The sequence below is a fragment of the Methylobacterium longum genome (genome assembly GCF_022179385.1).
Lineage (GTDB): Bacteria > Pseudomonadota > Alphaproteobacteria > Rhizobiales > Beijerinckiaceae > Methylobacterium > Methylobacterium longum.
Genome location: NZ_BPQS01000035.1, coordinates 1 through 52650 on the forward strand (window position 1 = coordinate 1; position 52650 = coordinate 52650).

The 52650-nt window shown below is 71.1% G+C and carries 50 protein-coding genes and 1 tRNA gene; 27 read left to right on the forward strand and 24 right to left on the reverse strand.

What is annotated here, in order from left to right:
• From MFF58_RS22680 to MFF58_RS22695, 4 genes are all read right to left on the reverse strand, one after another.
• A partial coding sequence (locus MFF58_RS22680) for an HflX-like GTP-binding protein (RefSeq protein ID WP_505744321.1) occupies positions 1-321 on the reverse strand: 321 nt, incomplete at its 3' end.
• 363 nt (positions 322-684) lie between these two features.
• The gene (hfq, locus tag MFF58_RS22685) at positions 685-936 is read right to left on the reverse strand and encodes an RNA chaperone Hfq (RefSeq protein ID WP_007563033.1); all 252 of its coding nucleotides are present in this window, start codon (positions 934-936) and stop codon (positions 685-687) included.
• A 197-nt stretch (positions 937-1133) separates the two neighbouring features.
• Positions 1134-2498: a nitrogen assimilation response regulator NtrX gene (gene ntrX, locus MFF58_RS22690; protein ID WP_238291250.1), complete on the reverse strand. Its 1365-nt coding sequence runs from the start codon at positions 2496-2498 to the stop codon at positions 1134-1136.
• The gene (locus tag MFF58_RS22695) at positions 2495-4870 is read right to left on the reverse strand and encodes a sensor histidine kinase NtrY-like (RefSeq protein ID WP_238291251.1); all 2376 of its coding nucleotides are present in this window, start codon (positions 4868-4870) and stop codon (positions 2495-2497) included. Before MFF58_RS22695 ends, ntrX begins: the two co-directional genes overlap by 4 nt.
• Before the next feature lie 451 nt (positions 4871-5321).
• Here MFF58_RS22695 and MFF58_RS22700 point away from each other — a divergent pair, with 451 nt between their 5' ends.
• Positions 5322-6371 carry an oxidoreductase gene (locus MFF58_RS22700; protein ID WP_238291252.1) on the forward strand — a complete coding sequence of 350 codons (1050 nt, stop codon included), beginning with the start codon at positions 5322-5324 and terminating at the stop codon, positions 6369-6371.
• 94 nt (positions 6372-6465) lie between these two features.
• Positions 6466-6558 (forward strand) — tRNA-Sec (locus tag MFF58_RS22705).
• Positions 6559-6599: 41 nt separating this feature from the next.
• Here the strand turns inward: MFF58_RS22705 and MFF58_RS22710 are convergent.
• Genes MFF58_RS22710 through MFF58_RS22720 form a run of 3 tightly spaced genes read right to left on the reverse strand, consistent with a single transcriptional unit; the run spans position 6600 to position 9540 of the window.
• On the reverse strand, positions 6600-7883 hold the full coding sequence (locus MFF58_RS22710; protein ID WP_238291253.1) for a TRAP transporter large permease: 1284 nt from the start codon (positions 7881-7883) through the stop codon (positions 6600-6602).
• 10 nt (positions 7884-7893) lie between these two features.
• Positions 7894-8481, reverse strand: coding sequence for a TRAP transporter small permease (locus MFF58_RS22715; protein WP_238291254.1), 588 nt, complete (start codon positions 8479-8481; stop codon positions 7894-7896).
• A 36-nt stretch (positions 8482-8517) separates the two neighbouring features.
• Positions 8518-9540 (reverse strand): TRAP transporter substrate-binding protein, encoded by a 1023-nt coding sequence (locus tag MFF58_RS22720; RefSeq protein WP_238291255.1) that lies wholly within the window; start codon positions 9538-9540, stop codon positions 8518-8520.
• A gap of 210 nt (positions 9541-9750) precedes the next feature.
• On the opposite strand from MFF58_RS22720, the gene MFF58_RS22725 reads away from it, so the two are divergent.
• The 4 genes from MFF58_RS22725 to MFF58_RS22740 all read left to right on the forward strand — a co-directional run bounded on the left by MFF58_RS22725 (position 9751) and on the right by MFF58_RS22740 (position 13064).
• A complete protein-coding gene (locus tag MFF58_RS22725) occupies positions 9751-9906 on the forward strand; it encodes a hypothetical protein (RefSeq protein ID WP_238291257.1) in 156 nt (51 codons plus the stop codon).
• 235 nt (positions 9907-10141) lie between these two features.
• The gene (locus MFF58_RS22730) at positions 10142-11053 is read left to right on the forward strand and encodes an SMP-30/gluconolactonase/LRE family protein (protein WP_238291258.1); all 912 of its coding nucleotides are present in this window, start codon (positions 10142-10144) and stop codon (positions 11051-11053) included.
• Between the two features lie 278 nt (positions 11054-11331).
• On the forward strand, positions 11332-12378 hold the full coding sequence (locus tag MFF58_RS22735) for a fumarylacetoacetate hydrolase family protein (protein ID WP_238291259.1): 1047 nt from the start codon (positions 11332-11334) through the stop codon (positions 12376-12378).
• 449 nt (positions 12379-12827) lie between these two features.
• Complete coding sequence (locus MFF58_RS22740; protein WP_238291260.1) at positions 12828-13064, forward strand: hypothetical protein; 237 nt, start codon at positions 12828-12830, stop codon at positions 13062-13064.
• 36 nt (positions 13065-13100) lie between these two features.
• Here MFF58_RS22740 and MFF58_RS22745 read toward each other — a convergent pair whose 3' ends face one another.
• Entirely contained in the window at positions 13101-13523 is a 423-nt protein-coding gene (locus MFF58_RS22745; protein WP_238291261.1) for a hypothetical protein, read from the reverse strand.
• Between the two features lie 176 nt (positions 13524-13699).
• Between MFF58_RS22745 and MFF58_RS22750 the strand changes: the two genes are divergently transcribed.
• Both MFF58_RS22750 and MFF58_RS22755 read left to right on the forward strand, forming a co-directional pair.
• Positions 13700-13936 (forward strand): DUF4170 domain-containing protein, encoded by a 237-nt coding sequence (locus tag MFF58_RS22750; RefSeq protein ID WP_010687153.1) that lies wholly within the window; start codon positions 13700-13702, stop codon positions 13934-13936.
• A gap of 166 nt (positions 13937-14102) precedes the next feature.
• The gene (locus MFF58_RS22755) at positions 14103-15047 is read left to right on the forward strand and encodes a ribose-phosphate pyrophosphokinase (protein WP_238291262.1); all 945 of its coding nucleotides are present in this window, start codon (positions 14103-14105) and stop codon (positions 15045-15047) included.
• A gap of 598 nt (positions 15048-15645) precedes the next feature.
• Here MFF58_RS22755 and MFF58_RS22760 read toward each other — a convergent pair.
• On the reverse strand, positions 15646-16137 hold the full coding sequence (locus MFF58_RS22760) for a response regulator (RefSeq protein WP_238291263.1): 492 nt from the start codon (positions 16135-16137) through the stop codon (positions 15646-15648).
• Positions 16138-16433: 296 nt separating this feature from the next.
• Positions 16434-17108 (reverse strand): Crp/Fnr family transcriptional regulator, encoded by a 675-nt coding sequence (locus MFF58_RS22765; RefSeq protein WP_238291264.1) that lies wholly within the window; start codon positions 17106-17108, stop codon positions 16434-16436.
• A gap of 183 nt (positions 17109-17291) precedes the next feature.
• On the opposite strand from MFF58_RS22765, the gene MFF58_RS22770 reads away from it, so the two are divergent.
• Together MFF58_RS22770 and MFF58_RS22775 are read left to right on the forward strand one after the other, a co-directional pair.
• Complete coding sequence (locus tag MFF58_RS22770; protein WP_238291265.1) at positions 17292-18089, forward strand: pentapeptide repeat-containing protein; 798 nt, start codon at positions 17292-17294, stop codon at positions 18087-18089.
• A gap of 43 nt (positions 18090-18132) precedes the next feature.
• Entirely contained in the window at positions 18133-18522 is a 390-nt protein-coding gene (locus tag MFF58_RS22775) for a thioredoxin family protein (RefSeq protein WP_238291267.1), read from the forward strand.
• Positions 18523-18627: 105 nt separating this feature from the next.
• On the opposite strand, the gene MFF58_RS22780 is transcribed toward MFF58_RS22775, so the two are convergent.
• The gene (locus MFF58_RS22780) at positions 18628-19851 is read right to left on the reverse strand and encodes an MFS transporter (RefSeq protein ID WP_238291268.1); all 1224 of its coding nucleotides are present in this window, start codon (positions 19849-19851) and stop codon (positions 18628-18630) included.
• Between the two features lie 165 nt (positions 19852-20016).
• Here MFF58_RS22780 and MFF58_RS22785 point away from each other — a divergent pair, with 165 nt between their 5' ends.
• The gene (locus MFF58_RS22785) at positions 20017-20814 is read left to right on the forward strand and encodes an AraC family transcriptional regulator (protein ID WP_238291269.1); all 798 of its coding nucleotides are present in this window, start codon (positions 20017-20019) and stop codon (positions 20812-20814) included.
• A gap of 361 nt (positions 20815-21175) precedes the next feature.
• Here MFF58_RS22785 and MFF58_RS22790 read toward each other — a convergent pair whose 3' ends face one another.
• A complete protein-coding gene (locus MFF58_RS22790; RefSeq protein WP_238291270.1) occupies positions 21176-21397 on the reverse strand; it encodes a hypothetical protein in 222 nt (73 codons plus the stop codon).
• A 154-nt stretch (positions 21398-21551) separates the two neighbouring features.
• Between MFF58_RS22790 and MFF58_RS22795 the strand changes: the two genes are divergently transcribed.
• Complete coding sequence (locus tag MFF58_RS22795; protein ID WP_373323377.1) at positions 21552-22256, forward strand: sigma-70 family RNA polymerase sigma factor; 705 nt, start codon at positions 21552-21554, stop codon at positions 22254-22256.
• Between the two features lie 241 nt (positions 22257-22497).
• Complete coding sequence (locus MFF58_RS22800; protein WP_238291271.1) at positions 22498-22707, forward strand: hypothetical protein; 210 nt, start codon at positions 22498-22500, stop codon at positions 22705-22707.
• A gap of 144 nt (positions 22708-22851) precedes the next feature.
• Here the strand turns inward: MFF58_RS22800 and MFF58_RS22805 are convergent, their stop codons facing one another.
• Positions 22852-23148, reverse strand: a complete 297-nt coding sequence (locus tag MFF58_RS22805) for a helix-turn-helix domain-containing protein (RefSeq protein WP_238291272.1) — start codon at positions 23146-23148, stop codon at positions 22852-22854.
• A 229-nt stretch (positions 23149-23377) separates the two neighbouring features.
• Between MFF58_RS22805 and MFF58_RS22810 the strand changes: the two genes are divergently transcribed.
• The 3 genes from MFF58_RS22810 to MFF58_RS22820 all read left to right on the forward strand — a co-directional run bounded on the left by MFF58_RS22810 (position 23378) and on the right by MFF58_RS22820 (position 29110).
• Positions 23378-25141 carry a type I secretion system permease/ATPase gene (locus MFF58_RS22810; RefSeq protein WP_238291273.1) on the forward strand — a complete coding sequence of 588 codons (1764 nt, stop codon included), beginning with the start codon at positions 23378-23380 and terminating at the stop codon, positions 25139-25141.
• Between the two features lie 9 nt (positions 25142-25150).
• Positions 25151-26512, forward strand: a complete 1362-nt coding sequence (locus MFF58_RS22815) for an HlyD family type I secretion periplasmic adaptor subunit (RefSeq protein ID WP_238291274.1) — start codon at positions 25151-25153, stop codon at positions 26510-26512.
• Positions 26513-26596: 84 nt separating this feature from the next.
• Positions 26597-29110 carry a hypothetical protein gene (locus MFF58_RS22820; protein ID WP_238291275.1) on the forward strand — a complete coding sequence of 838 codons (2514 nt, stop codon included), beginning with the start codon at positions 26597-26599 and terminating at the stop codon, positions 29108-29110.
• Positions 29111-30014: 904 nt separating this feature from the next.
• On the opposite strand, the gene MFF58_RS22825 is transcribed toward MFF58_RS22820, so the two are convergent.
• The 6 genes from MFF58_RS22825 to MFF58_RS22850 form a co-directional block, all read right to left on the reverse strand.
• Positions 30015-30494, reverse strand: coding sequence for a hypothetical protein (locus MFF58_RS22825; protein WP_238291276.1), 480 nt, complete (start codon positions 30492-30494; stop codon positions 30015-30017).
• A 313-nt stretch (positions 30495-30807) separates the two neighbouring features.
• A complete protein-coding gene (locus MFF58_RS22830; RefSeq protein ID WP_243985873.1) occupies positions 30808-31521 on the reverse strand; it encodes a hypothetical protein in 714 nt (237 codons plus the stop codon).
• Between the two features lie 115 nt (positions 31522-31636).
• On the reverse strand, positions 31637-32068 hold the full coding sequence (locus MFF58_RS22835; RefSeq protein ID WP_238291279.1) for a hypothetical protein: 432 nt from the start codon (positions 32066-32068) through the stop codon (positions 31637-31639).
• A gap of 7 nt (positions 32069-32075) precedes the next feature.
• On the reverse strand, positions 32076-32453 hold the full coding sequence (locus tag MFF58_RS22840) for a glycosyl hydrolase (protein ID WP_238291280.1): 378 nt from the start codon (positions 32451-32453) through the stop codon (positions 32076-32078).
• A 73-nt stretch (positions 32454-32526) separates the two neighbouring features.
• Positions 32527-32934 carry a hypothetical protein gene (locus tag MFF58_RS22845; RefSeq protein ID WP_238291281.1) on the reverse strand — a complete coding sequence of 136 codons (408 nt, stop codon included), beginning with the start codon at positions 32932-32934 and terminating at the stop codon, positions 32527-32529.
• Positions 32935-33530: 596 nt separating this feature from the next.
• Positions 33531-33785 carry a hypothetical protein gene (locus MFF58_RS22850; protein WP_238291282.1) on the reverse strand — a complete coding sequence of 85 codons (255 nt, stop codon included), beginning with the start codon at positions 33783-33785 and terminating at the stop codon, positions 33531-33533.
• A 611-nt stretch (positions 33786-34396) separates the two neighbouring features.
• On the opposite strand from MFF58_RS22850, the gene MFF58_RS22855 reads away from it, so the two are divergent.
• The 3 genes from MFF58_RS22855 to MFF58_RS22865 all read left to right on the forward strand — a co-directional run bounded on the left by MFF58_RS22855 (position 34397) and on the right by MFF58_RS22865 (position 38819).
• On the forward strand, positions 34397-35146 hold the full coding sequence (locus MFF58_RS22855; protein WP_435404743.1) for a lipase family protein: 750 nt from the start codon (positions 34397-34399) through the stop codon (positions 35144-35146).
• Positions 35147-35394: 248 nt separating this feature from the next.
• Entirely contained in the window at positions 35395-37473 is a 2079-nt protein-coding gene (locus MFF58_RS22860) for an aconitate hydratase (RefSeq protein ID WP_238291283.1), read from the forward strand.
• Positions 37470-38819, forward strand: a complete 1350-nt coding sequence (locus tag MFF58_RS22865) for an MFS transporter (protein ID WP_238291284.1) — start codon at positions 37470-37472, stop codon at positions 38817-38819. The genes MFF58_RS22860 and MFF58_RS22865 overlap by 4 nt, the downstream gene beginning before the upstream one ends.
• 318 nt (positions 38820-39137) lie before the next feature.
• Here the strand turns inward: MFF58_RS22865 and MFF58_RS22870 are convergent, their stop codons facing one another.
• Together MFF58_RS22870 and MFF58_RS22875 are read right to left on the reverse strand one after the other, a co-directional pair.
• Entirely contained in the window at positions 39138-39848 is a 711-nt protein-coding gene (locus MFF58_RS22870) for a DUF1013 domain-containing protein (RefSeq protein WP_238291285.1), read from the reverse strand.
• A gap of 285 nt (positions 39849-40133) precedes the next feature.
• Positions 40134-40820, reverse strand: a complete 687-nt coding sequence (locus MFF58_RS22875; RefSeq protein ID WP_238291286.1) for a TetR/AcrR family transcriptional regulator — start codon at positions 40818-40820, stop codon at positions 40134-40136.
• A 77-nt stretch (positions 40821-40897) separates the two neighbouring features.
• On the opposite strand from MFF58_RS22875, the gene MFF58_RS22880 reads away from it, so the two are divergent.
• Positions 40898-42106: an HlyD family secretion protein gene (locus MFF58_RS22880; RefSeq protein ID WP_238291287.1), complete on the forward strand. Its 1209-nt coding sequence runs from the start codon at positions 40898-40900 to the stop codon at positions 42104-42106.
• A 68-nt stretch (positions 42107-42174) separates the two neighbouring features.
• Positions 42175-43734 (forward strand): DHA2 family efflux MFS transporter permease subunit, encoded by a 1560-nt coding sequence (locus MFF58_RS22885; RefSeq protein WP_238291300.1) that lies wholly within the window; start codon positions 42175-42177, stop codon positions 43732-43734.
• A gap of 9 nt (positions 43735-43743) precedes the next feature.
• Here the strand turns inward: MFF58_RS22885 and MFF58_RS22890 are convergent, their stop codons facing one another.
• From MFF58_RS22890 to MFF58_RS22900, 3 genes are all read right to left on the reverse strand, one after another.
• Positions 43744-44784, reverse strand: a complete 1041-nt coding sequence (locus MFF58_RS22890) for an ABC transporter substrate-binding protein (RefSeq protein WP_238291288.1) — start codon at positions 44782-44784, stop codon at positions 43744-43746.
• A gap of 637 nt (positions 44785-45421) precedes the next feature.
• The gene (locus tag MFF58_RS22895; protein ID WP_238291289.1) at positions 45422-45886 is read right to left on the reverse strand and encodes a GFA family protein; all 465 of its coding nucleotides are present in this window, start codon (positions 45884-45886) and stop codon (positions 45422-45424) included.
• A gap of 218 nt (positions 45887-46104) precedes the next feature.
• Entirely contained in the window at positions 46105-46761 is a 657-nt protein-coding gene (locus tag MFF58_RS22900) for a TetR/AcrR family transcriptional regulator (protein ID WP_238291290.1), read from the reverse strand.
• Between the two features lie 104 nt (positions 46762-46865).
• Here MFF58_RS22900 and MFF58_RS22905 point away from each other — a divergent pair, with 104 nt between their 5' ends.
• The 6 genes from MFF58_RS22905 to MFF58_RS22930 all read left to right on the forward strand — a co-directional run bounded on the left by MFF58_RS22905 (position 46866) and on the right by MFF58_RS22930 (position 52495).
• Positions 46866-47540 carry a PspA/IM30 family protein gene (locus tag MFF58_RS22905; protein WP_238291291.1) on the forward strand — a complete coding sequence of 225 codons (675 nt, stop codon included), beginning with the start codon at positions 46866-46868 and terminating at the stop codon, positions 47538-47540.
• Positions 47541-47606: 66 nt separating this feature from the next.
• Positions 47607-47882 carry a YiaA/YiaB family inner membrane protein gene (locus MFF58_RS22910; protein WP_238291292.1) on the forward strand — a complete coding sequence of 92 codons (276 nt, stop codon included), beginning with the start codon at positions 47607-47609 and terminating at the stop codon, positions 47880-47882.
• A 187-nt stretch (positions 47883-48069) separates the two neighbouring features.
• Positions 48070-49017: a DHH family phosphoesterase gene (locus MFF58_RS22915; RefSeq protein WP_238291293.1), complete on the forward strand. Its 948-nt coding sequence runs from the start codon at positions 48070-48072 to the stop codon at positions 49015-49017.
• 252 nt (positions 49018-49269) lie between these two features.
• Positions 49270-50304, forward strand: coding sequence for a TRAP transporter substrate-binding protein (locus MFF58_RS22920; protein ID WP_238291295.1), 1035 nt, complete (start codon positions 49270-49272; stop codon positions 50302-50304).
• Positions 50304-51959 (forward strand): acyl-CoA synthetase, encoded by a 1656-nt coding sequence (locus MFF58_RS22925; RefSeq protein ID WP_238291296.1) that lies wholly within the window; start codon positions 50304-50306, stop codon positions 51957-51959. The genes MFF58_RS22920 and MFF58_RS22925 overlap by 1 nt, the downstream gene beginning before the upstream one ends.
• Before the next feature lie 371 nt (positions 51960-52330).
• Positions 52331-52495, forward strand: a complete 165-nt coding sequence (locus MFF58_RS22930) for a hypothetical protein (RefSeq protein ID WP_238291297.1) — start codon at positions 52331-52333, stop codon at positions 52493-52495.
• The last annotated feature ends 155 nt before the right edge of the window (positions 52496-52650 follow it).

Here is a 52650-nt window from a genome sequence, read left to right on the forward strand (position 1 = left end):
GATCTCCCGGGCGCGGATCAGGCCGGCGATCTCCTCGACTCGGCCCTTGCCCAGATAGGTCGAGGGGCGGATCCGCGGCAGGCTGATGGCGAGGCTCTCGACCACGTCGAGCTCGATCGCGGCGGCGAGTCCGGTCGCCTCGTCGAGCCGCGCCTCCACGGAGCGCAGGGGCGCGGCCGATCCGTGCCCGTTCCCGGTCCCGTGCGCGCTGCGCGCGAGGTAGGGGCCGATCACCAGGGTGTGGGTCGCCGCGGCGATCTCGCCCTCGGGGGCGGCCTGCGCCTGGAGGCGGGCTTCGCCGGACGTCAGCGTTTCGGTCATGCAGCCTTTGACACCGCCGGAAGGCCGGCGGCTTCGTTCGAGAAGTCGGATCCGTCAGAATGGGGATGCGGGCGGGCCGGGCCAAGATGCCGGGCGGCCACGGATACAGATATCCGCAAAGGTGCGGATCGCGCGCGTCCGCACGCCCCCTCTCTGCGGGAGAGGATGGCCCTGCGTCGGCAGGCGCCGGAGGGGGAACCCCGGCTCAGGAGGAGGTGGATTCCGCCGACGCGGGCACAGGCTCATCCTGCACCGTCGCTCGCCCTCGCGGGCCTTCGTCCCGACCCGACCGGCTGCGGACGCCACCCGCCCCGCAGAGGGGGACGGGAGAGCCCCGGCGGGCGCCCTCGCCCATCGCTGGCGTCACGCCTTCTCGGCGGTCTCGTCCGGCTCGAACAGCTGCACCGGGTGGCCCGGCATGATCGTGGAGATCGCGTGCTTGTAGACCAGCTGCGAGTGCCCGTCCCGGCGGAGCAGCACGCAGAAATTGTCGAACCACGTCACCACGCCCTGGAGCTTGACGCCGTTGACGAGGAAGATGGTCAGCGGGATCTTGTTCTTGCGGACATGGTTGAGAAAGGTGTCCTGAAGGTTCTGTGCGCGTTCGCCCGCCATCTTCTTGGCCTTCTTGTTGTCCCGGCTCGTTCCGTCCGGAATGGGTCTGCCGCGGGCCGGATCGTCCGACCATCCCGACCGCGGCTTTGTATACAAGCACCATGACTTGGCGAAAGCGTGGGCGCAAGCAACCCCCGCCCCGGCTTCATCCGTGACGGATCGACACCGCCTTCACCGCGTCCGCCCGGTCCTCCGGCTCACGGGCCGATGCCCAGGGACTTCAACTTGCGGTGTAGAGCCGAGCGCTCCATGCCGATGAATTCGGCGGTGCGGGAGATGTTGCCCGAGAACCGCGCGATCTGCGCCACGAGGTATTCCCGCTCGAAGATCTCGCGGGCCTCCCGGAGCGCGAGGCTCATCAGCTTCTCGCCGCCCGCGCCCCCCGGGGTGGTCGGCACCAGGGCGCCGATCTCGGAGGGCAGCATCTCGGAGGTGACCTCCTGCTCCGGGTCGGCCTGGGTCAGGATCATCAGCCGCTCGACGTTGTTCTTGAGCTGGCGGACGTTGCCCGGCCAGTTGTGCGACTGCAGCACCGCCATCGCGTCCTCGGCGATCCGGCGCTTGGGCAGGCCGGTCTGGGACGAGATGTTGTCCATGAAGAACTGGATCAGCTCGGGCACGTCCTCCCGGCGCTCCGACAGGGCCGGCACCCGGATCGGCACCACCGAGAGGCGGTGGAACAGGTCCTCGCGGAAGCGGCCCGCGGCGATCTCCTCCTGCAGGTCCCGGGAGGAGGAGGAGATGATCCGGACGTCCACGTGGACCCGCGTCGTGCCGCCGACCCGCTGGAAGTTCTGGTCGACGAGGACGCGCAGGATCCGGTTCTGGGTCTCGCGCGGCATGTCGGCGACCTCGTCGAGGTAGAGGGTGCCGCCATGGGCCTCCTCCAGGGCGCCGACCCGCCGGCCGCTCTCGCCCTCGACCCCGAACAGCTCCGCCTCCATGGTCTCGGGCAGGATCGCGGCCGCGTTCAGCAGCACGAACGGGCCGTTCGAGCGGGCCGACGCCTTGTGCAGGCTGCGCGCCGCGAGCTCCTTGCCGGCGCCCAAGGCGCCGGTGATCATCACCCGGGCGTTGGTGGGCGCCACTCGGTCGAGGGTCTGGCGCAGCTGGTTGATCGCCAGCGAGCCGCCGACGATGCGGTTGGCGGCGCCGGAGCGCGCCGTCAGGTCGCGGACCTCGCGCCGCAGCCGAGACGCTTCCAGCGCCCGCTCGGCCACCAGGATCAGCCGGTCGGCCTTGAAGGGCTTCTCGATGAAGTCGTAGGCGCCGGCCTTGATGGCCGAGACCGCGGTCTCGATGTTGCCGTGGCCCGAGATCATCACCACGGGCAGGTCGGGATTGGCGGCCTTGATCAGGTCGAGCACCTGCAGGCCGTCGAGCCGGGAGCCCTGCAGCCAGATGTCGAGGAAGACGAGGTGCGGCCGGCGCGCCTCGATGGCGGCGAGTGCCTCGTCCGAGCCGCCGGCCGTGCGGCAGCGGTGGCCCTCGTCGTCCAGGATCCCGGCCACGAGGTCGCGGATGTCGGCCTCGTCGTCGACGATCAGGATATCGGCGCTCATGCGTGCATCTCCGCGATCCGGGGGGCCGTCGGTGCGGCGCCCTTCTCCTCTGTCGTGACGGGACGGGTCTCGAGGGCGGCGGACGGTTCGGGCCCGTGCTCGCGCGGCACCCGCATCCGCACCTGCCCGCCGCGACCGGCGGGATTGTCGTTCAGCTCGATCCCGCCGCCGTGCTCCTCCAGCACCTTGCTGACGATGGCAAGCCCCAGCCCGGTGCCACCCTCGCGGGTGGTCATGTAGGGCTCGAGCAGGCGCTGGCGCCCCTCGGCGGGGAAACCCTTGCCGTTGTCGGTGACGGCGATCACCGCGAACCCGTCCTCGACGGCGAGGCTCAGGGAGATCTTGCCCTTGCCGAGCTCGGCCTCCGGCACCTCGGCCACCGCCTCGACGGCGTTCTTGAGGATGTTGGTGATCACCTGGCTGAGCAGCCGGATGTCGAAGGCCGCCACGATCTTCTCGGATTCACCGGCCCCGCCCTGGGCTGGGTTTGTCTGGGCCGAGAACGCGAAGTCGATGTCCGGGTGCGCGACCCGCATCATGAACAGGTTCTGCTTGGCGATCTCGGTGAGGTCGTTCGGCGCGATGGCCGGCTTGGGCATCCGCGCGAAGGCCGAGAACTCGTCGACCATGCGCTTGATCTCGTCCACCTGGCGCACGATCGTGGCGGTGCACTGGTCGAACACCTCTTTGTCGGCGGTGATGACCTTCCCGTACTTGCGCCGGATCCGCTCGGCGGAGAGCTGGATCGGGGTCAGCGGGTTCTTGATCTCGTGGGCGATGCGGCGGGCGACGTCCCCCCAGGCGGAGCTGCGCTGCGCCTGGACGAGGTCGGTGATGTCGTCCAGCGTCACCACCGAGCCGCGGGAGGCTCCCTGCGCCTGCTCGCTCGTGACCCGCACCGTGATGGTGCGCTCGCCCCGGGACCGGGTGAGCTGGACCTGCTGCTGCTGCAGGCTGCGCGGGCGCGCCTCGCTCTCGGCGAGCACCGGCGCGAGTTCCGGCACCGCGCGGGCCAGCGGCTGGCCGACCAGGGCGTCGCTCTCCAGGTCGACCATCCGCTCGGCGGCCGGGTTGGCGATGGTGACGAAGCCCGCCGCGTCGAGGCCGATCACCCCGGGCGAGACCCCCGACAGCACGGCTTCCGTGAAGCGGCGGCGGGTGTCGATCAGGTCGCTCGCCGCGATCAGGCCGGCATGCTGGCGGCGCAACTCCTGGGTCATCTTGTTGAAGCTCTCGCCGAGATGGGCGAGGTCGCCGCTGGTCTTCTTGGTCGGCACCTGAGCGTAGAAGTTGCCCGACGCCACCTGGTCGGCGGCGTTGATCAGCCGGCGGATCGGCGCCACGAACCGGTTGGCGAAGTTCATTCCGAACCACACCGCCGACAGGAGCGCGATCAGGGCGATCAGCAGGAACACCGACGCGAAGGTGATCTGGATCGAGCGCCGCAGCGAGTCGTAGGTGAGGTACTCGGCGGCCGCCGCCCGGGACACGCCGGGGAAGTCGATGGCGAGCTGGCTCACCTCCCGCTGCACCATCAGCACGGCGTCGTCGTAGGCCGGCATGCGCAGGAGCGCGGCGAAGACCCGCCCCTCGGTGGGCAGGAGGCAGATCGGGTCGGCGGAGTTGGCCGCGTCCTCGAAGGCCGCCGCCGAGGGCAGGCGGTTGGTCTTGAGGATGTCGATCTTGGCCCGGGCCACCACCTCGGTGGGGCCGCGCATGATCTGCGCCACCGGCAGGCCGAGATTGGTCGCCCGGGTGGTCAGGAAGGTCTGGAACCAGTCCCGGTTCACGTCGAAGTTCGGCCGGGCGCGGGTGAGGTCGTCGGCGAGGATGCGGATCTCGCGGGCGAGGCTCTGGCACTGGTTCTCCTGGTAGGCGTCGGCCACCTCCACGGATTTGAGCACCACGTCGCGGACCCGGTCGGTGAAGCCGAGCGACAGGCCGCGGTCGATCGTTACGGACGCCACCACGGCGAGCAGGATCGTCGGCAGGATCGCGATCAGCGAGAACAGGCCGACGATGCGGGTGTGCAGGCGCGCCACCGCGGCGTTGGCCTTGCGGGCGTGCAGGAAGACCCGCGCCTCCCAGGCGATGATGACGGCCAGCCCGAGCACCAGGACGGCGTTGATGGCGAGCAGCGTCACGCCGTAGGCCGGCGTCGGCGTCACCCGGATCACGCCGGCCAGGATCAGGAAGGTCGCGAGCGCCGAGACCAGGGCGGTGACCACCATGGCGGCACCGATCCAGCCCGGACCGCGCGGGCCCGGCCGCAGGGACTCCGCCAGGGACGCGTCCGGACCCGCCCCCTCCCCGGCCCCCTCGGGGCCGGGCGACGGGCCTTCCTCTGTCCGTGAGCGTCTCAGGAACGGCATGACTGGTGCAGGGCCACAACAGTGTGGCGGAATTAATACGAATCCGGGTCTGGCGGCCGCAGCGGGCCCGGCAATACGCCGCAGCGTGCGGCACCGGAGGGGCGCCCGCGGGGCATCGGATCCCGTCGCGTTGGCCGCTGACCCGGCTCGGACGAGCCGGCGGCGGCGCTCGAGGCCGTCCTGCGCGATGCCGGCCGCAGATCCGGCTTTGCGCGGCGTGGAACACGCTGCTAATCTTCGCGGCCGCGGGGATGATCTGGAAGAATAGCGCTGGAGCGGGTTGTATGTCTGGAAAGATCTGCTGGATGTAGGCCCGGAAAGTGTTGGAACCGCCTTTGGACTTGCCCTCGACCTACCGGAGAGAAGCGCGGATGCTCGATCTCATGGCGGCCGTGCCGGTCCCGGCGCCGCCCCGGGCGCCGCTCAGGGACCGTGCCTGCGGTCGGACGCGGTGAGCGCCGCGATCCGCGTGGGCCTGATCGGCTACGGCTATTCCGGCCGGACCTTCCACGCGCCCCTGATCCGCGCCGTCGCGGGCCTCGAACTCCGGGTGGTCGGCTCGCGCGATCCCGCCAGGGTCGAGGCCGATCTGCCCGGCGTTGCGGTGGTCGCCGACCCGTTCGCCGCCGCGACGTCGGCGGCGAACGACCTCGTGGTGATCGCCTCCCCCAACGACAGCCACGCCCCGCTCGCGCAGGCCGCCCTGGCGGCGGGCAAGCACGTCGTCGTCGACAAGCCCCTCACCCTCGACCTCGCGGAGGCCCGCGCGCTGCGCGCGGCGGCGCGGAGCCGGTTGCTCGCGGTCTTCCACAACCGCCGCTGGGACAGCGACTTCCTGACCGTCCGCCGCGCCATCGCGGCCGGCGTGATCGGCCCGGTGCGGCACTGCGAATCCCGCTTCGACCGGTTCCGGCCCCGCATCCGTGACCGGTGGCGCGAGGGCGGCGGTCCGGGCAGCGGGATCTGGTACGATCTCGGGCCCCATCTCGTGGATCAGGCCCTCCTGCTCTTCGGCCTGCCCGACCGGGTGACCGCGAGCCTGGCGCGCCTCCGCCCCGGGGCGCGCTCCGACGATTGGGCCCACGTGGTGCTGGCGTATCCGGGCCTGCGGGTGGTGCTCCAGGCGAGCATGCTGGTCGCCGGCGGATCGCCCCGCTTCGTGGTCCATGGCGAGTCCGGCAGCCTGATCAAGCACCGGGCGGACCGGCAGGAGGAGCAGCTGCTGGCCGGGCTCGTGCCCGGCGCGTCGGGATGGGGCGCGGATCCGGACGGGCTGGAGATCCACGACGGGACCGGCACGGTGACGCGGGCGCCGGCCGTGGCCGGGGATCAGCGGTTGTTTTACCAGGGGGTCGCGGAGACGCTCCTGCGCGGGCCGGTCGACGAGGCGGCGGCGCTGCAGGCGGTCCGGGTGATGGCGTGTCTGGAGGCGGCCGTCACGTCGGCCCCCGCCGGGACCTCGGTCGGCCTGCCGCTCACGCCGGACGAGCGCGGGCCCTGAGGGGCGCGACGTTTGCGCGCCCCTCAGGCCGGGGCTGCGGGCCGCGGGCGTCCGGGCCTTGACCCCGCAGGTGGCGGCCCGTAACCCCGATCGTGGAGGCGAACGGGGTCTGGTGGCCCTCCTGGTCTTCAAAACCAGCGGTACGCCAACAGCGTACGGTGGGTTCGATTCCCATCCGCTTCCGCCAGGACCCGTCACCCGCCGGCCCGATCCGGCGGCGCCCGGATCTCACATCGCTCCGAGCGCCCGCGGGAGCCACAGGGACAGGGCCGGCCAGTAGGTCACGAGGACCAGGAAGGCCAGCATCGTCAGCAGCCAGGGCAGCACCGCCACGGTCAGCTCCGAGATGCCCATGTGGGCGATGCCGCTCGCCACGTAGAGGTTGAGCCCCACCGGCGGGTGGCAGAGGCCGACCTCCATGTTGACCGCCATGATGATCCCGAAATGGATCGGGTCGATCCCGAGCTTGACGGCGATCGGGAACAGGATCGGCGCCATGATCAGCAGGATCGAGGACGGCTCCATCACGTTGCCGGCGATCAGCAGGATGATGTTGACCACGAGCAGGAAGACCAGCGGGCTGAAGTTCATCGCGATCAGCCACGCCGCCATCGTCTGCGGAATGTTCTCCGAGGTCATCAGGAAGGAGAACAGCACCGCGTTGGTGATGATGTAGAGCAGCATCGCGCTCATGTTGGCCGAGGCCAGCAGCACCCGGGGCACGTCGGAGAGCTTCAGGTCGCGGTAGACGAACACCGCGATGACGAAGGCGTAGACCGCGGCGGTGGCCGCCGCCTCGGTGGGCGTGAAGATCCCGGCATAGATGCCGCCGATCACCATCACGACGAGGGACAGGCCCCAGACGCTCTCGCGGAACGCCCGGAGCCGCGCTCCCCAGGAGGCTCTCGGCATGCGCGGGTAGCCGCGGCGCTTGGCGATGACGAAGGTCACCGCGCCGAGCATGAACGAGAGCACGAGTCCCGGCATCACGCCCGCGAGGAACAGGGTGCCGATCGAGGAATTCGTCGACACCCCGTAGAGCACGAGGATGATCGAGGGCGGGACCAGGATCCCCAGCGCCCCCGAGGTGGTGATGACACCGGCGCCGAAGCGCTTCGGGTAGCCCTCGGCCACCATGGCCGGCAGGATGATCGAGCCGATCGCCACCACGGTCGCCACGCTCGATCCCGACACGGCGGCAAACAGCGCGCAGGCGACGACGCCCGCGAGCCCCAGGCCCCCGGGCCAGTGGCCGACCAGCGAGGTCGTGAAGGCGATCATCCGCCGGGCCACGCCGCCCTGGGCCAGGAAGTTGCCGGCCAGGATGAAGAACGGGATCGCCATGATCGAGAAGTTCTCGATCCCGGTGAACAGCTTGAGGGCCACGCTCTCGACCGGCACCTGCGTCAGGGTGAACAGGAAGGTCAGCACCGTCAGGCCGAGCGCGATCGAGATCGGCATGCCGGTGAGCATGAGGGCGATGAGGAGCCCGAAGATGATCAGGCCGCTCATGCGGGGCCTCTCATGCCGGGCCTCCCTCGCGGCCGAGCTGGATCGGGTCGACGCCCTCGACCGTCGCGACCCCGTCGACATGGGCGTGGTCGCGCGCTGGCAGGTGCCCGGTCCTCAGGAAGGTCCAGGCGACCTGGAGGAAGCGGAAGCACATCAGGTAGGAGCCCAGCGGGATCGCGAGGTAGACGATCCAGACCGGGATCTCCATGTCGGGCGTGGTCTGGTCGGTGTGGCCGATGCGCCAGACGAAGCTCGCGCCGAGCGTCCCGACGATGCCGGTGAACAGGGCCCCCGCGGCGAGGCTGAGGAGCACCATGACCCGTCGCGCCCCCGGCGGCAGCCGGTTGACCAGCACGTCGACGCCGACGTGGATGCCGGTGCGTACGCCGTAGGCCGCGCCGAACTTGGCGACCCAGATGAACATGTAGATGCACAGTTCCTGCGACCAGCCGAAGTCGATCCGGTCGGTGTAGTCCTGCAGGGCGGGGATGCCGGAGAGGAACCGGTGCACCACGGTGGCGAAGGTGATGACGGTCGCCGCCGCCATCAGCGTGCCGATCAGCACCTCTTCGAGCCGGTCCAGGATCTTCAGCAGCATGGTCGGGCGGCCGGGCGCGGGATCAGGGGCGCGGCATCAGTTGTTCGGCGCCGCCCCAGCTGCCCCGGCCTCCTTGTTGAGGGCGGCGATCAGATCCTTGCCGACGCGGGAGGCCATCTCGCGCTGGACCGGGGCGAGCGCCTTGCGCCACGCCGCGTTCTCGGCCTCCGTCGGGGTGTAGACCGCGGTCTTGCCGGTGGCGCGGATGTCGGCCAGCGCCTGCGCGTTCTGCTTGTCGGCGATCTCGTGCTCGTAGGCGGTCGCCTCCGTCATGGCGCCCTCCAGCGTGGTGCGGATGCCGGCGGGCAGGCCGTCCCAGAAGCCCTTGTTCACGATCACGGCGTAGCCGACGTAGCCGTGATGGGTCAGCGTGGCGTGCTTCTGGACCTCGTTGAGCTTCTGCGTGGTGACGTTCGAGGGCGGGTTCTCCTGCCCGTCGACCACCCCGGTCTGCAGGGCCTGGTACAGCTCCGAGAAGGCCAGCACCTGGGGCAGCGCGCCGAGCTGCTTGAACTGGGCCTCCAGCACCTTCGAGGACTGGATGCGGAACTTCAAGCCGCGCATGTCCTCCGGCGCGTGCATCGGCTTGTTCGACGTCAGGATCTTGAAGCCGTTGTCCCAGTAGCCGAGGCCCGTGATGCCCTTGGACTCGAGCTTATTGAACAGCCCCTGCCCGATCGGCCCGTCCTGGACGCGGCGCAGCACCTGCTCGTTGGGGAAGATGTAGGGCAGGTCGAAGGCCTCGTACTCCTTCACGCCGAGGGGGCCGAACTTGCTCGTGGACGGCGCCAGCATCTGCACGGCGCCGAGCTGGAGCATCTCCACCTCCTCCTTGTCCTTGTAGAGCGTGCTGTTCGGGTAGATCTCGACCTTCACGGCGCCGTTCGTGCGCGCCTCGGCGAGCTGCTTGAAGCGCTCGGCACCCTGCCCCTTGGGCGTGTCCGTGGTGGTGACGTGGCTGAACTTGATGACGATCGGCGCCTGCGCGGCGGCCGGGGTCGCGAGGGCGGTCGCGAGGGCGAGCGCGCAGGCGAGCGGGCCGAGGAACGGGATTCTCATGGCATCCTCCCAGTTCGATCCTGCGTCTGCGCGCGAATCGTATTTTAGATCTTAGATACTGTTACACGCCGCCGGCTGTCACCCTCGCCGCAGGAACGGACAGGTTCGAGCCCCCGTCCCGGAGATGGGGCGATGCCGGCGCGACGGCGCCCTATCGGGCGCGCCGTCGTCGGCCGCAGATCAAGCGAGGTTCCCGAGGCCGGACGCGCGATGTCGCTCGCGGCCGCCCGCCGGGCGATGATGGGGGTCGTGCCGGCGAAATTGCCGGACGTGATACGCGCGCAGGAAGACTCCATTTCGGAGATCTCCGTGTCGATGCGCACTTCTAACATCCTGCGCGATATTGGCTTGCGGCGTGATCGATAAAACACTTCCCAAAGAGCGTAGCATGGCGAGGATGAGATCGTGCGCGCGGCACCTATGCTCCGGTAAGAAAATGATGTGCTTGCAAAAACTGGGGATCTGAAGCCAGGATCCCGCGGGGATCCATGCGCCGGCCGCCGTGGCGGGACCCGTACGGTCGATACGCGGACGCTGGCGTCGTCACGGGCAAGGTCCGACAGCGAGAACGGGCCACCACGGCCGGGGGAGGAACGAGGTCATGGCGTCGAAGGATGCGAGCGGTCACAATCCCCTCCTCGACTGGCGGCCCGACCCGTCCGCCATCGCCTTCGTGGGCCGGGACCTGCAGCGGCCCGAATGCATCCTGGCGGTCCCGGACGGGACGCTGTTCACCGCCGACGCCCGCGGCGGCGTCATGCGGATCGCGCCGGACGGAACGCAGCGGCTGATCGCCCAGGAAGGCCCCCACCCGCCCGACGCGCCGGCGGCGTCCCCCAGCCTCCTCGACGGCACCTTGCCGAACGGGCTCGCCTTCGATCGGAACGGCGATTTCCTGATCTCGAATTTCGGGACGGACCGGCTGGAGCGGATGGACGGCACCGGCCGCACCACGGTGCTGCTGGACAGCATCGAGGGCACGCCGTTGGGCAAGGTCAACTTCGTGCTGCGCGACAGCCGCAACCGGTTGTGGGTGACGGTTTCGACGCGGGTGAATCCCTGGAGCGACGCCATCCGCAAGGATCTGGACGACGGCTACGTCGTCCTCATCGACGCGCGCGGGGCGCGCATCGTCGCGGACGGGCTCCACTTCACCAACGAGCTGCGCCTGGATGCCCGCGAGGCGTGGCTGTACGTCGCCGAGACGACCGCCAAGCGGATCACCCGCTTCCGGGTGACGGCGGACGGGTCGCTCGTCGACCGCGAGATCTTCGGTCCGTCGAGCCTCGGTCGCGGGCTGATCGACGGGATCGCATTCGACGCCTGCGGTAATCTCTGGGGCACCATGATCCTGGCCGACCGCCTGATCGCGCTCACGCCCAGGGGCGACCTGATCGAGCTGCTCGACGACGGCGACAGGGCGGGACTGGATCGTTTCGAGGCCGCGTTCGCCACCGGCCGCCCGGTTCCGTTCGAGACGATGTCGGGCTGCGGGGAACGCTGGCGCCGCTGATCACGAGCGTGACCTTCGGGGGACCGGATCTGCGGACGGTCTACCTCGGGAGCCTGAAAGGTGACCGCCTGCCCGCCTTCCGATCCCCCGTGGCGGGCCAGCCGATGGCGCATTGGCGCTTTTGATCCGGGTCCCCCCACCGGGCGTCCCCCTCGGCTCAACCGGTCATCGGCAGGCGAGACCACGCCTCGGACGGGCGATTGCATTTTGAATGCACGTATTCGAAGCTGCCCGCGCGCACCGCCCCGGCGAGCGGCGGGCGCGGAGGAGGACGACCCATGAGCACCCGGCGCGATTTCCTGCACCTCTCCGCGGCCGTGACGGCGGCCGGTGCGCTGGCGACACCGGCCGCCGCCCTGACGCCCGCCGCGCAGACCCCCGCCGGCGGTCCGGGCCGCCCGATCCCGCCCGCGGGGGGCGATGCCCTGCGCCTCGTCACCTTCCTGCCCGACGCGGGCGCCGCCCCCCGCCTCGGCGCCGTGCGCGCTGACGGGCGCGTCGTCGACCTGTCGCGCGCCGCCCTGCCCGGATTCGACCCGGCCCGGATGGTGTCGCTGATCGAGGCCGGCCCAGCGGCGCTCGACGCCGTCCGCCGCGCCGCGGCCGCGGGCGACGGCCCCTCCGTGGAGACCGTCCGGCTCCTCGCGCCGATCCCGGCGCCAACGCGCAACATCTACGCGGTCGGCTGGAACTACCTGGAGCACTTCGCCGAGGGACAGGCGGTGCGCGGCACGAACGCCGAGTACCCGGCCCATCCGGTGTTCTTCACCAAGGGCGTCAACACGGTGAACGGCCCCTACGACCCGATCCCGTACGACCCGGAGGTCTCGACCGCGATCGACTGGGAGGTGGAACTCGCCGTGATCATTGGCACGGGCGGGCGCAACATCCGGGAAGCCGACGCGATGGGCCACGTCTTCGGCTACAGCGTCATCAACGACACAACCGCCCGCGACCTGCAGATCAAGCTGCACGGCGGTCAGTGGTTCAAGGGCAAGAGCCTGGACGGCTACGGCCCGATCGGTCCCTGGATCGTGCCGGCCTCCGACTTGGATCCCGCGAACCTGCACCTGATCACTCGGGTCAACGGCGTGGTGAAGCAGGATGCCTCGACGCAGCAGATGTACTTCAAGGTGGCCCGCATCATCGCCGAGCTGTCGCACGGCCTCACCCTGGTGCCGGGCGACATCATCGCCACGGGCACGCCGCCCGGCATCGGCAACGCGCGCAAGCCGCCGGAATTCCTCAAGCCGGGCGACGTCATGGAGACCGAGATCGTCGGCCTCGGCACCCTGCGCAACGTGATCCAGGCGGTGCCCGCCTGAGCCGCGTTCCCGGCGGGGCGATCCGGGCCGGGACCGGCGGGGCAGCGACCGCCGCGGGCGGGTTATCCCCACCGCCGCGGAGCGTTGCGGCGAGGATCCCCGTCACGGTGCCGCGATCAACCCGAGACCGGCGCGCGGCGACCCCAAGCATCGCGGATGACTGCGGGGTGACTGCGAGATGACCCGCGGGGGTTTCGGCGCAGGTCGGTGCCGGATGGATCCGCCTCTCCGAGGCGGTATCCCGCCATCCATCTTCATGCGATTTGAACCGATCCATCAATTATCGGTGCTGTCGGGGCGACAAGCTTCGGAAAACTGGCAATAATGCTGATCGGAACGGCGGGTCTCTTGCCTCGTTTCCCGTGATCGGTCGTCCTGCTGGTGATCCTGTGAAGTACCGTCCCGACGCCCTCGTCCCGCCGGCTGCCGGCCCCGCGCCGAGGCCGGCCATGCTGGACCGGCTCGCCACGCTCCTCCCGTCCGGCGCCCGCGCGGCCCTGCGGACCCTGGCCGCGCGCCGGCCGGCGCGTCAGGCCGAAGCCGGGCCTACCATCCTGCCCGGCCTCGACACGAAGCCCGCGGCGATGCCGCCTCTGCACGCGCCGGCCGCCACGAACGACAATCCGCTCCAGACCGTGCACGAGGCCGTGGAGCGGGATCTGCGCGCCGGCGGCTACCTCGGGTGAGGCCGGGGGTGAGGCTCGCGTGAGACGCTCCGGCCGTCAGCGTCCGGCGGGTCCGGGGCGGCCGGTCGTCCCGGCTTCGACCCAGTGGCAGGCCGTGGTGCCGCGCACGCCCGCGCAGTCGTAGCTCTGGCCGCCCAGCGAGACCCGGTCGGCGATGCCGGTGATCTCGGTGCGGGGCAGCGTGGCGCAGCCGAGATGATCCGCCTTCGGATCGGCCAGCTGCGCGGCGGCCGCCTGCGCGCCGCCGCGCATCAGCATCCGGTAATTCGCCAGGGAGGGGCAGCCGATCAGCGGCGGCCCACCGCGGCGGTCCGTGTTGCCCTTGTCTGTCCCGCCCTTGTCCGGACCGCCCTTGTCGGACCCGGCCCGGCCCGGTGCCCGGCCCGCCTGCTGGCCGAGGGCCGGCACCGCCGAGAGGGCGAGCGCCAGGGCCGCGATGCGGAGAAGCCTGCCTGTCATGCCCGGCTCCCTACCACGGCGCGTCCGCGGTTGCGCCCCGTATTGACGCCGCGGGCAGCCGGTCGCGGCGGTCTGCGCGGGCGTCAACGCCCGGCTGCGGACGTTCAGGCTTGACCGGAGGCCCGCCATTTGCGAGCCCCCGGGCGGGTTACGCAGGCGAGAGCGGAGCATCGGCCATGGCGACGGCGATCGACAGCGACCAGAAGCTGCACCTGGTCTTCGGCGGCGAATTGCAGGATCTCGACGGCGTCCGCTTCCGGGACATCAAGAACCTCGACATCGTCGGCATCTACCCGGACTACGCCTCCGCGCAGGCCGCGTGGCGGGCCAAGGCCCAGGCCACCGTCGACAGCGCGCAGACCCGCTACTTCGTGGTCCACCTGCACCGGCTGCTGGAGCCGCAGGTTCCCTGAACGGGGCTCGGCCTGCGTGGTGATCGCGCGAACAGGCCGCGTGAAGGCATTGTGACACTTCCTGCCCGCTGCTAAGAGCCTCGCCCGTCATCGCATCGTTCCGGCCCGTCCTGGGACCGGTCATCGGAGCGCGGCGGGCAGACCGGCCGCGAGTGAGCGGCCGCCCATGAAATCGTCGATCAAGATCGTCGCCGGAAATGCCAGCCGGCCCTTGGCCGAGGCGATCGCCGCCTATCTGGAACTGCCGCTCGCCAAGTGCATGGTCCGGCGCTTCGCCGACATGGAGATCTTCGTCGAGCTCCAGGAGAACGTGCGCGGCGAGGACGTGTTCATCGTCCAGTCGACCTCGTTCCCGGCCAACGACCACCTGATGGAGCTGCTGATCATGATCGACGCCGCGCGCCGGTCCTCGGCCCGGCGCATCACGGCGGTGATCCCGTATTTCGGCTACGCCCGGCAGGACCGGCGCACCTCCGGCCGCACCCCGATCTCCGCCAAGCTGGTGGCGAACCTGATCACCGAGGCCGGCGCCGACCGCGTCCTGACCCTCGACCTGCATGCCGGCCAGATCCAGGGCTTCTTCGACATCCCCACCGACAACCTGTTCTCCGCCCCCGTGATGGTGCGCGACATCAAGGAGCGGCTGCCGAACGCCGACCGGATGGTGGTCTCGCCCGACGTCGGCGGCGTGGTCCGCGCCCGGGCCATCGCCAAGCGCATCGACTGCCCGCTGGCCATCGTCGACAAGCGCCGCGAGCGCCCCGGCGAGTCCGAGGTGATGAACATCATCGGCGAGGTCGAGGGCCGCTCCTGCATCCTGGTCGACGACATCGTCGATTCGGGCGGCACCCTGGTCAACGCCGCCGAGGCGCTGCTCAACGCCGGCGCCAAGGACGTCTCGGCCTACATCACGCACGGCGTGCTGTCGGGCGGCGCGGTCTCGCGCATCGCCGCCTCGCGGATGAAGGAACTGGTGATCACCGACTCGATCCAGCCGACCCAGGCGGTGAAGCTCGCCCGCAATATCCGGGTCGCCACGATCGCGCCGCTGCTCGGCGAGGCGATCGGCCGGACCGCGACGGAATCCAGCGTCTCCAGCCTGTTCGACTGAGGATCAGGGGTCCCGGCGCCTTCGGAAGGTCTCCGATGATCGATCGGATGGATGCTGGGTAACGCGCTTCTGCTGTCGCGGTTGGGACGCGCGGGGGAAGCGTACCTGTGAACAGCGGTGCGGAGCGTGATGCCTGAGAGGTGGCGCTCGCGATCCGTCGTTGCGGCACGTCGAACCCGGGTCTAGCGGCGCGGGCGGGAGACGCCCGCGATGCGCCCGGACCCTCTGGAGGCGACCGCGCTGGAGCTGGCGCGCTGGCTGAGGGCGCGGCCGGGGAGCGGGCGCTGACTCCGGGAGCCGAGGACGCGGGATGCGCTGAACGCCACGGTCCGCTTCGGATCGTGCGTGGGTGCGACGGCGACGTCTGCTTCTTCACGCCTCGCTCGGGGGCAGGCCGTCGGACGACCACCCTCTGAGCGGCCTTCCCGTTTCCGGCCCTCAACGGCCATGCGGCCTCCGACCCCTGGCGGCCGGGGACGATGGTGCGCTCCGTTCTCGGAGGCGGACGAGCGGAGCGGCGCGCGATGGGGGCCGCATCGACGGATCTCGGCCGACCTCGCCAAGGTGGGTAACCGGAATGCCCTGTCCGGGAGCGGGGTCAGGTTTTATCCGGTTCGGTCGTGGGGGCGGCGACAGCGCCCAGGCCGTTGCCCATGGAGGTGCCGGTATGCGGGGGCACGCCGCTCGGAACGACGGCGGCCGATGAGGGCTCCTCCTCCACGGGAGCGACGCCTGCCTCGACCTCGCGGATGAGATCCGCGAAGGCGTACGGCTTGCTGAGCAGGCGCGTGCCCGGCGGCAACTCGTGCTGGAGATCCGCTCCGAGCCCCGAGGTGACGATGATGCCGACGGCGGGCCAACGGTGATGAACGAGGTGGGCGAGGGCAACGCCATCGCCCACGATGCCTCGCCCCGTGATCAGCATGCGCACGGCGACGGGTCCTTGGAGCACGGCCAGCGCCTCAGCGGCGGAACGGACCTCCATGGTCTGGAAGCCGACATCTGCCAGCATGTCGGCCGTCACCATTCGGACAAGCTCATCGGCCTCCGCGATGAGGATGGCTAAAGGTCTACTGTCGAACACAGACATGCTCCGCGCGATCAGGGCGGGAGCGCACGCTGCTCTCAGGCACTGGCAGCCGGGACCAAAGCCAGTGATGACCCCTTATGCGCCATTTGGCGGTAGAACGCGATCATCCGGGATGCCGGCAGCCTGCCACGCGACCTCGTCGGGCCGCTCTCACCCCGTGACGGGCACGGACCGTCCGGGCTTCTGCAACAGGCGGGTACCGGATCTTCGCCGTTCGGCCCCGGGCAGACGGTCCACCGCCAGCCCAACGCGGTCGAAAAGCTCGCTTCGCCTCGGCCACCGAAGCCGATGCCAGCTCACCGCCGGCCCGCGGCCTCCAAGCCGGTACGGTCGACGATCGCGACCGCGCCCCGGCGCAGTTCGATCAGGCCCGCCTCGGCCCAGTGCGCCAGGATGCGGCTCACCACCTCGCGCACGCTGCCGACGTCGTCCGCGAGCTTCTGGTGGGTCACGGCGGCGATGCCCCGCGGGTCGGCCTCCGCGACGAGGCGTTGCGCGAGGCGCTGCTTCAGCGGTGCGAAAGCGACCGCGTCGATCAGCGTGAAGAGGCCGGACATCAGCCGCGTGTAATCCTCCATGACGAAGCTGCGGAAGGCGGCGCTCTCGCCCATCAGGTGCTGGAACGTGCCGACCGGCAGAGCCGCGAGTTCGGTTCGTTCCTCGGCCACGCTCTGCGCCGGGAAGGTGCCACCGGACAGGAGGCATTGCGTGGTCAGGGCGCAGGTGCCCCCCGGGCCGACCTTGTAGATCAGGACCTCGCGCCCGCCCTCCGACATGCGGAAGATGCGCGTGCGGCCCTCCAGGCACATCAGGTAGTTGGCGCATTCGCCATCCAGTTCGTACGCGATGGCACCGGCGTCCAGCACCGGGAAGTGAACGGTCCCCCGGGCGATCTGAAGCTGCGCCGGGCTGAGCGCTTGGAGAAGCGGAAACCGGTCGATCCAGCGCTCGACCTTCTGCGCGTCCGTCATGATTGGCGTCGTCCCCGGCCAGGACGACGGGCTGATCGTCCGGCGCGCGTTGCGTTTCTCGGCCGCCTCACCGGACTTGTGTGACCTGGGTCACCGACCGGATGCGGTGCCCGGCATAGCATCGCGTCACAACGAACACGATACGAGCGCCCACCCTGCGCGGCGCCCGCCGGGAGTGAACCGATGCGCCACCTTGCCCTCAGCCTCCTGCTCGCCGCCGCCGCCGGCCCTGCGGCGGCCGAACAGGATCTGCTGCTCGGGGCCGACATGTCCTCGCCGGCGATGACGGAGGCGGAGATGAGCCGCGCCGACATCGCGGCGATGATCAAGGCCGCGGACGGCAAGCCCGTCGATCTACACGACAAGGCGCTGTCTGGCCTCGATCTCTCCGGGATGAACCTCCGCGGTGCCAACCTGCGGACCGCGCGCCTGAACAAGGCCAATCTGCGCGGCGCTGACCTCAGCGGCGCGAATCTCGAACAGGCGTGGTTCCTGAAGGCCGACCTGTCGGGCGCCAAGCTCGCGGACGCGAAGATGTTCGGCATCACCGCTCGCGACGCCGACTTCCGGGGCGCCGACCTCAGCCGCTCCGTGCCGATCGGCGACTTCAAGGGCGCCAACATGAGCGGCGCGACGCTGGTCGACCTCAAGGGCGGCGCCGACATCAAGAACCAGTCCATGGGCCTGATGCGAGCGGTGTTCACCTCGGTGAACCTCGCGGGCGCCAACCTCAGGGGAGCCAACCTCGGCCGATCGCGCCTGGAATATGCCAATCTCAAGGATGCCGACCTGACCGACGTGGTGCTGATGGGCTCGGACTTGTCCGGGGCGAACCTGACCGGTGCCACGGTCGCGGGCGCGGATTTCAAGAACGTCGATGTCGGTGGTGCCCGGCTGATCGACCTCAAGGGTCAGCGCGAAGCGAGGGACTGGGCCGAGCGCGTGAACGCCGATCGCGCCGTCACCCAGGCGTCGAACTGATCCCCATCCCGCATCCGCGCAATTTCATGGAGCTTGCTGAACCATGACGACCCGCCGCCTCCTGCTCGGCGCCCTCGCCGCCACCGCCTGCTTGATCGGCCCCCGCGCCATCGCTTCCGAGAGGCCCTACACGCCGGCTGACTTCGAAACGGCCCAGAAGGCCGGCAAGCCGATCCTCGTGCACATTACCGCGCCGTGGTGCACCGTCTGCGCCGCGCAGAAACCGATCCTCGCCAAGCTGGAAGCTCAGCCTCGGTTCAAAGATCTGCAGGTCTTCGACGTCGATTTTGACAGCCGCAAGGACGTGCTGCGGCGGTTCGGCGCGACGATGCAGAGCACGCTGATCACCTTCAAGGGCGAGAAGGAGACCGGACGCTCGGTGGGCGAGACCCAGCCGGAGTGGATCGAGGGGACCGTCGAGAAGGCGTTGTAGGTCGGCCGCGGCGGCGTCCGGCCTCGCGGTCCTGGCCGGCACCCGCGCGGTTCAGGGGCGCGCGCGGACATTCTGACAGACCGGAGGGGCCGCCGTCCCGCCGCCTCAAGCCGGCCGGCGTGCCGTTCGCACGGCCATCAACGCCAGCGCCGACGCTGCCAGGGTCAGCGGCCCGAACGAGACCCAGAGGACCGCGTCCCAGCCGTAGCTCGTCAGCAGACCTCCGGACGAGAACGAACCCAGGGCCACCATCCCGAACACGATGAAGTCGTTGACCGACTGCACCCGCGTCCGCTCCTCGGGCCGGTGGCACTCGAGCACCATTGCCGAGGCGCCCACGAAGCCGAAGTTCCAGCCCAGGCCGAGGAGGATCAGGGACAGCCAGAAATGCGCCACGTCCACGCCCGCCAAGCCGATGATCGAGGCCGCGCCCGTCAGGGCGAGACCGGCCGCTACGACCCGGGAGGCACTGAAGCGCGTGATCAGTCGTCCGGTGAAGAAGCTCGGGCCGTACATGGCGATCACGTGCCACTGAAGGCCGAGGTTCGCGTCCTCCTGCGCGTGGCCGCACAAGTGCATGGCCAGCGGCGCCGCCGTCATCACGAAGTTCATCAGCAGGTACGACACGGCCCCGCAGACCACCGCGATGACGAAGCGCGGCTGAGCCAGGATCTCGGCCAGAGGCCGCCCGCCGTCGAGATCGTCCGCGGCGGGGCGCGGCAGGCGGACGCCGGAGAGGATGACGGCCGCCAGGGCGGCGACCCCGGCCTGGGCCAGGAAGGTGGCGGCGAACAGGTGGGGCGGCCACAGGTTCATGGTGTGCGTGACCAGTTGCGGGCCGATCACGCCCGCGAAGATCCCGCCCGCCATGACGGTGGACAGCGCGCGCGCGCGCCGCTCCGGTGCGACGCACTCCGCCGCGGCGAAGCGGAAGGAGAAGACCACGGCGGCGTAGGCGCCGCCGAAGAACATGGCCGCGCTGAACAGCCAGAAGTTGGCGGTCAGGATGGCCAGGGCCGACAGCAGCCCGACGAGCACGCCGCAGCCCGTCCCGGTCGTGAAGGCGGCGTTCCGGCCGTAGCGGCGGGCGATGCTGCCGGCCGGCAGGGAGCAGGCGGCCATGCCGACGACGAAGATCGAGATCGGTAGCGTCGCCAGGACCTTGCTCGGTGCCAGCATGTTGCCGACGATCGCACCGGTCGAGAATACGACCACCGAGTTCGCCCCGGCGAGCGCCTGCGCGATGGCGAGCCTCAGAACGTTGGCTGCCCCGGGGCGGGCCGAGGGAGGAGGCGCGCGGTCGACGGTCGACGGGGAGGCGTAGGACATCAGGCGCTCGGATTTCGACAGATAGCTGCCCGAGGGTCGGACGGCGCGCAGCGAACACGGGTCGCCGGGCTCGGCGGGTCGCAAGGGCTATAGACGAGGGATGCCCGTCCGTATCTCAACGAGAGGCCAACTCGTGTAGAATAGCTGCCAACCTGGGAGCGGGCGATGCTGTGGGAGCCGATCGACGCGCCGCCCGGGCTGGGGCCGCCCAAGCCGATCACGGTGCGTGCCCAGACCATCCCGGCACGCGGGTATTTCGCCGAGCACGCGCACCGCTGGCACCAGATCGTCTACGCCACGTCCGGGGTGCTCACGGTCGCCGTGGAGGGGCGGTCCTTCGTGATCTCGCCGGAGCAGGCCGTGTGGTTGCCGACCGGCGTCCGCCATCGGGTCGGATCACTCCTGGGCGCCCAGTTCCGCAGCCTGTGGGTCGCCGACGAGGCCGGACACGACGTGGCGGAACGCCCGACGGTCTTTGCCGTCCAACCGCTGCTGCGAGCCCTGATCTTGGAGGCAGTCGCGCTTGAGGACGCAACGGACGATGGCGGCTATGCCGGCCGCGTCACCGCCCTGATCCTCGATCAATTCCGGCGGGCGCGACCGCTGCCGGGAGCGCTGCCCTGGCCGCGAGAAGGACCCTTGGTCGGTCTCTGCGAAGCCCTCTACGCAGATCCGGCCGATGCCCGCGGACCGGAGGAATGGGGGCGTGAACTCGGGCTGTCCGCGCGGACCCTGGCGCGGCGTTGCGAGGCCGATATCGGCATGAGCCTGCGGTCTTGGCGGCGTTGCCTGCGCCTGTTCAAGTCCGTCGAGCTGATGGGGGGAGGCCTGAGCGTGACCGAGACCGCGATGCAACTCGGCTACGGCTCGACGTCCGCGTTCGTGTACGCGTTCCGGATCGGGCTCGGGACCAGTCCGCAGGCCTATATGCGCGAGCAGGTATCGGGTCCGCCGGGGCGATAAGGGCCCGCGCCGCAGGTTCGAATGGGGCAACGTCCTCGGGGCCCGGGATGAATCCGTCCCGGCCGCGTCCGTTATGGAGCGCGAGCGGGTGGGATCCCGGCGTCTGCAGCCTCGCGGGGCCGCTCCGAAGCCGACCGGCGGAGCTCCCCCGCTCCTGCCAACCGGTGCGGCCCGGACGCCTTGTCGCGGCGGCGTACGGCGTAGACCGGATTCCGGAGATCGTCCCCGCGGGGTCCGGACGGCCGTCTCCCGACACCCGCCCGCGCGGCCAACCGCGTCGGCCCCGGGGTCCTGGCATTCCTGCCGAGCGCCCGCTCGCCGACCGCCGGGCCGGGCCGGGCAGCGCCGGTCCCGGATCGGATCAGTCGGGCCCTATCTCCGGCGTCTCGGCCGAGCGGTCGAGATGCACGAGCGCAACGCCGCAATCGGCCAGCGCCACGCGCAGAACCTCGACGCACGCCTCGGCCTCCGCCAACGTGAGCAGCCCGCCGCGCCGGTACGTGGCGCCGGAGGCCGCCACGACGACCACCGCAAACCGCCCGTCGGCGCAATCGACGATGCTGTAAGTCACCCGATGCGCCATCCGCCCCTCGTGCCGGCTTCAGGGCCGTGTGAAACGCCATCGCGCCCGGGATCGATCCGCCGATCCAGCGAGTTAGAAGTTCACTGTACAGCGGATGGGCCGATCGTGGCGTCAGCCTGCGGCTCACGAGTCGGAGGGACGTCGCTTGAGCCAGTTGCTGCAGGCCATCGAACTTGATCCGGTTCTCCCAAGTCGGAAAGCGCCGGCGGAGCCGGCCACGCTGCCCCTGTCGGTGCGGCGCCATCTCGGTATGCAATTGCAGGACGCCTATCGTGGAGTGATCCGGTCCGATCCGCCGGACGGCCTGCTCGATCTCATCGCGAATCTCGATCTCAAGCTGACGTCCCGGACGGTTGCGAGCGGCGCGGCTTTCCGCGACGAACTGATGGCGACGCTTCCGGCCCTCCGGACCTATGCGCAGTCGATCGCCGGAAACGCGGCGCGGGCCGACGATCTCGTGCAGGAAGCGCTCCTGCGGGCCTGGGCCAACCAGGACCGCTTCGTGCCCGGCACCCGGCTGAAGGCGTGGCTGTTCACGATCCTGCGCAACCAGTTCTACAGCGAATGCCGGCGGTACCGGCGCGAGATCGAGGACGTGGACGGCGCGATCGCGAACCAACTGGTCGCGCCCGCTCCCCAGGAGCATGGCTCCGACCTGCGGGTGGTTCTCTCCCGCATGGAGCAGCTCCCCGCGCCGCAACGCGAGGCTTTGTTACTCGTCGGCGCGCAGGGGCTGACCTACGAGGCCGCCGCGGAGGTCCTGGGCTGTCAGACCGGCACGGTGAAGAGCCGCGTGAGCCGGGCCCGGGCGTATCTGCATGAGCATCTGGAAGCCCGTTCGACTCTCGCGATGACGTGAGATGGAGATCGACGGGGCAGCACAGGCCGTCGGCCGGTAGACAGGCCGCAGAAGCCAGTCCGGAACGATGCGATCAGAGGAAATACAGGTTCGGCGCGGGCGGAGAGATCCTGCTCTCGACCGCGTCGCGAACGCCAGCGTGCAGGCGCTTATACAGTGAAGGCCATATCTTGAACTTCAGGACTGGACCAAGCATGACGAGGATTGTCTCGCGTCCGACAGCCCTCGCAACTCCGTGCTTATGCCTCGCCGCGCGTCGTATCGGATTATCGAACGCCCCGACGGGCGGTTCGCCATCACCGTGACGCTGACGGGCGGCGGCACCCACGCGCGCGAGGGGTTTGCCACCCCGGCGGAAGTCGATGAAGCCCTGTCGCTTCTGCGCGATCTCATGGCCGCCTGCGGAGCTTCACTCGTCGAGGAACCGACGCTCGGCCTGGCGGCGGAATGAACCGGTCGTCGCCGGCTCCTGGGACCTCGCGCGCCGACGCGGATGCCGGTTCGTCCCCGGGCCGCGTGATGCGGGCACCGCGAGCGAAGACGTCTCGTCATCCCGGGATGACGGAAGGTGCTCGAGCCTTGGCGCGGGCGGCGATCAATCCCCGAACAAGATCTCGAAGGTCTGCGGATCGTAGAAGCGCATCAGGTTCTTGACGAAATCGCGTACATCCACGCCGAGGGCCTCGGCCCAGATCCGGTACCGGTCCGGCGGAACGCGGCCACGCCCGGTCTCCAGCTGCGAGATGAAGGTGTAGTAGTCGGCGCCGACCTGCACGGCGAGCTGCCTCTGCGACAGGCCCCGCTTCTCGCGCAATTCCTTGAGAAATCGCCCCCCTTCCCGGCGCAGCTCCTGCACTTCTTCCGAGCCGAGACGTTGCTGATGAACGTACACGCGTTTGATCTCCCGCCACCGTGCGATGAGGGCTCTCACGGAAGGGTACAGTGATCCTTATATGGACCCGCGGCATGGAACGTCCAGCCGCTCGGTACCTGTACAACCTTGGAAAGAGAAAAGTCTGCTCTAAGATGGATCCTCGCGCAGGGGCCGATCGGACCAGCCCCCGGACGCGGCGCGATCGGCCGTTGGCCGTGAGGCCCGGGCCCGCGCGCAGGGAGTCGCTATGAGCGGTCGTACGACCGAGTCTGTCTTGAGGGATGGCCTTGGCGCGATCCGGCCGGTTCTGTCGACGGTGTTCGTCTTCGCCTTCTTCACGAACCTGCTCCTGTTCGCGGCGCCCCTGTACATGCTTCAGGTGTACGACCGCGTCCTCCTGAGCCGCAACGAGGCGACGCTCGTCGGCATCACCGCGATCGCGGCCCTGGCGCTCGCCGTCTACGCGCTCCTCGAAATGCTCCGGTCGCGCCTGCTGGTCCGGGGTGGGGTGATCTTCGATCGGACGGTCGCCGGACCGGTCTTCGCCATCGTGCACCGGGCCACGCTGCTGCGTCCGCAGGCGGGACACGAATCGATCCTGCGGGACGTCGGCGTCCTGCGCGAGTTCCTGACGGGCGGGGCGTTTCTCGCGCTCTGCGATCTGCCATGGGCCTCGCTGTTTCTGGTCGCCTGCTTCATCCTGCATCCGTGGTTCGGCTGGATGGCGCTGCTCGGGGGCGGAACGCTCCTCGGGCTGACCCTCCTCACGGATCTCACCACCCGGCGCGCCCTCGACGCGGCGAGCAACGCCGCCCGCGAGGCCGGGGACCGGGCCCGCGCGACCTTCCGCGGCGGCGAGGTCTTGCGGGCGATGGGAATGCTCGGCGCCCTGCAGACCCGGTGGAACCGGCGCCACGCGGAAGCGATCCTGCTGCAGGCTCGTGCGAGCGACCGGGCCGGGCTCCTCGCGGCGGCGACGAAATTCGCCCGCATGTTCCTGCAGACGATGGTCCTCGGCCTCGGCGCCTATCTCGCGATCCACCGCGAGATTTCCGCCGGCTCGATGATCGCGGCCTCGATCATCATGGGACGGACGCTGGCACCGATCGAAGCCGTCGTCGGCCACTGGAAATCCCTCACGGCGGCCCGCGGCAGCTACGCGCGGCTGGCCGAGCTGATGGCGCGCGTCGGTCCGGAGCCGGAACGCGTGGCGCTGCCGCGGCCGCGCGGCCTCATCGAGACGGAGAGCCTCGTGGTGACGGCGCCGGGCTCGTCGAAGGCGATCCTGCAGGATGTGAGCATCCGTCTGCCGGCCGGCAGTCTCGTCGGGATCATCGGTCCGAGCGGGGCGGGAAAATCGACCCTGGTCCGGGCGATCACGGGGGTCTGGCCGGCCGCCTCAGGGGCGGTGCGCATCGACGGTTCGGACCTGCGCCACTGGGATCCGCAGGCGCTCGGCCGGCATATCGGCTACCTGCCGCAGGATGTGGAGCTGTTCGACGGCACGGTTGCGCAGAACATCGCGCGGTTCGGCCCGCAGGACGATGCCGCGATCGTCTCGGTGGCGCGACGGGCGGGCTGCCACGACCTGATCCAGGCCCTGCCGGACGGCTACAACACCCGCCTCGGGGCCGGCGGGCACGGCCTCTCCGGCGGCCAGCGGCAGCGCATCGCCCTGGCCCGCGCGATGTCGGGCGAGCCGAGCCTGATCGTCCTCGACGAGCCGAATGCCAGCCTCGACCAGACCGGCGAGGCCGCCCTGATCGAGGCGATGGCCGACCTTCGGCAGCGGGGCACGACGGTTCTCGTCATCACGCACAAAGTCGGCCTCCTAGCGGGGGCCGATCTGATCCTGATGCTGGAGGGAGGGACCCTGGGCGCGGCGGGGCCGCCGGACCAAGTCCTCGCACAGCTTTCCGGGCCCCGACCGGTCCCGGCGCTGGTCAAGGCGGGCCCCGCGGTGCCGCCCGACGGCCGGCGCGGGGCCGAGCCCAAGCGCAGCGCGGGCTGAGCCGTGACGATGCCCGCCGTCCCGAACCTGATCGACGCCTCGGTGCCGAGCGTGCGCCCGGTGGGCGGGAGCCGCGCGGATGGCGCCATGATCGATTGGCGGCGCTACGCGATCGCGGGCTACGCCCTCATCGCCGCGTTCTTCGGCCTCGTGGTCCTCTGGGCGGCCTTCATCCGTCTGGACCGCGCCGTCATCAGCCCGGGCGTCGTCGTCACGGAGAGCAGCCGGAAGACCGTCCAGCATTTCGAGGGCGGCATGGTCCAGGCGATCCTCGTGAAGGATGGGCAGGCCGTCCGGGCCGGCGACGTCCTTCTGCGCGTCGATCCCGTCCAGTCCCAGGCGAGCGCGGAGCTGTTCCGGAACCAACTCGACGCGGCCCGGGTGCTCGAGGCGCGCCTGCGGGCCGAGCAGGACCAGACCGACGACCTGCCCCTCCCCGCCGAGCTTGCCGCGCGCCGCGGCGAGCCCGCTTTGGCCCGCATGATCGCCGACCAGACCGGCGAGATGTCGGAGCGGCGCAAGACGCTCAACGGCCAGCTCGCCCTCGTCGACGCGAAGGTCACCCAGCTCAGGACGGAGATCTCCGGCCTCGCCGTCGAGAAATCCTCGGTCGAGGCGCAGGTCGGGTTCATCCGCCAGGAGCTCGAAGGCCTCCGCGGCCTTCACCAGAAGAACTTGATTCCCCTCTCGCGCCTCCTCGTCATGGAGCGGGAGCGGACGCGGCTCGAGGGCGTGATCGGGCGCTCGATCGCCGAGCGGGCGAAGGCCGAGAACGCCATCAACGAAGCGGGGCTGCAGAGGACCCAGTTGAAGCAGAAGCTTCAGGAGGCTGTGACGACGCAGCTTCTCGAGACGCGCCAGAAGATCGGCGAATTGCGGGAGAAGCTCGTCGTCGCGCAGGACGTCTTTCGCCGCCACGAGATCCGCGCTTCGCACGAGGGGGTCATCCAGGCGCTGAAGGTCTACGCGATCGGGCAGGTCATCCGGTCGGGCGAGCCGCTGATGGAGATCGTTCCGACCACGGATCGCCTCGTCGTCACCGTGCAGTTCTCGCCCAACGACCTCGAGACCGTCCGCGCGGGGATGCGGGCGGAGATCAAGTTCCCGAGCTTCCAGGCCCGCCGCACGCCGACGCTCTTCGGGACGCTCGCGACGGTCTCGCGGGACCGGCTCGTCGATGACGGCACGAAACAGCCCTACTTCGCCGGCACCGTCGAGATCGACGAGCACGCGCTTCCGGCCGAGGTCCGGCACCGTCTCCTCGCCGGTCTCCCGGCCGAGGTGATCGTCTCGGCCGGGGAGCGGACGGCGCTCGAATACATGTTCGCCCCCTTCTTCGACGCGATGGGACGCGCCTTCCATGAACGTTAGAGCGCTCGGCAGCGAGATGGCGGCCGGACAGGCGCACGGCCCCCTCGGCGAGGGGAACACGGGCACCACGAGAGGGAGCGGACGATGAGCGCGGTCATTCCCTTCCTTCGCCCGGCGGCGCGATCCGACCGCTGGTCGCAGCAGGAACTCGCCGAGTTCTACCGGGTCGAAGCCGCCCTCCTCCGCGCCGGGATCGGGATGGCCAGCGAGCACGGCGTCACCGACGAGGGCGAGCCCTGGTTCGTCTTCTGCCGTCCCGACGGCGACGTGATCATGCATTTCGCCCGGATCGACGGCAGCTACCTGATCGCCTCCGACGTGCTGGACCGCCCCGTGCGCGGCGCGGATTTCCGGGCCCTGATCGACCAGATCGCCCGGCTTCACCCGAACCTGCTCCCGATCCCGGCGGTCGCCAGGGGCACGAAGCTGGTCGTGCATCCCGCCGCCCTGCTGGCGGCCCTGGTCGCCGCGGCAGCCCTGAGCCTGTCCTCCGAGGAGGCGCATGCGGGCGAGCTCGCGCCCGGTCTCGACCCCCTTGCCCCGGCCGATGGCGGTGGCGGGACTGGGCAAGGCCAGCCGCAGCCCGCCAGGGCCAGGGGCGCGTCCGGGCCGGGTGAAGAGGGCGACGGCCGCAAGCAGGTCGAGGCGATCATCCTGTCCACGATGATCTTCGCGGCGGAAGCGCTGGCCGGCGGTCACGCCGCCGCGAGCGCGGATCTTGACCCTCTGCTGGCGGATCTGGCGAGCGGCACCGCGCACCAGGGGGGGCAGAGCGATCTCGCGGCGGGGACGGGCGGCGGAGGCAATGCCGGGCCCACAGCCGCCCCGGTTCAGCCGACCGCTCTGACCGCGCAGGGCAGCGGCGCGAGCCAGGACACCGCCGCCCCGGGAGGCCGGATCGATCCGGCGCCCGCGATCCGGGCCGATGTCCACGGCGACCGAGCAGGGCTGCCCGGCCGCGAGACCGAGTCTCATGCGCCGAGTATGGGCAACGACATCGGGTTCGCCCGGGTCGCCGCCGAGACGGGGGCCGTGGCAACCGGCGGCCAGCAGGCATCAGCGACCGGCCGAAGCGAGGGTGCCGCCGAGTCGTCGGCCGGATTGGGGGCGGACAGTGGCGATCAGCGCGGCCATGGCAATCAATCCCTGACGCCGGACTCGAACGCTCAGCCACGGCTCGCGGAGGCGGCCCGGGCCGAGGCCGGATCCGGGGCGGGCTCGCCGGGGTGGGTCCCTGCGGCAGGACAAGCCGAGGCGAACCGAACCTCGGCGGCCTCGGCAGCATCGGCGTCCCGTGACCCGGATGACCGGGGCAGCGACCGCGGCCATGGCGCCCGCGCCGACGCCGCGGCGGACAGTTCTCACGTCGAGCGGGCGGAGAACGGCCACGCCGGCATGCACCAAGACGGGCAGGCCCGGGCGGTCGCGCACCAGGAGACCGGGTCGGGTCCGCAGGGAAGCGCCACTGGTGATCACGGCTCGGCCCTGCAGAAAGCCGCGTCCGCGTCCGGGGCCGGCTCGCCGGTCGATCCCGACAGGGACGTCCACGCGACAGGCCCCGCCGAGCAGAGCGATCACCGGGGGGCAACGCCGCGCGACGCCCACTCGATCGAGGCCGGTTCCGAGCCGGGCACGCCGCCGGGAGACGCCGGAATGCACTCCGGCTCGGCGCCAGGCGCGCCGCCGTCTCACGCACCCGTCGCGCTCGCGGCTTCCGTCCATGGACCGGAAGACAGCGCGAGCGACCGCGGGTCGGGCGGGGGGGACGGGCCGTCTTCGGGACACGGGCCGTCTTCGGGACACGGGCCGGGGGCATCCTCCAGTGCGGACCCGGCCCAGGCGGCGGCCCCGTCATCGGGGTCTCCTCACGGAGGTCTGGACAACGCGCCTGCGCAGGCTGCGGCCCCGGACGACGCCGCGTCGCCCACGCCTCAACACACCGCCTCGCGGGACTTGGGGCCGCATTCCGATGGGTCGGCGGCGTCCCAAGGGCAGGGTCCAGACGCCGCCAATCGCGGCTCGACGACTCAGAGCGGGGGCGAGCCTGCGGGGGCGCAGGATCATCCCAATGCCGACATGCCAGCCAGCTCGGCAGTCCCGGCGGGGTCGGGCAGACATGAGGCTTCCCACGCTGAGGCCACGCCGCCCGAACGCGGCACGCCAGCCCCGGCCGGCAGCCAGGACGCGCTCAACCACGGGGACGCCGGCGGTCCGCCCGCGCCCCGTGGCGGCCCGAGCGCGACGGCCGATCCCGGTCGCGGGCAGGTTGATGCCCCCGATGCTGTATCCCACCGCGTCGATCAGGGAGCGCAGGGAGGGGCACCCGAGAGACTCCCGAGTGCCGAGGCCCAGCATCCCTCCGATGACGGCAAGCCCGTCCAAGCCGCGACGCTGCCACCCCAGGGCCCGTCGGACTCCGCCGCGCCCCGCGCGGCCATCGATTCAAAGGGAAGCCTCGTCTTCCACGGCGACGCCCATCACGACGCGCCGCCACCGGCCGCCGCTCACGGTCCCGACGAGGCGGCGCATCCGTCCATCAGTCTCGTCGGCGTCTCGGATCATGGCCCTGTCGTCCATGACTTGTATCATCATGGTTAGGCGCGCGGTGTGATGCGCCCGAGCGCCCGCTTCCGGCACCTCGCGCACGTGGCCGACCTCGCTCGCGAAGTTCCGGGGGGGCGCCGCGCCGCGCCGCGCGGGCGCATTGCTGGCGGAAGCCGGTGGGCGTGCGCGCCCGGGCGGAAGCGAGCGCGCCCGTCGAACCTGCGGGGCCCTACGCGGGTTGACCCTCCTATAAGTTGTAGGAGACCTGCCCCATGCCCCAGATGTTCGACTGGATCTTCTTCGCCATCATGCTGCCCTTCCCGGCATTCCTGCTCTGGGATTTCTACCGGACCCGCGACACGTCCCGGCGCGTCAAGCAGCTCTAGCGTCCTGACGTCGAGGCGGCGGCGCCCTTCGATCGAACCCACGGGACACGATCGGAGGGCGTCGGGGGGCTGTGGCCCGGCGGTGGCGGCGACGTGGCTGCGGCGAGGATCGCGCAAACGCGTCCTCGCAGGGCGGCCGCCTCGACGGATGATCCGCCCCCTCGGCGATGGCCACGGGTGGGGCGCAGCGGCCGGTCGGTGGCCCCCTGGCCGGGGCGGGCGGATCGGCTAGGGCCGACATCCTAAGCCATGCCGGTCAAACCTGCGGGGCCGCGGTCCATCGGGACCAGGGCGCCGCGAACAACGCGGACGGCGACCTCCCGGCCTTCTGCCCGCGGTGCCGCAGATCCACGGTCAACCGGGGCCTCGGAGGCGGCGCTGCCGTCCGCCCTCTCAGCGGAAGGCGCTCCGTGACCTGTTCGGCGGCCCCTGCCTCCCAGCCTTTCGGCCCCCGCCACTCTGCGCCCACCGAGGTAAGACCAGACCGCCTCCACACCGCCCGCCCGCGGGAGGGTGTCCGGCGGGCGGATTGAGGCTGTGGGGCGGTCCATCACGCCGCGGGGCGCCAGCCACTAGGGGAGCTTCCAGGTTGCCTTATGCGGCACGATCGTCATCGGTCGGGCGCCTTCAGGTACCTTCACGGACTGGAAGGTGTAGTCCGCCGACCCCGCGATGCCGTGGTATTTCCCCGTGCCGCCAACGAAGACGTGGCGGCCGTTCTTGGCGTTCGCCTCGTAGGTCGAGAACACCTGATCGCCGTCCTTGTCGGTATCGATGCAGCTTCCGCGATTGACTACGTCGTTCCCGTTGGCCTCGCGCATACCGATGCAGCGAGTGCCCATGTCGTTAAACGGCGCTTCGCCCGCATCATTGCGCGTAATACCGGCGCTCTCATAAATAGAGGCGGTCCGGTCCCCCATCTTGATCGGGGTCGCGGAGACGTTGACGTAGTGGGTCGTATAAAGTGCGGTGCCTTCTTTCGGAAAATCCCCTGCTTCGGCACCGAAGCAGGCGGGAATCATCAAAGCACAAGCCCAGATGACGTTCCTCATTGATGTCTCCACTATATATCGATCATATTCACCCGATATGCGTGCGAAATGAGTGTTTCGACCATGTCTTGAATGACGATCATTGCACGGATTCAACAATACATTCAAGATAGAAACATCATCGCGTCTTGCGCGCGTTCGGCTGGCGACCGAATGCTCAAGACCGGGCCTGGCCAGGCTCGTCGGAACCGTGGCCTCCCGGCGCGCCTCGTCCCTGTTCGCCACGCCGGCGTTCTTCATGTCGTCGGGTCGCAAACCTTCGCCGCCTAGCTCGGCCCGTCCCGCCACCCGCGCGACGTCTCGGACCGCCTGATCAAGCGAGGATGTTGACGGCGCGCGCGGCGACCAGCGCCACAGTGAGCAGGGAGATCAGCGCCTCGGACATCATCAGCAGTTTCGCGCGCGGCGTCAGCGGCAGCGTGTCGGTGGGCGAGAAGGCGGTGGCGTTGGTGAAGGCCAGAAACAGGTAATCCACGAAACCCGGCACGAACGGGTCCGCCGCATCCTGCTGCGGCAGTGTCATTTGTGGGAACAGAAAATCGGGATCCCGCGCACGCGGATGGCCGCGCAGGGCCGCGCCCCCGCGATCTGTCGTCCAGAACCACAGGGCGAAGATCACGACGTTGGTGCCCCAGATGTTGAGGGCATCCACGAGCAAGGTTGAGCCGCCGGCGGCCTTGCCGTTCAGGAGGGCGTGGACCAGGGCTGCGAGGGCCGCGGTGTTCGCCGCGGTGACGAGCGCCGTCATGAACAGGGCCATTCCGCGGATCAGGCGATGATGGCGGTGGACCTCGGTCCAGTGCGAATCTGTCGTGGCGCGCCGTGCCCGACCCTGGTTCCAGGCCGTGGCGGCCGAGAGCGGTACCAGCAGGGTGAGTTCGAGCGTTGGGGCGAGCCAGCGCGGTCCGAGGGAGAAGTCGTTCACGATCAGCAGCTGGAGGCCGGCCACGCAGGCGATGGCGCCCCGGGCCAACCAGAAGTCCAAGGCGCTGGTTCGAACCCGATCCGGGTGCGGCGGCCTCACCATCGACGACGTTCCCGACAAGCCACCTGAGCGGGGCGAGCGCACCCATAACGCTTCTTGCCCCATTCGGCGGCGATGTCCTCGGTCATGCGGCCGACCTTCGGCCGGCGGCCCCCGGTCACCGACCGGTCGTCGAGCCCGTCGTGGTCGTCGACTTCACCGGCTTGGAGCCGGGCTCGTGCGCCATGGTCTTCGTGCGGGACTCGACCTCGCCGTCGCGCACCTTCGTCTGCGTGTGCGACTTCGAGAAGGTCCCGCCGTCGTGGGCCATCGCCTTCGACTGTCCGTTCAGCCCGCCGTTGCCGGTCTCGTTGACGTGCGAGCGGTCCATGGTCTTGCCGCCCGCCGCGCTGCCGCCGGTGGCCAGGGACGAGCCGGTCGCTCCGTTCGCGCCGGTCGAGGTGCCGCCGGTCCCGACCGTGGAGGCGGACGTGCCCCCGGCCGCGGCCGATCCGGCGGTGCCGCCTGTGGCGCTGCCTTGTGCCTGCGCCAGCGCCGGGAGGACGATAAGCCCGAGGGCGGCGAGGGGAACGATGAATCTTGTCGTCATGTCGGCCTCACTTCCTGTCCTTGGGAACGGTGACGACGCAGTCGCCGTCGCCGGTGGTCGTCATGGTGCTGCCGCCGGGATTCGAACTCGATGCCGAACTGCTGGTCGAGCCGGCGCCGGACCTCGTGGTCACCGACGGGCCGCCCGTGGTCGAGCTCGTCACGCCGTCCGGCCCGGCCGTGACCGAACTCGAAAGGGGCCCGGTGTTCCGCGCGGCGTCGGAATGCACGACCGTGCAGGGCTTGCCGTTCGGGCCGGTCGTCAGGGTCGTGCTCCCCGAGACGCCGTTCGGGCCCGTCGTGACGGTGCTGGTCTGGGCATCGCTCGCGGCGACGCCGGCCAGGAGGAGGGCGCCGCCGAGAAGCGGCATGATCAGGCGAGGCATGGTCCGGTCTCCTCAAAGACAAGGCGGGCGCGGCCCCGACGGACCGCGCCCGATGCATTCACCCGCTCCGGGCTCAGCGCTTGGTGTGGCCCGGGGCGTTCTCGGAGTTGCCGGGGCCGCTCCGGTCATGGCCGGGGGCGCTGCCCGACTTGCCCGCGCTGTCGGACATCCCGGACGACGAGCCGCCGGCGCCCATCGACGAGCCGCTGGTGCCCTTGCCGGCCGACGAGCCGCCGGTGCCGACGGTCGACGAGCTCGTGCCGCCGCCGGCCGACGAGCCGCCGGTGCCCACGGTCGACGAGCCCGAACCGCTGCCCGAGCCGGCCGCGGATCCGCCGGTGCCGACCGTGGACGAACTCGTGCCGCCGCCGGCCGAGGAGCCGCCGGTGCCGACCGTGGAGGACGACTGCGCGAGCGCCATGGCCGCACCGCCGATGACGAAGGTGGTCGCGAGAGCGGCGACGCGAACGTGCTTCAGCATGAAAAGACTCCGGTTGTTCCTGTCGTACGGGTTTAAAAACGGGCAGCGAAAGAAAACCGTTCCACAGTTATGCTGCAAAAATGCGCAATCTGCTTATATTAACGACGGGTGAATGCCAAAAATACCTTTCCTTCACTGTCCGCCGCCACGTCGAAGGGCGCCGGCGCCTGGCGCCGTCATGACCCGACGGGTTGAATGCGACGGCGTTCCTCTGCCGGCCCGTGACCGGATTCGGATGTGCGCCGTAAGCCCGAAACGAGGAGGCTCGGGGAGGATGCTCGGGGAGGATGCTCGGGAATGCATCGCGTCTCCGGTGGCTGCACGACGGAGGGGTCGAGCCGGGCCGCCGGCTCGTCGGCCAGGGCCGGCGATCCGACGGTGCCGAGGTCGCCGGGGTCAAGGGCGTGCCGGTCTGGAACGGACGGCGCCTGCCCGGAGGCCTCACCGGAGGCGGTGCGCCCGGCGCCGACCCGGTCGGGTATTCGACGGACAGCCCGACCGCAGGGCACGGGGGCGGCCGGCTTGCCCGGGACGCGGGATCACAGGACGGCCCCGCGAAGACCGGGTCAGCGCCGCAGCCGCTCGACGACCGGGGTTCAGTAGCGACCGTAGCCGCCGTACCCGCCGTAGCGGCGCCCCTCGTAGATGCGCACGTCCCGGCGCCCGTAACCGCCGAACTCGCGGTGGCGGCGATAGCCGTGCGCCGGAGCCCAGGGCGGGGGGCCGCCGTGACGGAAGCCGCGTTCACCCCTGGCCCAAGGCGGGTCGGCCATGGCCGCCGTGGACGTCCCGAGGACGCCGCCCGCCAGTGTCAGCGCACCGATCACGGCGAGCATGGGCTTGCGAAACATCGAGTGCCTCCCTCGTGCCGGAATACCCCCGACCACGGTCCAGAGACGGCTTGCCGGGTCGAACCGTTCCATCGAAACCCGCGGGGTGGCCGCCAGCCTTTTCACTCGGCTCACCGGCACGGCTTTCACCTTGCCGCCTCACCGCCCCGGTCTGCTCGACGGGGCGCCGTCGCCGCCCCGTCGTCCGCCGGGAGCCGAAGCGCGGCGGAGGCCCCGGAGGCGGACGGTCGGGGATCGCGGGGCCTTGCCGAGGACTTCTCCGAGGCCCGCCGCAGGGGGCTCGGGCGCGGGCGGGCCTCGGGATCCGGGGATGCGCTCGAGGTTCCGGGTGGATCCCGCGCCCGGATCGCGCACCCGGATCGCGCACTCGGGGGCCTCCGAGCGTCGCCCGCACACGATCATGATCCGGCCGGAGACTTGGCCGCAGTACCACCCGCGCCGGACGGCCCTATCTGGCTCAGCCGGCCAACACATCGATCGGGGAGCGGACACTGGGGCGGACGCGCATCATCGGCATCCACGGACTCGCCAACAAGCCGCCGCGCGACGAGAAGGCCGGCTGGTGGCGCACCGCGATCCGCGAGGGGCTGGATCGCAACCGCGGGTTACAGGTGGCGGAGGCGGACCTCGCCTTCACGTTCGTCTACTGGGCGGACCTCCGCTACCCGCAACCGCTCTCCGGCGACCGCAACCGCGAGCCGTATCGGCCCGATTACGGCCTCGGCCCGTTCCCCTCCCCGGCGGGGGACCCCGGCCAAGCCGAGCCGACGCTCACCGACCGGATCTACCGCGGCGTCTCGTACCTGGAGGAGGCCGCCGGGCTGACCCCGGTGGACGACCTGATCCTGGAATACCGCCTCGATGATCTCTGGGGCTACTACGAGGACGCGGCGTTCCGGGCCTCCGCCCGGGAGCGCCTGCGCGTCGCCCTGGCCGAGGCCGCCGAGGACGACGTGCTCATCGCGGCGCACTCGATGGGCGGCCTCATCGCGTACGACGTGCTGCGCGCCGCCGAGGCGGACCGGACGCCCCTGCCCCGCTGCGCCCTGGTCACCCTCGGCTCGCCGCTGGGGCTCGCCGAGTTGAAGCTGAAGCTCGCCGACGAGCATGGCGGCCTCCGGGTGCCGGCCGCGCTGACCGCCTGGACCAACCTGATGGACCGCCAGGACATCGCCACGGTGGGCGACGACCTGGCGGTGCATTTCGCGCCGAACGCCGCCGGTCTGCGGGTGCGGGACGTGCCGGTGATCAACGCCTACCGGCGCCCGGACGGCACGGAGAACCGGCATAAGTCGTACGGCTACCTGCGGACCCCGGAATTCTCGAAGGCGGTGGCCGACTTTCTGGGCCTCGGGTCCTGAGAAGCCCAGGAACGGGTGTCTCCGCGAGCGGAGCCATGCGTCGGGCCGCGCCCGCGGAGGCCGCGCCGGCCTGGGGGCGCCGCCGCGCCTGCGATGATGCGCGAGGCCGGCAGGTCTCTCCGAGGGCTGACACCCTTCAGCTGGGCCCGACACAGTTCAGGGCCTGTAACCGAGCCGGCTTCCTCGCCCCGTCACCGACACTAGTCTGAGGCCAGCAGGACCGCGCCGCGCAACCACGGGGACGCAACATGGTGGCGTTGAACCTGACGCAGAAGCTCGTCCAGGCGCGCCTCGCCGCGGGCGACCTCACCCCCGGCGGCGAGATCGCCCTCACGATCGACCAGACGCTCCTGCAGGACGTGCTCGGCGGCCCCGTCATGCTGAACCTGGAGGCGATGGGCGTCGAGCGCGTGAAGGTCGCGCTCGCGGCGCAGTACATCGACCACAACCTCGTGCAGAACGACCAGCTCAACGCCGACGAGCACAGGGTCCTGCGCTCGGCCTGCCGCCGCTTCGGCGTCTGGTACTCGCGGCCCGGCAACGGCATCAGCCACCCCGTTCACATGCAGAGCTTCGGCAAGCCCGGCCAGACGCTGGTCGGCTCCGACAGCCATACCCCCGCGGCCGGCTCGCTCGGCATGCTGGCCCTCGGGGCCGGCGGCGTCGAGGTGGCGCTCGCCATGGCGGGCGAGCCCCTGCCGCTGCGCATGCCCCGGGTCTGGGGGGTGAAGCTCACCGGGACCCTGCCCGACTGGGTGAGCGCCAAGGACGTGATCCTGACGCTGCTGGGCCGCCACGGGGTCGAGGGCGGGGTCGGCCGGATCATCGGGTATTACGGCCCGGGCTTGGCGGGCCTGACCGCGATGGACCGGCGCGTCATCGCCAACATGGGCACCGAGATGGGCGCCACGACCAGCGTGTTCCCCTCCGACGCCGCCACCAAGGCGTTCCTGGAGGGGGTGGGACGCGGCGGCGACTGGACGTCCCTCGCGGCGGATGAGGGCTGCGCCGACGACGGCCACGCGGCGATCGACCGGTCCGTCCTCGTGCCGATGATCGCCAAGCCGTCGAGCCCCGGCCACGTCGTGCCGGTCTCGGAGGTCGCCGGCACGGAGATCCACCAAGCCTATATCGGCTCCTCGGCCAAGCCGGGCTTTCGCGATTTCGCGGTTGCGGCGGCGATCGTGAAGGGTGGCACCGCCCACGACCGGGTGTCCTTCGACATCAATCCCTCGACCTGCGTCGTGCTGGAGACCCTGATCCGAGACGGCCAGCTCTCCGACCTGATCCACGCCGGCGCCTGGGTCCACCAGGCCGGATGCAACGGCTGCATCGGCATGGGCCAAGCCCCCGCCTCGGGCCGGAACTCCCCGCGGACGGTGCCGCGCAACTTTCCCGGCCGCTCCGGCATCCGCGCGGACAGCGTGTTCCTGTGCCGCCCGGAGACGGCGGCGGCCTCGGCGCTCTCCGGAACCATCACCGACCCCCGCACCCTCGACATGCCCGACCCGCGGATCGCGCCGCCCGCGATGGTGCCGGGCAACACCACGATGCTGGTGGCGCCCCTGCCGGAGGCGGAGGCCCGCGCGGTCCGGCTGGAGAGATCGGAGAACATCACCACCCTGCCCGACCTCGGCATGCTCGGGCCCGGCATCCGCGTGCCGGTCCTGCTCAGGACCGGCGACGACATCTCCACCGACGACATCATGCCGGCGGGCGCCCGGGTGATGCGCTACCGGCCGAACATCCCGAAGACGAGCGAATTCACCGTCGAGCCGATCGACGACACCGACCCGAAGCGGGCGAGGCAGGGCGGCACGGAGCGTGCCGGCCACGCCATCGTCGGCGGCCTGAACTACGGCCAGGGATCGAGCCGCGAGAACGCCGCGCTCGCCCCGCGCTACCTCGGCCTGGAGATGGTGCTGGCCAAGAGCTTCGCCCGGCTCCACGGGCAGAACCTCGTGAATTTCGGCGTCCTGCCGCTGACCTTCCAGGATCCGTCGGACTACGGCCGGCTGGAGATGGGCGCCACGGTGGAGATCGCTCGCGTCGTCGACGCGCTGGCGGCGGGCCGGGAGATCACCGCGACGGTCCCGCGCCGGCAAGGCGACGATCCGTCTGCGGCACGACCTGTCGCCGCGCCAGATCGGGATCCTGCTCGCCGGCGGGGTCATCAACGGGCTGCGGGGGCGCATCCAGGCCGAGCCGGCCCGCGCCGTCGCCTGATGGCCGAGGGACCGGTCGGACGGGCGGACAGGGGGAGCGGCCGGCCGCAGGGACAACCGCGGAGGCCGCCAGCCGGCCCCGCCGCTGGGAGGATGGCATGAGTTCGGGCGAGGCGGTGCTGCACGAGGACGCGTCCGCGCCGTGGTACGCGGGCCTCACCCCGCGGCACTGGCGGATCCTCTGGGGCAGCTATCTCGGCTGGATCTTCGACGGCTACGAGGCGGTGGCCCTCGTCTACGCTCTGCGTCCGGCGCTCAACACCCTCCTCACCCCCGAGCAGGCCCAGGCGCCCGCCTTCTACGTCGGCGCGGCCATCGGCATCACGCTGCTCGGCTGGGGGCTCGGCGGGCTGCTGGGCGGGATCGCGGCCGACTACATCGGCCGCAAGCGCATGATGATGCTCTCGATCCTGGGCTACGCGGTCTTCACGGGACTGACCGCCTTCGCGGGGAGCTTCACGCAGCTCGCGGTCCTGCGGTTCATCACCGGCCTCGCCATCGGCTCGGAATGGTCCACCGGCATCGCGCTGGTGGCCGAGACCTGGCCGAACCGGGCGCGGCCGAAGGGCTGCGGCTTCCTGCAATCGGGCTTCGGCGGCGGCGCGGTGCTCGCCGCCATCGTCTGGGCGGTGCTGGCGGCCACGAACCCGATGGGAGACCAGTCCTGGCGGATCATGTTCGCGCTGGGCGCCCTGCCGGCCTTCGTCTGCCTCTACCTGCGGCGGGCGCTGGAGGAATCCGAGCAGTGGATGCAGGCGCTGAAGGAACAGCGCTGGGCCGCCACCACGGAGGATGCGGGCCACGCCCCGCGGGCCGCGCAGCGCCCCTTCACCCTGGCGGAGATCTTCCGCGAGCCGGAGAGCCGGCGGCGGGTGCTGCTCGCCACCGCGATGTCCTTCGCCACCACGGTGGGCTGGTGGGCGGTCTCGTCCTGGCTGCCGGCCTATACGGAGGGGCTGGCCAGGGCCGCGGGCGAGCCGGCCGATGTCTGGGGCCCGCGCATGGGCATCATCTACAACCTCGGCGCGATCACCGCCTACGTGGTCTCGGGCTTCGTGGCGGACGCGATCGGCCGCCGCGCCTTCCTGCTCGTGACCTATGTCGGTTGCATCGCCACGTCGCTCGCTTGCTACCTCTGGACCGGCGGGCTGGTGCCGTTCATGGGGCTCGCCTTCCTGAACGGGTTCTTCACCTTGGGCTTCGCCTTCTCGTGGATGGCGATCTACCTCGTGGAGCTGTTCACCCCGGCGGTCCGGGCGACCGCGGCGAGCACCGTGTTCAACGGCGCGCGGCTGATCGCCTGGATCTTCCCGATCATCGCCGGGCAGATCGTCACCTCCTTCGGGGGCGTGGCCGCGGCGGCGCTGACGATGTCGAGCGTCTACGGGATCGGTCTCGTGGTGCCGTGGTTCATGCCGGAGACCGCGGGCAGGCCGCTGCCGGAGTGAGCCGCCAGGACGCGGGACGCCGCGGGCAATCCGGTGCGCTGCCGGGCGCCGCTCGGGCGGCCACCTCTGCGCCCCGCCGTTCCGGGGCACCCCGAGCGGGCCCGGACGGCAGAGCCGCGGAGGCTGCGGGGCCGGCCCGGGCGGTGGCCCTGGATCCCGGGCGCCGCGGCCCCGGAACGACGGCGGGATGACGGAGGCCGGAGAACCCATCACGACCGTGACCGGATCTTCGGGGGGCAGGGATGGGGCAGGGATGGGGCATCGAGACGTGACGTCTCCGCCACCCGGCCCCGCCCTCGGAGAGAAGGCGGGGTCGCCTTACTCCTCGTCGTCCTCGTCCTGATGCCGGCCCTTGAGCTTGGCGAAGACCGAATCGGCGTCGATCCGCTCCTCGCGGCCGCCATGGGCGTCCTCGTGCGCGTGATCCGGCTCGTCGCGGGCCGTGGAGACCTCGGCCGGCAGCAGCGAGGCGCCGGACTCGGCCGCCACCGCGGCCGGGCGGTCGGCCGCCGCGCGCTGGACCTCGAAGTCGAGGTTGATCTGGGTGGTGAGCCCCAGCGTCACCGGGTCCATCGGCTGCAGCGAGCCCGAGTTCCAGTGGGTGCGCTCGCGGATCTGCTGGATCGTCGACTTGGTGGTGCCCACGAGCCGGATGATCTGCGAATCCTTCAGTTCGGGGTGATTGCGCAGCAGCCACAGGATGGCGTTCGGCCGGTCCTGCCGGCGGGACAGCGGCGTGTAGCGCGGCCCCTTGGTGGTGCGCTTCACCTCGGGCAGCTTCACCTTCGAGACCGCGGGCTTCAGCTTGTAGTGCGGCGCCTTCTGGGCCTTCTCGATCTCGTCGCGGGTGAGCTGGCCGGTGGAGACCGGGTCGAGCCCCTTGATGCCGGCCGCGACCTCGCCGTCGGCGATGCCCTTCACCTCCAGCGGGTGCAGCTTGCAGAAATCGGCGATCTGCTCGAAGGCCAGCGAGGTGTTCTCGACCAGCCAGACGGCGGTCGCCTTGGGCATCAGCGGACCCTGGGACATGCTTCTCGTGCTCCGGCCTGGCGGGACGGGGGCCGGGCATCGGGCCGCGGGCTCCGGATGACCGATCCGGATGTCCCGTCTCACGCTGTTGAATGGGGATGCCGCACTATAGGCCGGGGCCGGAGGGGGCGCAATCGCGGCTTCGGGCGTCGACGCGGATTCTCCAGGTCCTGAAGATTCGGCGCCCCAAGGATACGGCGCAGCTTCGCGCCGTGCGCCCGGCCGACGCGCTCCCACGCCCGAACCGGACGCGGCCCGGGCCCCCGGCGACGGTCCGGTCGCCTGTCAGCGCGGCCGCACCCCGTCGAGGAACAGCCGCACCGCCGCCGCCCGCCGCCGCTCCTGCGTCTCCGGGTCCGTGGCGATGCCGTAGAGGATCGCCTGGGAGGACCGGCCGAGGACGAGGCTGAGGAACAGGTCGGCCGCGATCTCGGGATCGGCCGCCGCGATCCGCCCGCGCCGGGCGAAGGCCTCGATGAGCTGCGCCACGGCGCGCACGCCCCGCAGCCAGCCCTCCTCGTGGGCGAGGCGGGCGAGCTCCGGGAACTGCAGCGCCTGGGCGACGAGGTTGCGCTTGAGCATCGCGGCCCCCGGCGACTGCCCGTGGGCCAGCAGGGTGCGGCTCAGGTCGTGCAGGGCCGCCTCGACGTCGTCGGTCCCGACATCGGCCCCGGCGCGGGCCGCCTGCGCCTCCGCGGCGGCGGCGAGGGGCGCCAGCCACGCGGCGATCCGCTCGCGCAGGACCGCCTCGAACAGGGCCCGCTTGTCGCGGTAGCGGGCGTAGACCGTCGGCTTGCTCATGCCGGCGGCCTCGGCCACCGCGTCGATGGAGGTGGCGTCGAAACCGCGCTCCATGAACAGGGCCGTCGCCACGGCGATCAGGTGCGCCTCGCGCCGGGTCGCCTCCGCGCGCGTGGGCCGCCCGCCCCGCCGCGGCCCGACCTCCGCCCCCTCGATCTCGGTCGCCGTCACCCGCGATCCTCCTTGCCCGCCTTCGCCGTTCGTATTATTAAAACGATACCGTACCGTTTTAATATTGGCCAGACCCGATGGACGCACGTCGCAGCGACCGCTTCAAGAGCGCCGAGCCGATCGCGGGCGGCGCAGCGCCATCCGGCGCACCGGCCGGTCCCGCGGCGAAGCCGCGTCGCGGCCGGGCGCGGATCGTCCTGCCCCTCGTCGGGCTCCTCGCGCTGGGGGGCGCCGGGAGCTACGGCTGGCACTGGTGGACGACCGGGCGCTTCCTCGAGACCACCGACGACGCCTACCTTCAGTCCGACAAGGTCACGGTGGCGCCGCGCATCGCCGGCATCGTCGCGGAGGTGCGGGTCGGCGACAACCAGCCCGTCAAGGCCGGCGACGTGATCGCCCGCCTCGACGACCGCTCCTACCGGGTCCAGCTCAAGCAGGCCGAGGCCGAGGTCGACAAGGACAGGGCGCAGGTGCTGGGCGTCGCCGCGGCGATCATCCAGCAGCAGGCGCAGGTCGCGTCGTCGAAGGCCGACCTCGCCAATGCCGAGGCCGCGCTGACCTTCTCGCAGCAGGAATACACCCGCTACCAGAACCTGCTGCAGACCGGCTCGGGCACGGTGCAGCGCCAGCAGCAGGCGGATGCCGACCTGCGCCAGCGCCACGCCGCCCGCGACAAGGCCGCCGCGTCGCTCGACGCCGCGCAGAAGCAGATCGACAGCCTGAAGGCGCTGGAGGCCAGCACCCGGGCGAGCCTCGCGGGGGCTTTGGCCAAGGTCGAGGGCGTGAGGCTCGACCTCAGCTACACCACCATCGTGGCGCCGATCGACGGGGTCGCCGGCGACCGGGCGCTCCGGATCGGGCAGGTCGTCTCCCCCGGCACCGGGCTCCTGACCCTGGTGCCCATGGGCCGCGACATCTACCTCGTGGCGAACTTCAAGGAGACCCAGACCGGGCACATGGTCGAGGGCGCGCGCGTCACCTTCACGGTGGACGCGCTTAGCGACCATGACTTCGAGGGCCGGATCGAGAGCTTCTCCCCGGGCACGGGGTCGCAATTCGCCCTGCTGCCGCCCGAGAACGCCACCGGCAACTTCACCAAGGTGGTGCAGCGCGTGCCCGTGCGCGTCGCCCTCGACCCGTCGGATCCGCTCGTCGCCCGCCTGCGCCCCGGCCTGTCCGCGGAGGCGACGGTCCACACCCGGGATCCGGTGGAGCCGGTCGATCCGGCCCGGCGCGGACCCAAGCCCGCCCCGGTGGCCCTCGTCAGCGAGGCCCTGCCCCGGTGAGCGCCGCGATGAACGCCCCGGTGGACGCCCCGCTGAACGCCGCCACGGGCCCCGTTCCGGCCGTGGCCATGCCCATTCCCGACGCGAAGGCGAGCGCCCGGGACTGGCTCGCCGTGTTCGGCGCGATCCTCGGCGCCTTCACGGCCATCCTCGACATCCAGATCACCAACGCGTCGCTCGCCGATATCCAGGGAGCGCTCGGCGCCTCCACCGAGGAGGGGAGCTGGATCTCCACCGCCTACCTGATGGCCGAGATCATCGTGATCCCGCTCACCGGCTGGCTGTCCTCGGTGATCGGCCTGCGCCGCTACCTCGCGGTGAACACGATCCTGTTCACCGCCTTCTCGCTCGCCTGCGCGCTGTCGACCACGCTCGCCCAGATGATCCTGTTCCGGGCCGGCCAGGGCTTCACCGGCGGCGTGCTGATCCCCACCGCCATCGTCATCGTGCGCACGCGGCTGCCGAAGAGCCAGCAGGCGATCGGCATCGCCATGTTCGGCCTCACCGCCACCTTCGCGCCCGCCATCGGCCCGACGGTCGGCGGCTGGCTCACCGACAACCTGTCCTGGCACTACATCTTCTACCTGAACCTGATCTTCGGTCCGATCGCGGCCGCGATCCAGCTCGGCGCCTTCGAGACGGTGCCCGCGCGCTGGGGCGAGCTGCTCAAGGGCGACTGGATCGGCATCGGCCTGATGGCGACCGGGCTGCCGGCCCTGACCTACGTGCTGGAGGAAGGCCAGCGCAAGGACTGGTTCGGCTCCCCCATCATCGTCCAGGCCAGCCTCCTGGCCGCGGCCGGCATCACGGGCTTCATCGTCCGCGAGTTGATGGCCGAGCGGCCGTTCATCAACCTGGGGGTGCTGGCCAACCGCTCGGTCGGCGGCGCCTGCGTGCTGATGACCGTGCTGGGCGCGGTCTCGTACGGGTCGATCTACATCATCCCGGTCTACTGCGCGCAGATCCAGGGCTACAACGCCCAGCAGATCGGCTACGTGGTGATGTGGTCGGGCCTGCCGCAGCTGCTGCTGTTCCCGATGATGCCGCTGATCATGCGCGCCGTGGACGCGCGGCTCCTCGTCGTCACCGGCACGCTGTTCTTCATCGCGAGCTGCTGGATCAATGTCGGCCTGACCCACGATGTCGGGGCCGACCAGCTGATCCTGCCGCAGATCCTGCGGGCCATCGGCCAGCCGCTGTTCACGATCCCGCTCTCGCAGCTCTCCACCGTGGGCCTCGGCCCGCGCGACACCGCCGACGCCTCGGCGTTGTCCAACATGATGCGCAACCTCGGCGGCTCGATCGGCATCGCGCTCCTGTCGACCATGATCGACCGGCGGGAGCACTTCCACTTCTCGATGCTGGCCGAGGCGATCACCGTCAACGCCACCCGCACCCAGGACCGGCTCGCGGCGCTCGCCGCCGGGATGCACGCCCGCATCGCCGACCCGCTCGCCGCCAAGGGGATCGCGCTCGGCCAGCTCGCCGCCCAGGTCCGCCGCGAGGCCACCGTGATGGCCTACGCGGACGGGTTCTGGCTGGTGGGGATGAGCCTCGTGGCGAGCCTCGCCGTGGTGGCGATCCTCAAGAAGCCCCAGCGCGCCGCCGGACCCGTGGAGGCGCACTGACCGACCGCCCTACTTCCCCGGCAGCCCGTGGACGAGGGGGAAGAACGTGTCCTTCCAGTCCTTGGGCTCGGCCTTGATGGTCTTCATCGCGTAGAAGTGCCGGGCCTGGAGCATGATGCCGTACGGCGTGGTGGAGAAGTTGGTCCCCGGCTCCTTCATGATCTCGACCAGGGTCTCGGGCGGGGTCTTCTCGTTGGTGGCCGCCACGTAGTCCTTGGCGGCCTGGAGCGGGTCCCGGGCGATCTCGGCATTGGCCTCGTCGATGGCGGCGACGATGGCGGCGGCGAGCTTGGGGTTGCGGTTGTACCAGCCGGTCCGGGCGTAGAAGATCGCGTTGCTCACCGGCTCGCCCACCATCTCGTAGGAGTTGAGGACCTTGTGGATCGCCGGGTCCTGCAGCTCGCGCTGCTGGAACGGCGGCAGCGAGAAGTGGCTGTTGACCTCGTTGTGCGGACTCGCGAGCGCCGCCACGGCGTCGGGATGGCCGAGCTGGACGGTCAGCGGGTCGAGCTTGGTCGCGCCCTCGGGCCCGAAGGCCTTCTTGGCGGCGATCTGGAGCAGCACCGCCTGCGAGGAGACCTTCACGGAGGGCAGCGCGATCTTGTCCTTGCCGGAGAAGTCGCTGAGCGTCTTCACGTCCGGGTTGCGGGTCAGCAGCAGCATCGGCGTCGAGCCGACGCCGCAGAGCCCCTTCACGTCGCCCCGCGTCCGGTCGTTCATCAGCAGCATGTTGGTGGAGCCGCTGTCGACGATGTCGATGTTGCCCGAGAGCAGCGCGTCGTTGCCGGCCGCGCCGCTCGTCAGGTTCAGCCACTCCACCGTGACGTCCCCGAGGCCCGCCGCCTTGGCGTGCTTCTCGATCAGCTTGTGCTGCTCGGCCAGCACCGCCGGGAGGTAGACGAAGCCCGGCTGCCGGCTGATCCGGACCTTGGCATCGTCGGCCCGGACGGGGGCGGCGAAGGCCAGACCGGCGAGCAGGAGGGCCGGCCCGGCCCGGAGGAGCCGAAGGCCGCCCCTCCGCAACGAACCCGTCCGCGACGTACGCACCATGAGGCTTCTCCCTGTGGCCCGGCGGTCTCCCTGGCGGGGCCGGGCTTTCGTCGGACCGGAAGTGGACAGGCTTGGGCCGGCGCGCGCAAGGCCTGCCGCCACGCCCCGCTAACGCAGAACCTGCCTTGTCCCGCGCCGTGCATCCCCGAGTGCCGGGCGCGGGTGAGGACCGGCATCGGGGCGAAGCGCCACGCCGTCACGGCCGCCGCGCTGGTCGGCATCGTCGCGGTCTCGGGATCGGGCTCGTCAGGCTGAAATTTTAGGTCGAGCAGGGTCGCGTGGCCGAGACCCGGGGCCTGACGGACGGGGCCTGCGGGGTCGCGGCCTGTTTCCCGGGCGAGGAGCGGGCCGGACGCCTGTCCCGGCCGAGGCCAGGCCGCCGCGATCCGGGCCCCGGACGACCCTGCGCTCCGACAGCCGGGAATGGTTCAGAGTAGACGACAGGCAGCCCCGCGTGGCGGCGCGGAGAGGCGCGGCCTCGCGGTCGGGGTCGCGGCCGTCCCGGAGGAGCAGAACGCGGCGATCCCCGAGATCCTGCGCGGGGCGCCGGCGCGGCCTCGGACCGGGTGCTGACGGCCGCGCGGCCTCGCGCACGGCTCGGAGGCGCTCGATCCGGCGGTCAAGACGGTCAAGGCGGTCAAGGCGGTCCTGGCGGCCGTGAAGGCGGCCGGAGCGGGTCCTGTCCCGCGCGGATGAAGCGGAGCGTGCCGGCGCGCCGGGCCGGCCGGCCGGTGTCGCTCGTGTGGTTGACCCCGTCCACGACCGGCACCTCGGGGAAGTCGAAGGGGCTTACCCCGTCGAGGCACGCCACGTTGACGGCGTACAGGTTCCGGTCCGAGCGGCGCTGATGATGCGTGTAGATCCCGCAGCGGGCGCAGAAGAAGTGCTCCGCCGACCGGGTGTGGAAGCGGTAGCGCGTCAGCGTCTCCGCGCCCTGCAGGATCGTGATCCCGCCCATCTCGGCCATGCCGACGACGGCGCCACGCATCCGGCAGAAGGAGCAGGTGCAGCGGCGGATCGAGTCGAAGCCGTCGCTGAGCGTGACCGCGAAGCGCACGGCGCCGCAATGGCACTGGCCGGTCCGGATGATCGCGTCGCCCACGCCGTACCCCGCGCATACCTTCCGCAGCCGGCCGACCCTAGTCCCGGGGTTCGAGCCGGACAATTTCCGATGTCTCACGCGTCGTGTCAGGAAATCTCACGCGGCGGCGCGCCGGGCGCGCCCCGCGCCACGGCTCCGGGCCGACATCGCGCGCTCGGGGCCTGCTCGGGGAACGCCCCGCGCTCCCTGCTCCGGACGGGACGTGTGGACCGCCGGCCTCACCGACCCCCTTGATGCGCCCCCGACCCCTCCCCGCCCGGGAAGCCTCGCACCGCGGCGCGCACCAGGGCGTCGATCATCGGGCGCACGTCGTCCACGCCGAGGGGCCCGAGGCTGCCGAGATCGGCCAGATAGGCCATGCCGTGGACGCTGGACCACAGCGCCCGGGCCATGACGGGGATCTCCGCCTCGGCGAGCCGGCCGCCGTCGCGCAGCACATCCTCCAGGATCCCGAACAGGACCGCGATGTCCGCCTGCACCGCGTCGGGCGCCGCCACCGTGCGCCGCTCGAAGATCGCCGCCCAGGCCGGGTGGTTCGCGGCCGCGAAGGCGAGATACGCGTCGGCCAGGCACAGGAGCCGGTCCGCCGTCCCGACCGCCGGGCAGGCGGCCAGCGCCGCCGCCAGGGCATCCCGCAGGCGGTGCATGGTGACCGCGCTGGCCTCCAGCCGCAGCAGCTCCAGGCTGTCGAACTGCGTGTAGACCGAGCCGACCGCGGTGCCCGCCCGCTCCGCGACAGCGCGGGCCGTCAGCGCCCCCGCGCCGCCCGCGTTCAGGATCGTCACCGCCGCGTCGATCAGAGCCCGCCGATCCGCGGCGCGGTCGGTCTGCCCCTTGCGCGGCCGGCCGCGCACTTTTTTCTGAACGCCGTTCATTTTAAGCCTTGCGGATGGGACCAGCCCATGATTAGTTGTTTCATGAACGGCGTTCAACAAAATCCGGACCGGGTCCGGAGCGCCCTTCCGCGAGGTGAGCCGTGATGCGAACCCTCTCCATCCTGATGCGGGGCGCGATCGCCGACAACGCCCAGGCGATCCACGACGCGAACGCCGTGACGATCCTGCGCCAGCAGATCCGCGACGCCGCGGGGGCGCTCGCCACCGCGCGCCGGGAACTCGCCGTGGCGCTCGCCTACCATGCCGCGGAGGCCCGGGCGCTCGACGCGATCACCGCCCGCGTCGACACCCTGTCGGACGGGGCCCGACGGGCCCTCAGGGACGGGCGCGACGATCTCGGGACCGAGGCGGCGAGCCTGATCGCGGCCCTGGAGGACGAGCGGGCCGACCGGCGGGAGGCCGCGGGCCGCTTCGCCGCCGAGACCGAGCGGCTCAAGCGCCTCGTGGCGCAGGGCACCGAGCGGCTGCGGGACCTCGACCGCGGGCTCCAGACCGCCCGCACCACCGAGGCGCTGCGGCGGGCCGGGCTGGAGGGCCGCCGGGTCACGACCCTGTCGGCCGGAGCATTCGCGGAGGCCGAACGCACGCTGGCGCGCCTGCGCGAGCGCCAGGCCGCGGAGGCGGACGTCGCCGACGCCCTGGCGGAGCTGGAGGCCGCCGCGGCCGCCGGGGTCGAGGCCGACCTCGACGCGGCCGGCTACGGCCGCCGCCGCACGGACCCCCGGGCGGTCCTCGACCGCCTCAGGGCGCAGGCCTGACCGCCCCGCCCTCACCCGCCCTCATCGCCCGCCTTCACACCCGCCTGCACGCGAGGAGCCCACGAGATGGTACCGCAGATGCCCCATACCGCCGCCTGGAAGACCTTCACGCTGGTCAGCTTCGCCGCCGCCGCCGCCATGCTGGCGATGGGAATCTTCTTCCTGCCCGCCGACATCTGGATCAAGGGCTACCTCGCCATGGCGGCGATCTTCCTGACCGGCACGACCTTCACGCTGGCCAAGACCCTGCGCGACGAGCACGAGGCGAGCCGGCTGATCAACAAGATCGAGGACGCCGCCGCCGAGCGGGTCCTGCGCGAGGCGGTGCCCGGACGGCTCTGAGGCCGGACCGCGGCTGGCGCGGAGAGGCTGTCGCCGCGCGGGGAGGACGACGGATCCTCCCCGCGCGGTCCGATCCGGCCGGCCGCGACATCGACTGTAAACCACGCCCGCGACGGATCGCGCGGCCGTAACCGGACCTTCAGCCTGCGCTGGGACAGTCCCGCATCCGTTTGAGCAGGGACCCGTGATGCCGAAGCAGAAATTCCGTCTGGTGACACGCAGCGACTTCGACGGTCTCGTCTGCGGCATGCTGCTGCGCGAACTCGACCTGATCGACGACATCAAGTTCGTCCATCCCAAGGACATGCAGGACGGCCTCGTGCCCGTCACGGACCGCGACATCATCACCAACCTGCCCTACGTGGCGGGCTGCCACCTCGCCTTCGACCACCATTCGAGCGAGACGACGCGCAATGCCGGGCGGGACCTGCCGAACCACATCATCGACCCGACGGCGCCCTCGGCGGCCCGGGTCGTCTATCGGCATTTCGGCGCCGCCTCCTTCCCGCGGGTCAGCGACGAACTCATGGCGGCGGTCGACAAGGCCGACGCCGCGCAGTTCACCCGCGCGGAGATCCTCGACCCGCAGGGATGGGTGCTGCTGAACTTCCTCATGGATTCGCGCACGGGGCTCGGCCGGTTCCGCGACTTCCGGATCTCGAACTACGAGCTGATGATGCAGCTCATCGAGCAGTGCCGCGACCACGGCATCGCGGAGGTCCTGGCCCTTCCGGACGTCCGGGAGCGCGTCGAGCTCTACGAGGCCCACCGGGAGCCCTTCGCGGCGCAGCTCCGCCGCTGCACGTCGGTGCACGGCAAGCTGGCCCTGATCGACCTGCGCGACGAGGCGGTCATCTACGCCGGAAACCGCTTCGCGGTTTACGCCCTGTTTCCCGACTGCGACGTCTCGGCCCACGTCATGTGGGGCCTGAAGCAGCAGAACACCGTCTTCGCCATCGGCAAGTCGATCCTGGATCGCGGCTCGCAGGTCGATGTCGGCGCCCTCTGCCTCGGCTACGGCGGCGGCGGTCACCGGGCGGCCGGGACCTGCCAGATTCCCAATGCCCGGGCCGAGGCCGTCAAGGCCGAGCTGATCGACGCCCTCTCGGGGGCGCCCCGGAAGGCCGCCGCCTGACCGGGCCGGGCGGGGAGGACGGCCCGGCGCCTCCGGGCGCCGGACCCTCCCGGCCGGTCGCGGGGGCGCGGCCGGGGCTTGGGCGCGGCGCCCGTTACGAAAGTCCCCCGATCCGATAGGGCCGCCCCCGGCGCCCCGTTGACTGCGCGTGGCCAGCGGCTAGAGGCCGTACCCTGCAGATCGAGTCCGCGCACGAACGACGCGGACCGGAGGAAACGTCGGGCCTGTCGTGCCCGCTCAGGAAAGGCCGCCATGCTTCTGTCCCGCTATGCCCTGTCCCGCCGGCGATTCCTGGCGACCGGCTCGACGGCGCTCCTCGCCGGCACCGTGGCGGCGCCGCACGTGGCCCGGGCGCAACGGGCGGACTTCACCTACAAGTACGCCAACAACCTGCCCGACACGCACCCGATGAACATCCGCGCCCGCGAGATGGCCGAGGCCCTGCGCACGGAGAGCGGCGGCCGGTTCGACCTCAAGATCTTCCCGACGAGCCAGCTCGGCTCCGACACCGACACGTTGAGCCAGCTCCGCTCGGGCAGCGTCGAGTTCTTCACGATGTCGCCGCTGATCCTCTCGACGCTGGTGCCGAACGCGTCGATCAACGGCATCGGCTACGCCTTCCCGAACTACGAGGCCGTCTGGCCGGCCATGGACGGCGAGCTCGGCGCCTGGGTCCGGCAGCAGATCGCCAAGGCCGGCCTCGTCGCCATGGAGAAGATCTGGGACAACGGCTACCGCCAGACCACCTCGTCGACCCGGCCGATCGCCACGCCCGACGACTTCAAGGGCTTCCGGATCCGCGTCCCGGTCTCGCCGCTCTGGACCTCGATGTTCAAGGCGTTCGACGCCGCCCCCGCCTCGATCAACCTGAACGAGACCTACTCGGCCCTGCAGACCAAGATCGTCGAGGGCCAGGAGAACCCGCTGGCGGTGATCTCCACGACCAAGTTCTACGAGGTGCAGAAATACTGCTCGCTCACCAACCACATGTGGGACGGCTACTGGTTCCTGGCGAACCGGCGCGCCTGGGAGCGCCTTCCGCCGGACCTGCGCACGATGGTGGCCCGCCACATCGACGCCGCCGGGCTGAAGGAGCGCGCGGACGTCGCCCAGCTCAACGCCAACCTGCAGGCGGACCTCTCGAAGAACGGCATGGTCTTCAACAAGCCCGACCCCGAACCCTTCCGCGAGAAGCTGCGCAAGGCCGGCTTCTACGCCGAGTGGAAGGGCCGGTACGGCGACGAGGGCTGGTCGCTGCTGGAGAAGGCCTGCGGGAAGCTCACCTGATGGGGACCGCGACGCCGCCGCGCGGCAGCGTCGCGCCGCGCGGCGGCGTCGCGCCGTGCTCCCGGCGGGTCATGAACCTCGCCCACTTCCTGCGCCGGTCCGCGCGCCGCTTCCCGGACGCGGTGGGCCTCGCCTGGGGGGCGCGGTCCTGGACCTGGGCGGAACTCGACGCCCGGGTCGACGCCGCGGCGGCGGCGCTCGCCGCCCGCGGCATCGCCAAGGGCGACCGCGTGCTGGTCCAGGCGCGCAACGGCAACCCGCTGTTCGAGTCGATGTTCGCCTGCTTCCGGATCGGCGCCGTCTGGGTGCCGACGAACTTCCGGCAGACGCCCGCGGAAGTGTCCTACCTCGCGCGCGCCAGCGGCGCCTCCGCGCTGATCTGCGACGCCGGCTTTCCGGACCACGCCGCCGCCGTGCGGGCGTCCTGCCCGGACCTCGGCCTCGTCGTCGAGATCGGCGGCCGGGCCTTCGGGACGGATTACGACGGCCTCGTCGCGGAGCACCTGAGCGAGGCCGCGCCCACCGCCGACGTGGAGCACGACGATCCGTGCTGGTTCTTCTTCACCTCGGGCACGACCGGGCGCCCGAAGGCGGCGGTCCTCACCCACGGCCAGATGGCCTTCGTGGTCACCAACCACCTCTGCGACCTGATGCCGGGCACCACCGAGGCCGACGCGTCCCTCGTCGTCGCGCCGCTCTCGCACGGCGCCGGCATCCACCAGTTGGCCCAGGTCGCGGCCGGCACGAAGACGGTGCTGACCGGCGGCGCCCGCCTGGACCCCGAGGAGGTCTGGGCGCTCGTGGAGCGCTGGCGCATCACCAACCTGTTCACCGTGCCCACCATCGTGAAGCTGCTGACCGAGCATCCGGCGGTCGCGGCCCACGACCATTCCAGCCTGCGGCACGTGATCTACGCGGGCGCCCCGATGTACCGGGCGGATCAGCAGCACGCGCTGCGGGTCCTGGGCCCGGTGCTGGTGCAGTATTTCGGGCTCGGCGAGGTGACCGGCAACATCACCGTGCTGCCGCCCCGCCTGCACGCGGCCGAGGACGGGCCCGACGTCAAGGTCGGCACCTGCGGGATCGAGCGCACCGGCATGCAGGTCCAGATCCAGGACGCGGCGGGGCGTGCGCTCCCGCCGGGCGAGACCGGCGAGATCTGCGTCTGCGGCCCGGCGGTGTTCGCCGGCTACTACGACAACCCGGAGGCCAACGCGGCGGCGTTCCGCGACGGCTGGTTCCGGACCGGCGACCTCGGCCATTGCGACGCGGAAGGCTTCCTGTTCATCACCGGCCGCGCCTCCGACATGTACATCTCCGGCGGCTCGAACGTGTACCCGCGCGAGATCGAGGAGAAGCTCCTGACGCATCCGGCGATCTCGGAGGCCGCGATCCTCGGCGTGCCGGACCCGGCCTGGGGCGAGGTCGGTGTGGCGGTCTGCGTCGCGCGGCCCGGGGCGCCGGTGGCGGAGGGCGAGCTGATCGCGTGGCTGTCGGCCGCGATCGCCCGCTACAAGCTGCCCCGGCGGGTGTTCTTCTGGGAGGCCCTGCCGAAATCCGGCTACGGCAAGGTGACGAAGCGCGCGATCCGCGAGGGCCTCGAGGCGCGGGGCGACCTACCCCTCGAGAACCCGGCCTCGACGCCGCGCGGCTAAGGCTTCGGCCCGACGCCATCCCGTCGTCGCGAGCGCGGTGACCGGGGCGCGCCGGCACGGCGTGGGGCGCCGGCCGGATCGCGTCGCGGTGCCCGCCCGGAGGCCGCCGCCGGCCCGCTGCCCGGGGACCGGGTGGCCGCTCGGGCGCATCGCACCCGCCGCACCGCACGCACCGCGTTTGCTGCGCCGCACCCGCGGCGACGGCCCCAATCCCGGCGTGGGGCACAAACCGGTTGCGGTACCCGACCCGCCTCATGACGTCGCTGCATGACAGCCCACGCGCGAAACCCCTCACGCGCCGAGGCCGGCAGGATCATATTGCGCTGCAGCAAGCCGGGCGACGCGCCCGGGCATGACCGGGATCGGGCTCCATGACCACCCTCGCGAACCTCGTCGGCTTCCGCTCCGACAGCGCCGCGCCGCTCCTCGCGCAGATCGCCGGCCGCCTCGGCGTCGCCGTGCGCCGCGCCGCCGCTGGGCGCTACGCCGAGCAGCGCGACCGGATCGTCCGCACCGGCGGCGCCGGCATGATCTGACCGCGCCCGGCACGCCCGTCCCGATCGATCGGCCTCAGAGGAAGCCGATCGAGAACCAGGGGACGAGGATGATGACGAGGAGCCCGACCAGCAGGGCCACGATGTAGCCGACGATCGGGCGCATCCCGGCATCGGGGTGGATCCGGCTGATGGCG

Bases quoted from the DNA above. Each gene is read 5' to 3' on its own strand.
- hfq (WP_007563033.1), bottom strand. From the start codon at position 936: ATGGCGGGCGAACGCGCACAGAACCTTCAGGACACCTTTCTCAACCAT.
- ntrX (WP_238291250.1), bottom strand. From the start codon at position 2,498: ATGAGCGCCGATATCCTGATCGTCGACGACGAGGCCGACATCCGCGAC.
- MFF58_RS22695 (WP_238291251.1), bottom strand. From the start codon at position 4,870: ATGCCGTTCCTGAGACGCTCACGGACAGAGGAAGGCCCGTCGCCCGGC.
- MFF58_RS22710 (WP_238291253.1), bottom strand. From the start codon at position 7,883: ATGAGCGGCCTGATCATCTTCGGGCTCCTCATCGCCCTCATGCTCACC.
- MFF58_RS22715 (WP_238291254.1), bottom strand. From the start codon at position 8,481: ATGCTGCTGAAGATCCTGGACCGGCTCGAAGAGGTGCTGATCGGCACG.
- MFF58_RS22720 (WP_238291255.1), bottom strand. From the start codon at position 9,540: ATGAGAATCCCGTTCCTCGGCCCGCTCGCCTGCGCGCTCGCCCTCGCG.
- MFF58_RS22725 (WP_238291257.1), top strand. From the start codon at position 9,751: ATGTCGCTCGCGGCCGCCCGCCGGGCGATGATGGGGGTCGTGCCGGCG.
- MFF58_RS22730 (WP_238291258.1), top strand. From the start codon at position 10,142: ATGGCGTCGAAGGATGCGAGCGGTCACAATCCCCTCCTCGACTGGCGG.
- MFF58_RS22735 (WP_238291259.1), top strand. From the start codon at position 11,332: ATGAGCACCCGGCGCGATTTCCTGCACCTCTCCGCGGCCGTGACGGCG.
- MFF58_RS22740 (WP_238291260.1), top strand. From the start codon at position 12,828: ATGCTGGACCGGCTCGCCACGCTCCTCCCGTCCGGCGCCCGCGCGGCC.
- MFF58_RS22745 (WP_238291261.1), bottom strand. From the start codon at position 13,523: ATGACAGGCAGGCTTCTCCGCATCGCGGCCCTGGCGCTCGCCCTCTCG.
- MFF58_RS22750 (WP_010687153.1), top strand. From the start codon at position 13,700: ATGGCGACGGCGATCGACAGCGACCAGAAGCTGCACCTGGTCTTCGGC.
- MFF58_RS22755 (WP_238291262.1), top strand. From the start codon at position 14,103: ATGAAATCGTCGATCAAGATCGTCGCCGGAAATGCCAGCCGGCCCTTG.
- MFF58_RS22760 (WP_238291263.1), bottom strand. From the start codon at position 16,137: ATGTCTGTGTTCGACAGTAGACCTTTAGCCATCCTCATCGCGGAGGCC.
- MFF58_RS22765 (WP_238291264.1), bottom strand. From the start codon at position 17,108: ATGACGGACGCGCAGAAGGTCGAGCGCTGGATCGACCGGTTTCCGCTT.
- MFF58_RS22770 (WP_238291265.1), top strand. From the start codon at position 17,292: ATGCGCCACCTTGCCCTCAGCCTCCTGCTCGCCGCCGCCGCCGGCCCT.
- MFF58_RS22775 (WP_238291267.1), top strand. From the start codon at position 18,133: ATGACGACCCGCCGCCTCCTGCTCGGCGCCCTCGCCGCCACCGCCTGC.
- MFF58_RS22780 (WP_238291268.1), bottom strand. From the start codon at position 19,851: ATGTCCTACGCCTCCCCGTCGACCGTCGACCGCGCGCCTCCTCCCTCG.
- MFF58_RS22785 (WP_238291269.1), top strand. From the start codon at position 20,017: ATGCTGTGGGAGCCGATCGACGCGCCGCCCGGGCTGGGGCCGCCCAAG.
- MFF58_RS22790 (WP_238291270.1), bottom strand. From the start codon at position 21,397: ATGGCGCATCGGGTGACTTACAGCATCGTCGATTGCGCCGACGGGCGG.
- MFF58_RS22800 (WP_238291271.1), top strand. From the start codon at position 22,498: ATGCCTCGCCGCGCGTCGTATCGGATTATCGAACGCCCCGACGGGCGG.
- MFF58_RS22810 (WP_238291273.1), top strand. From the start codon at position 23,378: ATGAGCGGTCGTACGACCGAGTCTGTCTTGAGGGATGGCCTTGGCGCG.
- MFF58_RS22815 (WP_238291274.1), top strand. From the start codon at position 25,151: ATGCCCGCCGTCCCGAACCTGATCGACGCCTCGGTGCCGAGCGTGCGC.
- MFF58_RS22820 (WP_238291275.1), top strand. From the start codon at position 26,597: ATGAGCGCGGTCATTCCCTTCCTTCGCCCGGCGGCGCGATCCGACCGC.
- MFF58_RS22825 (WP_238291276.1), bottom strand. From the start codon at position 30,494: ATGAGGAACGTCATCTGGGCTTGTGCTTTGATGATTCCCGCCTGCTTC.
- MFF58_RS22830 (WP_243985873.1), bottom strand. From the start codon at position 31,521: ATGGTGAGGCCGCCGCACCCGGATCGGGTTCGAACCAGCGCCTTGGAC.
- MFF58_RS22835 (WP_238291279.1), bottom strand. From the start codon at position 32,068: ATGACGACAAGATTCATCGTTCCCCTCGCCGCCCTCGGGCTTATCGTC.
- MFF58_RS22840 (WP_238291280.1), bottom strand. From the start codon at position 32,453: ATGCCTCGCCTGATCATGCCGCTTCTCGGCGGCGCCCTCCTCCTGGCC.
- MFF58_RS22845 (WP_238291281.1), bottom strand. From the start codon at position 32,934: ATGCTGAAGCACGTTCGCGTCGCCGCTCTCGCGACCACCTTCGTCATC.
- MFF58_RS22850 (WP_238291282.1), bottom strand. From the start codon at position 33,785: ATGTTTCGCAAGCCCATGCTCGCCGTGATCGGTGCGCTGACACTGGCG.
- MFF58_RS22860 (WP_238291283.1), top strand. From the start codon at position 35,395: ATGGTGGCGTTGAACCTGACGCAGAAGCTCGTCCAGGCGCGCCTCGCC.
- MFF58_RS22865 (WP_238291284.1), top strand. From the start codon at position 37,470: ATGAGTTCGGGCGAGGCGGTGCTGCACGAGGACGCGTCCGCGCCGTGG.
- MFF58_RS22870 (WP_238291285.1), bottom strand. From the start codon at position 39,848: ATGTCCCAGGGTCCGCTGATGCCCAAGGCGACCGCCGTCTGGCTGGTC.
- MFF58_RS22880 (WP_238291287.1), top strand. From the start codon at position 40,898: ATGGACGCACGTCGCAGCGACCGCTTCAAGAGCGCCGAGCCGATCGCG.
- MFF58_RS22885 (WP_238291300.1), top strand. From the start codon at position 42,175: ATGCCCATTCCCGACGCGAAGGCGAGCGCCCGGGACTGGCTCGCCGTG.
- MFF58_RS22890 (WP_238291288.1), bottom strand. From the start codon at position 44,784: ATGGTGCGTACGTCGCGGACGGGTTCGTTGCGGAGGGGCGGCCTTCGG.
- MFF58_RS22900 (WP_238291290.1), bottom strand. From the start codon at position 46,761: ATGAACGGCGTTCAGAAAAAAGTGCGCGGCCGGCCGCGCAAGGGGCAG.
- MFF58_RS22905 (WP_238291291.1), top strand. From the start codon at position 46,866: ATGCGAACCCTCTCCATCCTGATGCGGGGCGCGATCGCCGACAACGCC.
- MFF58_RS22910 (WP_238291292.1), top strand. From the start codon at position 47,607: ATGGTACCGCAGATGCCCCATACCGCCGCCTGGAAGACCTTCACGCTG.
- MFF58_RS22915 (WP_238291293.1), top strand. From the start codon at position 48,070: ATGCCGAAGCAGAAATTCCGTCTGGTGACACGCAGCGACTTCGACGGT.
- MFF58_RS22920 (WP_238291295.1), top strand. From the start codon at position 49,270: ATGCTTCTGTCCCGCTATGCCCTGTCCCGCCGGCGATTCCTGGCGACC.
- MFF58_RS22925 (WP_238291296.1), top strand. From the start codon at position 50,304: ATGGGGACCGCGACGCCGCCGCGCGGCAGCGTCGCGCCGCGCGGCGGC.
- MFF58_RS22930 (WP_238291297.1), top strand. From the start codon at position 52,331: ATGACCACCCTCGCGAACCTCGTCGGCTTCCGCTCCGACAGCGCCGCG.